The 57,671-nt window shown below is 30.6% G+C and carries 60 protein-coding genes, 1 pseudogene and 1 riboswitch (2 of these 62 cut by a window edge); of the genes and pseudogenes, 20 read left to right on the top strand and 41 right to left on the bottom strand.

Annotation, left to right across the window (positions count from 1 at the left end; genetic code table 11):
* Positions 1 to 873 carry the 5' portion of a hypothetical protein gene (locus JM80_RS12320; RefSeq protein ID WP_255436778.1) on the bottom strand. Its footprint begins 45 nt before the window's first position, so the window shows 873 of its 918 coding nt (coding positions 1-873); it begins with the start codon at positions 871 to 873; its stop codon lies off the left edge, out of view.
* Positions 874 to 1,492: 619 nt separating this feature from the next.
* On the bottom strand, positions 1,493 to 2,938 hold the full coding sequence (locus JM80_RS12325) for a T9SS type A sorting domain-containing protein (protein WP_144710339.1): 1,446 nt from the start codon (positions 2,936 to 2,938) through the stop codon (positions 1,493 to 1,495).
* Positions 2,939 to 3,248: 310 nt separating this feature from the next.
* On the opposite strand from JM80_RS12325, the gene gntA reads away from it, so the two are divergent.
* Genes gntA through JM80_RS12345 form a run of 4 tightly spaced genes read left to right on the top strand, consistent with a single transcriptional unit; the run spans position 3,249 to position 5,236 of the window.
* On the top strand, positions 3,249 to 3,923 hold the full coding sequence (gene gntA / locus JM80_RS12330) for a guanitoxin biosynthesis heme-dependent pre-guanitoxin N-hydroxylase GntA (RefSeq protein WP_144710341.1): 675 nt from the start codon (positions 3,249 to 3,251) through the stop codon (positions 3,921 to 3,923).
* Positions 3,920 to 4,495: a DUF1989 domain-containing protein gene (locus JM80_RS12335; protein ID WP_013622473.1), complete on the top strand. Its 576-nt coding sequence runs from the start codon at positions 3,920 to 3,922 to the stop codon at positions 4,493 to 4,495. The genes gntA and JM80_RS12335 overlap by 4 nt, the downstream gene beginning before the upstream one ends.
* 2 nt (positions 4,496 to 4,497) lie before the next feature.
* The gene (locus JM80_RS12340) at positions 4,498 to 5,031 is read left to right on the top strand and encodes a hypothetical protein (RefSeq protein WP_144710343.1); all 534 of its coding nucleotides are present in this window, start codon (positions 4,498 to 4,500) and stop codon (positions 5,029 to 5,031) included.
* A gap of 52 nt (positions 5,032 to 5,083) precedes the next feature.
* Positions 5,084 to 5,236 carry a YqaE/Pmp3 family membrane protein gene (locus JM80_RS12345; protein WP_013622471.1) on the top strand — a complete coding sequence of 51 codons (153 nt, stop codon included), beginning with the start codon at positions 5,084 to 5,086 and terminating at the stop codon, positions 5,234 to 5,236.
* Positions 5,237 to 5,337: 101 nt separating this feature from the next.
* On the opposite strand, the gene JM80_RS12350 is transcribed toward JM80_RS12345, so the two are convergent.
* The 6 genes and pseudogenes from JM80_RS12350 to JM80_RS16595 all read right to left on the bottom strand — a co-directional run.
* Complete coding sequence (locus JM80_RS12350) at positions 5,338 to 5,850, bottom strand: hypothetical protein (RefSeq protein ID WP_144710345.1); 513 nt, start codon at positions 5,848 to 5,850, stop codon at positions 5,338 to 5,340.
* A 112-nt stretch (positions 5,851 to 5,962) separates the two neighbouring features.
* Positions 5,963 to 6,355 (bottom strand): VOC family protein, encoded by a 393-nt coding sequence (locus JM80_RS12355; RefSeq protein WP_144710347.1) that lies wholly within the window; start codon positions 6,353 to 6,355, stop codon positions 5,963 to 5,965.
* A gap of 171 nt (positions 6,356 to 6,526) precedes the next feature.
* Entirely contained in the window at positions 6,527 to 7,348 is an 822-nt protein-coding gene (locus JM80_RS12360) for a sterol desaturase family protein (protein ID WP_013622466.1), read from the bottom strand.
* Positions 7,349 to 7,538: 190 nt separating this feature from the next.
* Positions 7,539 to 8,576 (bottom strand): RelA/SpoT domain-containing protein, encoded by a 1,038-nt coding sequence (locus tag JM80_RS12365; protein WP_144710349.1) that lies wholly within the window; start codon positions 8,574 to 8,576, stop codon positions 7,539 to 7,541.
* Between the two features lie 280 nt (positions 8,577 to 8,856).
* Complete coding sequence (gene lexA / locus JM80_RS12370; RefSeq protein WP_235183516.1) at positions 8,857 to 9,291, bottom strand: transcriptional repressor LexA; 435 nt, start codon at positions 9,289 to 9,291, stop codon at positions 8,857 to 8,859.
* Positions 9,286 to 9,462, bottom strand: a pseudogene (locus JM80_RS16595) (helix-turn-helix transcriptional regulator); the annotation flags it as partial. The gene lexA and the pseudogene JM80_RS16595, both read right to left, overlap by 6 nt.
* Before the next feature lie 135 nt (positions 9,463 to 9,597).
* Between JM80_RS16595 and JM80_RS12375 the strand changes: the two are divergent.
* Positions 9,598 to 10,860 carry a putative DNA modification/repair radical SAM protein gene (locus JM80_RS12375; RefSeq protein WP_034643945.1) on the top strand — a complete coding sequence of 421 codons (1,263 nt, stop codon included), beginning with the start codon at positions 9,598 to 9,600 and terminating at the stop codon, positions 10,858 to 10,860.
* Between the two features lie 9 nt (positions 10,861 to 10,869).
* A complete protein-coding gene (locus tag JM80_RS12380) occupies positions 10,870 to 11,637 on the top strand; it encodes a TIGR03915 family putative DNA repair protein (RefSeq protein WP_013622461.1) in 768 nt (255 codons plus the stop codon).
* A 114-nt stretch (positions 11,638 to 11,751) separates the two neighbouring features.
* Here the strand turns inward: JM80_RS12380 and JM80_RS12385 are convergent, their stop codons facing one another.
* The 4 genes from JM80_RS12385 to JM80_RS12400 all read right to left on the bottom strand — a co-directional run bounded on the left by JM80_RS12385 (position 11,752) and on the right by JM80_RS12400 (position 13,889).
* Positions 11,752 to 12,351, bottom strand: a complete 600-nt coding sequence (locus JM80_RS12385) for a DUF6642 family protein (protein WP_144710353.1) — start codon at positions 12,349 to 12,351, stop codon at positions 11,752 to 11,754.
* Positions 12,352 to 12,408: 57 nt separating this feature from the next.
* Positions 12,409 to 12,930: a DUF421 domain-containing protein gene (locus JM80_RS12390; protein ID WP_144710355.1), complete on the bottom strand. Its 522-nt coding sequence runs from the start codon at positions 12,928 to 12,930 to the stop codon at positions 12,409 to 12,411.
* 163 nt (positions 12,931 to 13,093) lie between these two features.
* Positions 13,094 to 13,564, bottom strand: a complete 471-nt coding sequence (locus tag JM80_RS12395; protein WP_013622458.1) for a nucleoside deaminase — start codon at positions 13,562 to 13,564, stop codon at positions 13,094 to 13,096.
* Positions 13,565 to 13,697: 133 nt separating this feature from the next.
* Positions 13,698 to 13,889, bottom strand: a complete 192-nt coding sequence (locus JM80_RS12400) for a cold-shock protein (protein ID WP_013622457.1) — start codon at positions 13,887 to 13,889, stop codon at positions 13,698 to 13,700.
* A gap of 320 nt (positions 13,890 to 14,209) precedes the next feature.
* On the opposite strand from JM80_RS12400, the gene JM80_RS12405 reads away from it, so the two are divergent.
* Positions 14,210 to 14,779: a Crp/Fnr family transcriptional regulator gene (locus JM80_RS12405; RefSeq protein WP_013622456.1), complete on the top strand. Its 570-nt coding sequence runs from the start codon at positions 14,210 to 14,212 to the stop codon at positions 14,777 to 14,779.
* Between the two features lie 81 nt (positions 14,780 to 14,860).
* Positions 14,861 to 15,604 carry an acyl-CoA desaturase gene (locus JM80_RS12410; RefSeq protein WP_144710357.1) on the top strand — a complete coding sequence of 248 codons (744 nt, stop codon included), beginning with the start codon at positions 14,861 to 14,863 and terminating at the stop codon, positions 15,602 to 15,604.
* Positions 15,605 to 15,684: 80 nt separating this feature from the next.
* On the opposite strand, the gene JM80_RS12415 is transcribed toward JM80_RS12410, so the two are convergent.
* Together JM80_RS12415 and JM80_RS16450 are read right to left on the bottom strand one after the other, a co-directional pair.
* Entirely contained in the window at positions 15,685 to 16,275 is a 591-nt protein-coding gene (locus JM80_RS12415; RefSeq protein WP_013622454.1) for a DUF6515 family protein, read from the bottom strand.
* 190 nt (positions 16,276 to 16,465) lie between these two features.
* Positions 16,466 to 17,236, bottom strand: a complete 771-nt coding sequence (locus JM80_RS16450) for a hypothetical protein (RefSeq protein WP_186439768.1) — start codon at positions 17,234 to 17,236, stop codon at positions 16,466 to 16,468.
* A gap of 358 nt (positions 17,237 to 17,594) precedes the next feature.
* Here JM80_RS16450 and JM80_RS12425 point away from each other — a divergent pair, with 358 nt between their 5' ends.
* Genes JM80_RS12425 through JM80_RS12440 form a run of 4 tightly spaced genes read left to right on the top strand, consistent with a single transcriptional unit; the run spans position 17,595 to position 22,675 of the window.
* Positions 17,595 to 18,275 (top strand): TetR/AcrR family transcriptional regulator, encoded by a 681-nt coding sequence (locus JM80_RS12425; protein ID WP_013622452.1) that lies wholly within the window; start codon positions 17,595 to 17,597, stop codon positions 18,273 to 18,275.
* Positions 18,265 to 19,932: a peptidase domain-containing ABC transporter gene (locus JM80_RS12430; protein WP_013622451.1), complete on the top strand. Its 1,668-nt coding sequence runs from the start codon at positions 18,265 to 18,267 to the stop codon at positions 19,930 to 19,932. Before JM80_RS12425 ends, JM80_RS12430 begins: the two co-directional genes overlap by 11 nt.
* A 3-nt stretch (positions 19,933 to 19,935) precedes the next feature.
* Complete coding sequence (locus JM80_RS12435) at positions 19,936 to 21,282, top strand: HlyD family secretion protein (protein ID WP_034643631.1); 1,347 nt, start codon at positions 19,936 to 19,938, stop codon at positions 21,280 to 21,282.
* Between the two features lie 4 nt (positions 21,283 to 21,286).
* Positions 21,287 to 22,675, top strand: a complete 1,389-nt coding sequence (locus JM80_RS12440; protein WP_144710359.1) for a TolC family protein — start codon at positions 21,287 to 21,289, stop codon at positions 22,673 to 22,675.
* A gap of 29 nt (positions 22,676 to 22,704) precedes the next feature.
* On the opposite strand, the gene JM80_RS12445 is transcribed toward JM80_RS12440, so the two are convergent.
* From JM80_RS12445 to JM80_RS12480, 8 genes are all read right to left on the bottom strand, one after another.
* Positions 22,705 to 23,190 (bottom strand): DUF962 domain-containing protein, encoded by a 486-nt coding sequence (locus JM80_RS12445; protein WP_038506755.1) that lies wholly within the window; start codon positions 23,188 to 23,190, stop codon positions 22,705 to 22,707.
* Positions 23,191 to 23,200: 10 nt separating this feature from the next.
* Complete coding sequence (locus tag JM80_RS12450) at positions 23,201 to 23,827, bottom strand: TetR/AcrR family transcriptional regulator (protein ID WP_013622447.1); 627 nt, start codon at positions 23,825 to 23,827, stop codon at positions 23,201 to 23,203.
* Positions 23,828 to 23,981: 154 nt separating this feature from the next.
* A complete protein-coding gene (locus tag JM80_RS12455; protein WP_013622446.1) occupies positions 23,982 to 24,866 on the bottom strand; it encodes a carbohydrate kinase in 885 nt (294 codons plus the stop codon).
* The gene (locus tag JM80_RS12460) at positions 24,867 to 26,363 is read right to left on the bottom strand and encodes a mannitol dehydrogenase family protein (RefSeq protein ID WP_144710361.1); all 1,497 of its coding nucleotides are present in this window, start codon (positions 26,361 to 26,363) and stop codon (positions 24,867 to 24,869) included.
* A gap of 13 nt (positions 26,364 to 26,376) precedes the next feature.
* Positions 26,377 to 27,345 carry an ABC transporter permease gene (locus JM80_RS12465; RefSeq protein WP_013622444.1) on the bottom strand — a complete coding sequence of 323 codons (969 nt, stop codon included), beginning with the start codon at positions 27,343 to 27,345 and terminating at the stop codon, positions 26,377 to 26,379.
* An 18-nt stretch (positions 27,346 to 27,363) separates the two neighbouring features.
* A complete protein-coding gene (locus tag JM80_RS12470; protein ID WP_144710363.1) occupies positions 27,364 to 28,887 on the bottom strand; it encodes a sugar ABC transporter ATP-binding protein in 1,524 nt (507 codons plus the stop codon).
* A 1-nt stretch (position 28,888) separates the two neighbouring features.
* A complete protein-coding gene (locus JM80_RS12475; RefSeq protein ID WP_144710365.1) occupies positions 28,889 to 29,953 on the bottom strand; it encodes a substrate-binding domain-containing protein in 1,065 nt (354 codons plus the stop codon).
* A gap of 22 nt (positions 29,954 to 29,975) precedes the next feature.
* Positions 29,976 to 30,806 carry a hypothetical protein gene (locus JM80_RS12480; protein ID WP_174258351.1) on the bottom strand — a complete coding sequence of 277 codons (831 nt, stop codon included), beginning with the start codon at positions 30,804 to 30,806 and terminating at the stop codon, positions 29,976 to 29,978.
* A 263-nt stretch (positions 30,807 to 31,069) separates the two neighbouring features.
* On the opposite strand from JM80_RS12480, the gene JM80_RS12485 reads away from it, so the two are divergent.
* A complete protein-coding gene (locus JM80_RS12485; protein ID WP_013622440.1) occupies positions 31,070 to 31,801 on the top strand; it encodes an NUDIX domain-containing protein in 732 nt (243 codons plus the stop codon).
* A 350-nt stretch (positions 31,802 to 32,151) separates the two neighbouring features.
* Here the strand turns inward: JM80_RS12485 and JM80_RS12490 are convergent, their stop codons facing one another.
* Complete coding sequence (locus JM80_RS12490) at positions 32,152 to 33,615, bottom strand: CotH kinase family protein (protein WP_038506749.1); 1,464 nt, start codon at positions 33,613 to 33,615, stop codon at positions 32,152 to 32,154.
* A 196-nt stretch (positions 33,616 to 33,811) separates the two neighbouring features.
* Positions 33,812 to 34,906 (bottom strand): alkene reductase, encoded by a 1,095-nt coding sequence (locus JM80_RS12495; protein WP_144710367.1) that lies wholly within the window; start codon positions 34,904 to 34,906, stop codon positions 33,812 to 33,814.
* A 429-nt stretch (positions 34,907 to 35,335) separates the two neighbouring features.
* Between JM80_RS12495 and JM80_RS12500 the strand changes: the two genes are divergently transcribed.
* Positions 35,336 to 36,811 carry an Iota-carrageenase gene (locus tag JM80_RS12500; protein WP_089119423.1) on the top strand — a complete coding sequence of 492 codons (1,476 nt, stop codon included), beginning with the start codon at positions 35,336 to 35,338 and terminating at the stop codon, positions 36,809 to 36,811.
* Between the two features lie 57 nt (positions 36,812 to 36,868).
* On the opposite strand, the gene JM80_RS12505 is transcribed toward JM80_RS12500, so the two are convergent.
* From JM80_RS12505 to JM80_RS12565, 13 genes are all read right to left on the bottom strand, one after another.
* Positions 36,869 to 37,201, bottom strand: coding sequence for a TfoX/Sxy family protein (locus JM80_RS12505; RefSeq protein ID WP_013622436.1), 333 nt, complete (start codon positions 37,199 to 37,201; stop codon positions 36,869 to 36,871).
* 6 nt (positions 37,202 to 37,207) lie between these two features.
* The gene (locus JM80_RS12510) at positions 37,208 to 39,106 is read right to left on the bottom strand and encodes a monovalent cation:proton antiporter-2 (CPA2) family protein (protein ID WP_075695574.1); all 1,899 of its coding nucleotides are present in this window, start codon (positions 39,104 to 39,106) and stop codon (positions 37,208 to 37,210) included.
* Between the two features lie 3 nt (positions 39,107 to 39,109).
* Positions 39,110 to 39,703, bottom strand: a complete 594-nt coding sequence (locus tag JM80_RS12515; protein WP_013622434.1) for an NAD(P)H-dependent oxidoreductase — start codon at positions 39,701 to 39,703, stop codon at positions 39,110 to 39,112.
* 98 nt (positions 39,704 to 39,801) lie between these two features.
* A complete protein-coding gene (locus JM80_RS12520; RefSeq protein WP_089119421.1) occupies positions 39,802 to 40,584 on the bottom strand; it encodes an SDR family NAD(P)-dependent oxidoreductase in 783 nt (260 codons plus the stop codon).
* Between the two features lie 229 nt (positions 40,585 to 40,813).
* Positions 40,814 to 41,797, bottom strand: coding sequence for a zinc-dependent alcohol dehydrogenase family protein (locus JM80_RS12525; RefSeq protein ID WP_144710369.1), 984 nt, complete (start codon positions 41,795 to 41,797; stop codon positions 40,814 to 40,816).
* Positions 41,798 to 41,836: 39 nt separating this feature from the next.
* Positions 41,837 to 42,682: an enoyl-CoA hydratase/isomerase family protein gene (locus JM80_RS12530; RefSeq protein ID WP_144710371.1), complete on the bottom strand. Its 846-nt coding sequence runs from the start codon at positions 42,680 to 42,682 to the stop codon at positions 41,837 to 41,839.
* A gap of 211 nt (positions 42,683 to 42,893) precedes the next feature.
* Positions 42,894 to 43,760, bottom strand: coding sequence for an AraC family transcriptional regulator (locus JM80_RS12535; RefSeq protein WP_013622430.1), 867 nt, complete (start codon positions 43,758 to 43,760; stop codon positions 42,894 to 42,896).
* A gap of 116 nt (positions 43,761 to 43,876) precedes the next feature.
* The gene (locus JM80_RS12540) at positions 43,877 to 44,986 is read right to left on the bottom strand and encodes an L-dopachrome tautomerase-related protein (RefSeq protein WP_144710374.1); all 1,110 of its coding nucleotides are present in this window, start codon (positions 44,984 to 44,986) and stop codon (positions 43,877 to 43,879) included.
* On the bottom strand, positions 44,986 to 45,819 hold the full coding sequence (locus JM80_RS12545; RefSeq protein ID WP_144710376.1) for a DUF4437 domain-containing protein: 834 nt from the start codon (positions 45,817 to 45,819) through the stop codon (positions 44,986 to 44,988). Before JM80_RS12545 ends, JM80_RS12540 begins: the two co-directional genes overlap by 1 nt.
* A 32-nt stretch (positions 45,820 to 45,851) precedes the next feature.
* Positions 45,852 to 46,325, bottom strand: coding sequence for a cupin domain-containing protein (locus tag JM80_RS12550; protein WP_013622427.1), 474 nt, complete (start codon positions 46,323 to 46,325; stop codon positions 45,852 to 45,854).
* 27 nt (positions 46,326 to 46,352) lie between these two features.
* The gene (locus JM80_RS12555; protein ID WP_144710378.1) at positions 46,353 to 47,360 is read right to left on the bottom strand and encodes a zinc-binding alcohol dehydrogenase family protein; all 1,008 of its coding nucleotides are present in this window, start codon (positions 47,358 to 47,360) and stop codon (positions 46,353 to 46,355) included.
* Positions 47,361 to 47,368: 8 nt separating this feature from the next.
* Positions 47,369 to 48,043: an NAD(P)H-dependent oxidoreductase gene (locus tag JM80_RS12560; RefSeq protein ID WP_034643676.1), complete on the bottom strand. Its 675-nt coding sequence runs from the start codon at positions 48,041 to 48,043 to the stop codon at positions 47,369 to 47,371.
* Positions 48,044 to 48,257: 214 nt separating this feature from the next.
* On the bottom strand, positions 48,258 to 48,887 hold the full coding sequence (locus JM80_RS12565; protein ID WP_144710380.1) for an alpha-ketoglutarate-dependent dioxygenase AlkB: 630 nt from the start codon (positions 48,885 to 48,887) through the stop codon (positions 48,258 to 48,260).
* A gap of 164 nt (positions 48,888 to 49,051) precedes the next feature.
* Between JM80_RS12565 and JM80_RS12570 the strand changes: the two genes are divergently transcribed.
* The 3 genes from JM80_RS12570 (at position 49,052) to JM80_RS12580 (ending at position 51,081) form a co-directional block, all read left to right on the top strand.
* Positions 49,052 to 49,948 carry an AraC family transcriptional regulator gene (locus tag JM80_RS12570; protein ID WP_144710382.1) on the top strand — a complete coding sequence of 299 codons (897 nt, stop codon included), beginning with the start codon at positions 49,052 to 49,054 and terminating at the stop codon, positions 49,946 to 49,948.
* Positions 49,949 to 50,069: 121 nt separating this feature from the next.
* Positions 50,070 to 50,546, top strand: a complete 477-nt coding sequence (locus JM80_RS12575; protein ID WP_075695566.1) for an Hsp20/alpha crystallin family protein — start codon at positions 50,070 to 50,072, stop codon at positions 50,544 to 50,546.
* 67 nt (positions 50,547 to 50,613) lie between these two features.
* On the top strand, positions 50,614 to 51,081 hold the full coding sequence (locus JM80_RS12580; protein ID WP_013622421.1) for a hypothetical protein: 468 nt from the start codon (positions 50,614 to 50,616) through the stop codon (positions 51,079 to 51,081).
* Positions 51,082 to 51,135: 54 nt separating this feature from the next.
* Here the strand turns inward: JM80_RS12580 and JM80_RS12585 are convergent, their stop codons facing one another.
* The 3 genes from JM80_RS12585 to JM80_RS12595 all read right to left on the bottom strand — a co-directional run bounded on the left by JM80_RS12585 (position 51,136) and on the right by JM80_RS12595 (position 54,275).
* Positions 51,136 to 52,563 (bottom strand): T9SS type A sorting domain-containing protein, encoded by a 1,428-nt coding sequence (locus JM80_RS12585; protein WP_144710384.1) that lies wholly within the window; start codon positions 52,561 to 52,563, stop codon positions 51,136 to 51,138.
* 382 nt (positions 52,564 to 52,945) lie between these two features.
* Positions 52,946 to 53,566: a hypothetical protein gene (locus JM80_RS12590; RefSeq protein ID WP_144710386.1), complete on the bottom strand. Its 621-nt coding sequence runs from the start codon at positions 53,564 to 53,566 to the stop codon at positions 52,946 to 52,948.
* Positions 53,567 to 53,705: 139 nt separating this feature from the next.
* On the bottom strand, positions 53,706 to 54,275 hold the full coding sequence (locus tag JM80_RS12595) for a phosphatase PAP2 family protein (protein ID WP_051456028.1): 570 nt from the start codon (positions 54,273 to 54,275) through the stop codon (positions 53,706 to 53,708).
* A gap of 80 nt (positions 54,276 to 54,355) precedes the next feature.
* On the opposite strand from JM80_RS12595, the gene JM80_RS12600 reads away from it, so the two are divergent.
* From JM80_RS12600 to JM80_RS12610, 3 genes are all read left to right on the top strand, one after another.
* Positions 54,356 to 55,168 carry a DUF1853 family protein gene (locus JM80_RS12600; RefSeq protein WP_144710388.1) on the top strand — a complete coding sequence of 271 codons (813 nt, stop codon included), beginning with the start codon at positions 54,356 to 54,358 and terminating at the stop codon, positions 55,166 to 55,168.
* A 53-nt stretch (positions 55,169 to 55,221) separates the two neighbouring features.
* Positions 55,222 to 55,322: riboswitch (SAM-I-IV-variant riboswitch) on the top strand.
* Positions 55,323 to 55,372: 50 nt separating this feature from the next.
* Positions 55,373 to 56,689 (top strand): Na+/H+ antiporter NhaC family protein, encoded by a 1,317-nt coding sequence (locus JM80_RS12605; RefSeq protein WP_038506727.1) that lies wholly within the window; start codon positions 55,373 to 55,375, stop codon positions 56,687 to 56,689.
* Positions 56,690 to 56,734: 45 nt separating this feature from the next.
* On the top strand, positions 56,735 to 57,637 hold the full coding sequence (locus JM80_RS12610) for a DMT family transporter (RefSeq protein WP_144710390.1): 903 nt from the start codon (positions 56,735 to 56,737) through the stop codon (positions 57,635 to 57,637).
* Between the two features lie 15 nt (positions 57,638 to 57,652).
* Here JM80_RS12610 and JM80_RS12615 read toward each other — a convergent pair whose 3' ends face one another.
* On the bottom strand, positions 57,653 to 57,671 hold the 3' end of the coding sequence (locus JM80_RS12615; RefSeq protein ID WP_144710392.1) for an SCO family protein. Its footprint extends 647 nt past the window's final position; only the last 19 of its 666 coding nucleotides appear in the window; its start codon lies beyond the right edge, outside the window — the gene reads right to left on this strand; its stop codon occupies positions 57,653 to 57,655.

A 57,671-nucleotide genomic window follows, 5' to 3' on the forward strand; every position in this document is an offset into this window, starting at 1 on the left:
TTCTTCGTCAGTTAAAACTCTTAATCTACCACTTAAATGGTCTGTCTTATAATCAATTAATAATTTACCAAAATGTATTGTCCAATTAGCTAATGATTCTTTAGATAAAGGATATTTAGACTTAACATCTTTGATAAGTATTTTCCCTTCTTTTCCAGTAGCACTAACGTCTTTTAACATTTCAGTGTCATTACTAACAAACTGTCTTATTGCATATCTATAAAAACAACTTACATTTTTACCAGCAGTATTTTCAAGTCTAACAATATTTTTAGGAACAAAAATTATTGGCTTACCAAAGTATTCTGGAAGTTCAACTTTTTTGCTAACCCATTTCAGAGTATTAATATCAAAAATGTCTTTTTGAACAAAAGTTTTCATTGGTATTTTATGAATTCTACATTGTTCTTGAGTAAACTCAATCAAAACAGATTTAATAATTTTAGTAGTAATATCAGAAATTCTATCAGAACTAATATCTTCAAAATACAATTCTATATCAGCAAAATGACTTAAAACGCCTGTTTTTACTGCTATATTGTTATAAATTGTATTGGCTATTCTTTGCCTTAATTTATTTCCAACGGAGTTTCCGTAATCTTTACTAAATGCATAACCTAACCTTGTTTCATTTGGCTCTCCCAAACCAGATAATAAATAATCTGCTTGCCCAAATGATTTTTGTTTTACATTTTTTACTAATTCACCCCAAAAAACTTCTAAATGCTTTTGCATTTTTGTTGCTAAAGGTGTTCCCAAGCTTTCTATCAACCTTGGATCTACAAACAATAAGTTGTCTGTATTTAATTTGATATCAACAAAGTCTAATTTTTGTTGTTGATATCCTAACTTATAATATTCTGATATATTCATATCTCTATATATTTTAAAATTGTTATGTATTAACACTATTGTTAATACTTATTTAATAAAAGCACTTATTGCTTTTTTATGTTTCTTGATATTTTAAAATTTACTTTCTAGGATATGATATTTTTTAATTTATATTTATTTTAACATTGTTATTAACAATTTATTTTTATATTTGCACACTGATAACGTCGAAAATTATCTTTAAAATAAACTTTTAAAACTTATAAGTCACTAATAAATAAAGGTCCTAAGCCTCTAGAATTAGAAATATTTAATTGTTTTAATCATAACAAACAATAGCTGAATTTAGTACAAAATTCGTGCCAAATGTCTTGTTTAAGGCATTATGGCATTTTTTATGCGTTTTTACTAAATATTTACTGACAAAAGGGTTAGAAAATAATTAAATGACAGTCCAATAGCATTCTGGCATACTAATCCATTCCACACACATTACACTTCCCTCCTACGTCGTTTTATAAAAAGAGTGTTTATTCACTAGATAAATATGTTTGTTGCATAATTATGTATGCTAGTAAAAAACGCCCAATAACAAAAAAAGCAGAATTAAGTTTAACCTCAATTCTGCCTTTATTATTTAATTTATTTAAATTTTCAGCTATTGAATAAGCAGTTGTTTTGTTTCATTTTTGTTGTTACCAGTAATTGTAACAGTATACAAACCTGGTGGTAATGCAGAAATATCTATAACAGTAGTACTATTTTTAGCTTTTATAGTACGTACTACTGTACCCACAGAAGTAATTACTCTAATAAAATCTCCTTTAGTAGCTACCACATTAACTACTGTATTCGCAGGGTTTGGATATACAGTTCCTAAGTCAGTATTAATAATACTGCTATTAGATGTACAGTCAGATACTTTAGTCCATTGGTTTGAAGAACAACCAGAAGCTCCAACTGGTCTACAACTACCATTACTAGCTTTTAGTTCATAAATTGCATTATTAAGCTTTACTCTGTCTCCTTTTGTAAAATTTCCTGATTTTTTCCAAGTTGGAGCTGTTGAACAGTTACCAACAGGATTATTAGTTCCTCCAGAACCATTTTTTTCCCATACTCTTATATAGTCTACGTGCATAGATACTGGCATTTCATCTATATTCTTTTTTGCTCTAGGATTTACTTCTGGGTTCACAGGCTCAAATACATTACCTTGAAACGCTACAAATGGTACTCTTAATCCTAATGATGCTATAACATACATAGGATTATCACTCCAGTATGTATTATTTAATGCTTTGCCTACTCTTTTTCCGTCTACATAAAAGTATAATTTAGTAGGCGTAATTTCACAACCATAGGTATGCCAACCTTTTGTAGGATCAAATTTGCCTGGTAACTCATATTTATTTAATTGAGTAGCTCTTGCTTTTGGTTGTTTTGGTCTAAACCAATCTCTACCAAAACTAGCTTTTTTTACTAAATGAAGATTAGATTCTGCATCTGTAATTAAATCTTGTTGATGCCCAACCGGACCATTAGGATCAAAATCAAATTGTTGTAGTTCTACAACATCAATTTCTGTGTATACAGCCTCACCAATTGGTTTATTATCAAAAAACTTACTGTATAACCAAAAAGACGGACACACACCTCTGTATTTGTCAAGACCTGTTGCTTTTGGAGAGTTAATTTCTGCACCATAAATTCTGGATTCTACATAACCTACAAAGTTTTTAGGCAACTGTTTAATAGTTTGTAAACAGCCACTTTTAAAATATGTAATGCCATCTCTTGCATTATTGGCGTTTTGACGCATAGTAAGCTCAACAGAGCGCTCACCTTTATAATTTACCGGTTTAGCATTGGCATTGTTATCCCACTTCCAAGCTTTTGTGTTTGGTAAATTAGCCGTTTTACTCCATTTGCTCCAATTAATGTTACCTGTATTAAATTCATCTGAAAAATCGTTTAATAATTTAAAATTATCATTCGGATTAGATGTTTGTCCGTTTGGTTTTTGGCTGTACCCTAGCAGGCAAATAAATGCCAGAAGAAAACTTAAAAATACCTTTTTTGGTTTCATAATTTTTAATTTCATAGTAGTCTGTTTTTTGTAATTAACATTGTTGTTTCGAAACAAATCTAGTAAGAAATATATTACAAAATAATAAAATGTGTAAGACTGCTAAAATAGTTTTAGCATTGGGTAATATGGTGCTAATTGCACCATATTAGTATCATATAAATACTAAAACTACTAGCCTTTTTATAAAATACAAGTGAAGAAATAATGCATAAATTCTTATATACTTGATAAGGTTAATAATATGACGGATTGAGATAAAGCTTAAACTACACTCCATTTAATTTAGCATAAAAATGATACAAACGCATTAAAGCATTGAAAAATGGAATTACACACAATGGACAAAATAGAGAATACAATTACTGTTGATGATATGGTAAAAGAATTTATTCTTGACGATCATCCTTGTGTTATGGCACAAAGTGTTGTTGCAAATGATACTATATCTATTCATAATTATAGTAAAATTTCTAAACAATGTGTCCCTACTCTATTAAACGATTTAAATAGTTACTTAAATGAAATTAATGATGAATCTAAAAAGTTTCAAACCTTTATTGCCGTATTTAAAGATGACGAATTTAAAACTGAATTAGCTTTTGAAAACGCACTCTGGAAATTACTGTATCAACTACACTGTAAGGATGATTGTGAATGGGATAAAAGTACAGATTCTGATGTATCCTCGCCAAAATTTAGTATGAGCATCTTAGGCAAGTCGTTCTACATAGTTGGTATGCATCCTAATGCTTCCAGAAAAGCAAGATCATCACCATTTCCTATGATTGTGTTTAACTTACATAATCAGTTTGATAAACTTCGTAAAACCAATCGTTATACTCGCGTAAGAGACTTAATTAGGCGTAGAGATAAGGAATATCAAGGTTCTATAAATCCAATGCTAGAAGATTTTGGAGCTGGTAGCGAAGCAAGACAATATAGCGGAAGAGCAGTAAATAACAAATGGGAATGTCCATACCAATTTCATAAAAAATGATTACTATACCACCAAAATCCGGAGCAGCTTTAGAACTTAAAAAGGGTCAAATACTTAAGGTTATTGATATTGAAGGTAAGCAAGTATCAGACATTTTATTTTTGAATAAAACCGATATAAAAGAGAAAGTATCTTCAGGTAAAACATTAGATTTTGAAGAGTCTATTTTACTAACAAAAGGCAATTACCTCTGGAGTAACAGAAGTAATAAAATGGTAAAAATTATAGAAGATACAAACGGTAGAAACGATTTTTTACTTGCACCGTGTGATAGAAAAACGTTTAAACATTTTTACGGTATTGAAGAATACCACCCAAGTTGTTTTGAAAACCTTTACAAAAATTTAGAGCCCTACGGTATTCAAAAAGATGATATACCTACTGCATTTAATATATTTATGAATGTTGTTTTTAATAAATCTGGGAAAATAAAAGTTGAGCCACCCACATCACAATCTGGTGATTATGTTTGTTTTGAAGCCCAAATGGATTTAATTGTAGCTTTAACAGCTTGCTCTGCAAAAGATAGTAATGGTGGAAGTTTTAAACCCATAGGATATAAGATCATATAAAAATGAGCCACTTTTTTAAAAATCATAAACGCGCCTTTATAGGTGGTGCTGTAACAACAATTTTTATAGCATTTGGTGTCTTTATTTTAGGTAACATATCGGGCTATGAGGCTAAAAAACTGTTAAGTTCATCTATACAAGGTCTTAATATGCTTTGTAATACCATAATATTGGCATCTGCCACAATTTTGGCCTTACTATTAACCTTACTGGGTATAAGTACTGGTACAGAAACAAAACTTAAAAAGAAACACTATACACAGGTATTAAGTATTGCTAAATTTGACACCATACTTTTTATAAGTACATTAATTCTCTTTCAGTTTTTTAATATTCCAATTACAGAAGCAGATAACGTAGCCGTTTGGTGGTACAAATATATTTATTGGGGAACACTATTCTCCTCTTCTATTATTAGTGGAATGATGGTTATTACCATACTAATGTTATATGGTACCGTTACAAATATTATTGCCATTGTTGGGTTAAAGAAAAGTGATCATAGGATGTTGGTAGATGAGAAAGAAGAAGAATAACTAGAATAAAAAAAACTTAGAAAAATAGAATTATTAATTAAAATAACTACATATGTCATTACTAACAATTATACTAAATATAGTACTACCACCATTAGCAGTATTTATGAAACACGGAATAGGAAAAACATTTTTAATTAGTCTTATACTAACTATTATTGGTTGGTTACCAGGAGTTATACACGCATTTATAGTTAATGACTAAATGCGTTAGCAGCTTAATTTTAATAAAAATGCATACTCTAATAAATCGTGTATCTTTATATTAAATTAGTACAGAAATTTTAAATCCATTACTGTTTATCGTTATTTTAAAAATAATTTTTCATTAAATGATTTATATAATATATATCCTATAATAATACTAAAACATTTGGGTATTACAGAAGTCCAACTATACCTAACAAATTCATAATTGTTTCTAGCCTTTTCTGTGAATTGAAATTCTCTGACAATTACTTCTATCACTTCAATTATTCCAAAAACGATTAAATAAATTGCTAAACAATATTTAAAGCTTAGTATTAACTTTAAAGCCCATTTTTCATCATTAGACTCAATGTTATTAGGAATATATATATTTGTAAATAATGATGGTTTAATTATCAGAAATAATCCAAAAATTAATTTCAAGAAGACACCTATAAATGAAAGAATAAAATCTAGTAGTTTAGGTTGTTTTGAATATGTGTAACCATCCATTTTTTTCATTTCCAAGTAGTTGACATATTCAGATATTAAGCTGTCTAAATTTTCAATAAAATTTATTACGAGTAGAATTCCAATAATAGTAATTCCAATTTTAATAATGTTTTTCATAATTTTAATTAATTATACACCACGGTTTTGCTTATTAAACCTTTAGTGTTTACGCTCCTAATTTAGTAAATAAAAATAGTCTTGTATAAGTGTTAGTTAACTCTTCTTCTGCTTAGTTCACTTTAATTCCGTCTGCAATTTGCTTTTCAAACGTTTCATTGTCCTTAAAGGCACATAAATTTCCGTCTGGGTCAAAAAATTTCGCAATTGTTCCCCAAGTGTGTTCTTGGTAGTCTACTTCAATATTTTTTTCAATCAGTTTGTTTGCAAGAATTTTAACGTTTGAAACGTTCATTCGTAAACAAGTCTTAATTCGTTCAGATTCAGTTTGTGTTCCGTTATATTCATCGTCTAGCTCTACCATCAAATAAGAGTTACCAAATTCAAAACACGTTAAATTTTCAGTTTCAAACATTTTGTTTAATTCAAGTATGTTTTCATAAAAGGCTACACATTTTTTATACTCAATAGTGTACAATATTATTCCTGTTCGTTTAAAGTCCATAGTGTATTATTAGGTTGCACACAGCAATTTTGTTTAAGATTAGCTGCGTGGTTTAAGCACCTAATTTAGCAAATAAATCACAGTTAGAAAGTATGATAGTCCTAACGCTTAGGGATTCATATTTAGGCTAAAACTAGCAATTACTTATAGACATTGTTAAATGCTGGTTTTTTATTCAGATTTCTTATCAGTTTTAATTCTTTTAATATTTATAAAAGGACTTTTAATTAAATAGAGGAATGATTGTTTTTCGTCCGTATCAAATTCTGCCAATCCATATTTCATATCTTCTACTGGCATCATCTTAAAAGTCCCAAATAACCTGTCCCAAATTATAAATATATCGGCATAGTTTGAATCTGTGTATATCTGTTCTTGTTGATGGTGAACTCTATGATGGTCTGGCATTACAAATAATAATCCTAAAGACGAATTCAGCCATTTTGGGTAATTTAGATTTGCGTGTTCGAAAAAGAAAAATACATAAAGGATAAAATAATACAGAGCCATAGAAAAGACATCTGTACCAAATAGCGCAGCAGTAATTATATTTCCAACTCCAAAAACAAGAATTAATTCAATAGGATGAAAACGAAAAACCGTTGAAGAATCCATTGTTGTATCACTGTGATGTACTCTATGGAATCTCCATAGTAATGGGATTTTGTGAGTTCCTCTATGAATCCAATACGCTGTTATGTCATATAAGGCAACAGAAACACAAAGTTTAACCCAAACAGGTAATTCAATCAAATATAGAAGTCCTATATTGTTTCCATTTAACCATTCAATTGAAAACACCTGAAATGTTACAAAAAAGATATTTAAAAACACAAGAATAATTTGGAACAGTACATTTTGAAACAGATGGTTAATTCTTTTTTTGAAACTAAATGGCGATTGCATTATTTGCTCCAATGAAAAGAAAAAGGCAATTAATCCAATCACAATATAATTAGGGTCTATTCCCAATAATTTGTTTATTAAATCCATAGTTTAAATATATTAGATTAATTGTCTTGTTATGTTTTTTCAACTTGCACCTAACTTGTTTGTATATAGTTTATTGAGTGGTTTAAGTACTAAAGTTATCAAATAAAAACCGAATAGAAAATCCACGAGTCACTTTCATATGTAGGCTAAAACCAGCCATTAATTATATATGGTGTTGTGCGTTCGTTTTTTACTTAACTAATTTTAATCTTTCACAATTTTCATTTATTCTTTCAAGAGCTGAAATAAATTCAGATGTATCTAAAAAGTAACTTGGATAAGCTTTTTTCAATGATTTTATTGATGATGCTGATACAAGAACTACAGCATTTTCATTTTCCTTAATATCTTTTTCTAATTTCAAATACTCTTCTGAAGCAATTCCATAATCTCTTTTTTTGAAGGTCTGAATATTTACAAATTTTTCCTTGACGTTGATGTTTATTAAATAATAATCTCCATTAAATTTCTCAATTTCTATTTGTCTTGCAGAAATTCGTAATGCCTTCAGAATATCTATAACTTTAAGTTCATTAGTTAAATTAAAGCATTCAACCATTAAGTTCTCCATTGAGCGTTCTTTATGTTCTTCTAAAACAGGTAATTCCTCTTTAATTGCGAAAAGAGAACTAACTATCTTGAAAAAATCAAGCCATTCATCAGGACCTTGGCTCGATTTAAGAGAGGTTTTGGTCAATATGCCAGCTGTTTCTACAGCTGTTGCCCAATTGTGTTGTAATTTTGTTCTGATTTGTAATTCTAAAAGAAGATTTTCGTATTTGTCTAATTTTGAATTGTATGTGTAAATAAAATGTATGCTTCTATATCCTGATTTTTTTGGTCTATCAACATAATCTACAGTTTTATTTAGTTTATGATTTGTTGTATTTCTTTCTAAAATACCTTTTAACTTAAATAAATCTTTTGTGTCTTTAACAACAGCTCTGTAACCTCCAATATCTTGCATTCCTCCAAGTCCCATTGATTCGTTCAAATCGAGTTTATATTCAATCGATGTTAAACGTTTTAGTCTTTGAGAAATTAATATTGGTTTAATTTTATGTTTTATTAATACTCGAATTAAACCATTTTTCATAACGTTCAGTGGATGTAAATGATTTGCTCTCCAGTCATTTATTAATTCTAGAGCAATATTTCTTTCCTCAATGGATTTTGAGGTTATAATCTTTTTTCCTGCTTTAGTTATTTTCTTTCTACTATATTTCATTTTTTAAATGGCGCACAACTACATATAAACGCAAATACTAACGTTTATTCAGCCAATAAAGGTGTATAAACGCACATAGTGGATTTTGGTTACTTTTGGTTGTTTAATTCCCCTACAATGTAAAACTATTTTTTTAAGTGTAATTACAGATATGTATACTTGGGTACTATTTATTTATAAATGGTATAAAATTAGTTGTGTGTAACATCTTTTATCCTAAATACAAAATGCCACTTCCCACCTACTTTTAAAAAAAACACTAGAAAACTTATGTATTTAACTACACCTTAATAACATCTGCTACAATACCTTGTACTTTAAAATCTGTAGTTAAAATAATTGGTTGGTGTTTTGGGTTTGTAGAGTGCGGTTTTAAAACAAGGTTGCTACCGTTGTTTATAAACTCTTTAACCGTAGCTTCATCATCTAACAAGGCAAGTACTAAATCTCCGGTTTCTGCAGTATGCTGGCGTTTTATTAGTAGTAAATCGCCACTGTTTATTCCTTTTTTGTTCATAGAGTCTCCTGTGGCTCTTAGCAAAAAATAATCTGAAGGTTTTTTTACTAGCTTGGTAGAAACTTCAATTTTAGCTTCAATATGTTCTTCTGCAAAAATTGGCAATCCGCAAGCTACAGAGCCTACTAAAGGTATACTAACGGTGTCTGTTTTAACTGTATTATTGGTGTTAAAAACTGCTTGGTTGCCATCTAACAAATCTCTGGCTTCTACTTGTAAAATATGGGCAATTTCATACAACAATTCTAAACTGGGTTGCCTCCTATTCTGTACATAAGAATTTACCATATTGTAACTTTTACCTAGCTTTTCTGCTAACCAAGTTTGCTTTATACCCTTGTCTTCTAATACGTACTTAATACGGTTCATAACTGCATTATTTTCAGTGTCAAATATAGTAAATTACATACTTATATATCATAATATGAGATATAAATTAATTGCAAAATGTGTTTTTTATTTGTTTACATTGTATCTTTACAGTCTAAACTCAAATTTTTAGGTATGTCTTTTCAACGTGTACAAGAAAAATTAAACATCCTTGCAGATGCTGCAAAGTATGATGTATCATGCTCCTCTAGCGGTAGCAACAGAACAAACACTAATAAGGGATTAGGTAATGCATCTGCTTCTGGTATTTGCCATACGTATACAGAAGACGGCCGTTGTGTATCGCTCTTAAAAATACTACTTACCAACTATTGTATATTTGATTGTGCCTACTGTGTTACGCGTAAAAGTAATGACATTAAACGTGCTGCTTTTAAAGTACAAGAGGTGGTAGATTTAACTATAAATTTTTACAGACGTAATTATATTGAAGGACTTTTTTTAAGCTCTGGTATTTTTAAAAGTGCCGACTATACTATGGAGCGTTTGGTTGCTGTGGCTAAAAAATTGCGTTTAGAAGAAAATTTTAATGGATACATACATTTAAAATCTATTCCGGGTGCTAGTGATGAGCTAATGCGTGAGGCTGGTTTGTATGCAGACAGACTTAGTGTAAATATTGAAATTCCGACTAAAAAAGGGTTAAAACTTTTGGCTCCAGATAAAAATAGAGAAGATTTTATTAAACCTATGATTAAGGTAAAAAATGAAATTATACAGTACAAAAACGAGAAAAAACTTATTAAAAGTACTCCAAAATATGCTCCTGGTGGGCAAAGTACACAAATGATTGTTGGTGCCAGTGGTGAAAATGATATGCAAATTATGTACACCTCTAATTATTTTTACAAAAATTTTAATTTAAAACGTGTGTACTACTCTGGTTATGTGCCTATTAGTTATGATACACGCTTACCGCAAATTGGCACTCCTGTACCTATGTTACGCGAAAACAGACTGTACCAAACAGACTGGTTGTTACGTTTTTATGGTTTTAATATTGAAGAAATTTTAAACGAGCAACACCAACATTTAGATTTAGATATTGACCCTAAACTGGGTTGGGCATTGCGTAATATGCACGAGTTTCCTGTAGATGTAAACAAGGCAGATAAGCATATGTTGGCAAGAATTCCTGGTTTAGGAATGAAATCTGTATACAAAATACTAAAAGCTAGGCGGTACAGGCAACTTAATTGGGAGCATTTAAAAGCTATTGGGGTGTCTTTAAACCGTGCGCAATACTTTTTGGTGTGTGCATCTAACAAATTTGAAAGCAGAGATTTAACAGCCGAGAAAATTAAAGGTCTTATTTTACAAAATTCTAAAAGTAAGTATACAGATATGCTTAGCAACCAATTAAACCTTTTTGGATAGATTTTTAAAATGGAAACTACGCTAATTTACGACGCTACTTTTGATGGATTTTTAACTGCCGTTTTTACTGCTTTTGAGCTAAAATTAAAGACCGTTAAAATTGTTACAGAACAGCGTTTTCAGCAGCCTTTATTTGGAAGTTTTGATACGGTGTATACAGACCAAGAAAAAAGTAACCGTGTTTGGGCTGGCTTAAAAAAGAAGATGTCTACAGATGAATTACGCAGGTTTTACTATGCCTTTTTAAGTGAAAAACCTACTGTAGAAGATACTTTATTTAATGCAATAGTGTATGTTTTTGCTGCTAAAAAAAATGTAGGGTCTGACTTTACAAACGCTCATATTTTAGAGATAGCCAAACTTACTAAAAACGTAGGGCGAGAAAAGCACAGAATGGAGGCTTTTGTACGGTTTAAACTAACTAAAGACGGTATTTACTTTGCTAATATAGAACCAGATTTTAATGTACTGCCACTTATAAAAAGACATTTTGAAAAGCGGTATGCAGACCAAAAATGGCTTATTTACGATTTAAAACGGAAGTATGGCTTGTATTATAACCTAGATAAAGTAGATATTATTACGCTAGAATTAGGTGCAGACTTTGACCCTACCAAAACATCTTCAGAAATTTTTGCTGCTGTAGAGTTAGAGTTTCAGCAATTATGGAACGATTACTTTAAGAGCACAAACATTGCTTCTAGAAAAAATATGAAACTACATATACAACATGTTCCTAAACGCTATTGGAAATATTTAAGTGAAAAACACATTTAATACACATTAGTAGTGGTTATTGTATTATTAAAAGTATTACTAATTATCTCTATATAAAATAGAAAAATAATAATTGCTTTAGTAAATAAACAGTATAATATGCTGTAATTGTATTTAGTAATACAATCTAAAATCTAATAGTTTACACATTTTATAATGTCTTTGGTGTAGTTCTTCTACAACATCAAACATATTATCATCTTCTTTAAATAAATTAAAAAATGCTTTATCTAAATCTGCACTAGATATACCGTTGTAAGCATTACCGTAACCAGATACACCTTTAGCACCTGTAATATCTATAAAATACTGTGCTTCTTCTTCGTCTAAATCTAAAATTTTGGCATTAGAAAAATGTAGAATCTTATTTTGCAATCTTCCTTCAAAAATTTCTGCAATTTCTTGTAAACTATAGTAATAATCATTTAAACAAATACTATTAGCCTCGCCAGTAATAACAAGGTAAATTACCTCGTAATTTTTAAAGTTATGATCATCTAAAAGCAATGTATTTAAACTAGCTTCTAAACCTTCTATAGTATCGCATGTTTTGTAAATACTGGCTACACCATATTGCTTGGTTAATTCTGCTAACTTTTTTTGTGCAGTGGTAACCGTATCAATTTCTATATCTTCTACAGCCTCTAAGCAGTAAATAAAATAGTCTGTATCTGTTAATTGCTCTGAGGGCAATTGTTGCCTTTTTTCTAACAAATTATAGTTTTTATAATACCTAATTAGTACAAAAGTAATGCATATCTTTTAGTCTGTTTACTTTTTAACACCCGTTAAAATATCTTTAGACAGCTCAACATCTTTACTTTTATGTAGTACAGATATATCTCCGGTGCTTTCTAATATTACGGCTAAAACTTCGCTTTTATCTTTTACATTAGCTTCTCTAAGCTTAGCATACACATCTTTAGCATCTACATTTGTTTTTCTTAAATTGTTAAGTATAAATTCCCCTTTATCCATTAATAACATTGGTTTATTGGTAAACAAATTATTAAACCATTCAAAATTGCGTTTGCAATATGAAAAAACAGATTGAAATAATATAATACCACCTAAAGCTATTGCACCTTTAGTAATAGATTGGCTAGAATTTAAAACTATAGACGCTAATATAGAGCCTATTGCAATGGTAGATGCAAAGTCAAAACTAGACATTTTGGCAAAAGTACGTAAGCCAGATATTCTAGTAATTACAATAACTATTGTAAAAATTGCTAAAATACTTAGTATAACTTTTCCTATAATTTCACCTGAGGCAAACAACCAATTTTCCATATCTATTTTTTTAAAGTCAAAATTATAGGTATTGGTATTTTGGTATTATCGTAATTAAAATTTTTGTTAACGCTATACATTTATTCTCCAATCAATAAAAAAGCACTACTTAAACCAGTATTTAACTCGTTTAAGTAGTGCTTTAAAACCAAGTAACTTATAATTAGTACTCTGTTTTATCTTCTTTTTTAGTCCATTCTTGAAAAGGCTTTATTGCAATTTCAGGAGACAATTGCTCAAAAGGTATACTTCTTTCATTGTAAGGTAGCGGAATTTCTTTATAAATAAACTCGTCATCAAAACCAATATTAGCAGCGTCTGCTTGGCTACTACCATAGTATACTTTTTCTGGTCTTGCCCAGTAAATAGCTCCTAAACACATAGGGCAAGGCTCACAAGAGGTGTAAATTATACAACCATCTAACTGAAAAGAGTTTAGGTTTTTACACGCATCTCTAATTGCTGTAACCTCTGCATGTGCAGTTGGGTCGTTAGTAGATGTTACTTTATTATTTCCTTTGCCTATAATTTTACCGTCTTTTACTATAACGCAACCAAATGGCCCGCCTTCATTGTTTTGCATTCCTTTTAAAGCTGCATTTACAGCTTCTTGCATAAACTTGTCATCACTCATTCTATTTCTATTTTTTAGCAAAATACAAATCATTTTAAAATAAGCTCACATTTATTGCAATTACTCGTTTTTGGGCATAAAAAAAAGTCCATCAAACTAATGATGGACTTTTGTAAAAACTTGAAATATATATTTAGATAACTTTTACGTTTACTGCATTTAATCCTTTGTTTCCTTCTTGTAAGTCATATTCAACTACATCACCTTCACGGATTTCATCAACTAATCCTGAAATGTGTACAAAATGATCTTTCTCTACTCCTTCTTCAGTTATAAATCCGAATCCTTTTGTGTCGTTGAAAAACTTTACTGTTCCTTTACTCATAATAATATTGTATTAATAATTTGATAATTTGATATCAATAGTGCAAAGATAGTGCCAATAAAAATAGAAAGGCTCTTTTTTGTAACTTATTATTAATAAATAATTTATAAAAAATATTTAAAGTACTAATTAAAATGATTTTTAGCTGAATTGTATTTGCAAATAATACAATTAAAATTAAGGTAAGTTTTAGTGTAAAAACATATAGTCTACACGTTTATGCAAGACGAATATGAATACGTTATATATTAATTAATTTGATGCTTAAAAAAACAGTAATACGTATCTTTACCAACTTAAAACACTAGTAATATTAAGGTTTGGAGCAGATAAAGGCATATTTAGATCAGATTGCAACAATTTCTAATGAAGATTGGGCGTTTTTTACCTCTAAATTACAACGTAGAGAAATTCCTAAAAAGGATATATTTTTAAAAGTAAACGAGATAGAAAATCATATTTCTTTTATAGAAACTGGTGTTGTGCGTTTGTTTATACCAAAAGACAACCCAGAAAAAGAAATTACGTTTGGGTTTAGTTTTAACAACCAATTTATTAGTGCATATGATTCCTTTTTAACTCAGCAGCCCTCTGCATACCAATTACAAGCGTTAACAAAAACAACACTTTTAAGCATAACTTATAACGATTTGCAAGAGGTTTACGCTAAAACACAAATTGGTAATTTTATAGGTAGGCTAACTGCAGAGCGTTTATTTTTAATAAAATCTAAACGAGAGCAAAACTTACTTAACCTAACCGCAGAAGAACGTTACTTAAAATTGTTTAAAGAAAGACCTGAACTTTTAAAGGTAATTCCGCTTAAGTACATAAGTTCTTACATTGGTATTACAGCACAGGCTCTAAGCCGTATAAGAAAGCGCCTATAAGCCTACATATAGTGGCTTTTTATTGACTTAGGTTCATTGTTTTGCGAAAAACTCCCGTTTACCTTTGCAAAAAAAAGTTATATGGCTATAGTCATTTTTGTTTTGGTATTATGGTATGGAGGTCTGTTTTTTCAGTCGTTCTTTTTACACCGTTATGCCGCACACCAAGTATTTACAATGTCTAAAACTACAGAGCGTATTACCTTTGTACTTACGTGGATTTTTCAAGGGTCTAGTTACTTAAGCGCCTATGGTTATGGTGTAATGCACCGTATGCACCACGCGTATACAGACACAGAAAAAGACCCACACTCCCCTGCTTATGACGACAATTTGTTTTCTATGATGTGGCGCACAAAAACTGTTTACCAAGACATTAATAAAGAGCGTATTGCAGTAGACAAACGGTTTACTAAAAACGTACCACAATGGAAATCTTTTGATGCATTTGCAAGCTCTAGATTCTCTAGATTACTTTGGATTACATTATACATTTTATTTTTTGTTTACTTTACTACAGCCGCTTGGCAATGGGCTTTGTTGCTAATTACATTTTTAATGGCACCAATACATGGTGTTATTATAAACTGGTTTGGACATATTTATGGCTATGTAAATTTTAAAATGAAAAACACGAGTAAAAACCTTTTTAGATTCGATTTTTTAATGATGGGAGAAGGTTACCATAACAACCACCACAAGTATGCAAGTAGAGCTAATTTTGGTGTAAAATGGTACGAGGTAGATGTTACTTACGTTATTATTAAAATACTTAATGCCTTTGGTGTTATAAGGCTTAAACCTGTTGCCGTTGCGCAAAAATAAAACATAAAAAGAGGATAACTAGATGCTAGTTACCCTCTTTTTATAGCAATAAACTGCTGTAAATGCAGTAGTTACTTGCGTTAATCCATATCTATAATACCAACTACTTCATAAGCTCTAGTACCATTTACCTGTACTTTTTCATATAGTACATTGGCATACTCGTAATAGGTTTGTCCGTCTAAATTAACTTTCTCATAATCACTTGGCAGCTCATATACAACAGTACCTACCTCAGGTTCTACAACCTCATATTCATTATTTACCTGAACATAAAAAATACCTTGTGCAGTGTAATAATTATGGTTTTTAAAACGTACTCTTTTATAGTTTGGTGGTAATACATGTATTCTAAACCCTACTTTTGGAGCAATTACAATATACCTACCTCTAGACTGTGTATAAAACTTATTATTAGCATAGTAATAATTAGTACCTCTGTGTTTTATAACGGTTCTGTTAGGAATTGTTCTTACAGATACAACTTTCTTTTTAGGTGTTTTATAAGTAACTTTTGTACTTGGTACTCTTTTGCTTACTGTTGTTCTTGTGGTTGTAGTTTTTACTACCGTTTTCTCATTTGCTGTACGTTTTCTTTGTGCAGTAGCCTGAGCTGTTATTGCAACTAAAAGTGTTACAGGTATGATGTATTTTTTTATTAATGTTTTCATAACTAATACATTTTAAGATTAATACTTTCTATACATATAAGACACTGGTTTTTGTTAAAAGTTTAAACAAGCATCTAAAAAAACTTAGCTTTTATAGTTAATTACTTCTTAAATTAAAAAACCGATTACCACAACGTAACCGGCTTAAAGAAAACAAACTAAAAAATTATTTATGGTTAGTGTTTCTTCTTTATTTTTTCTTTTTTGGATATAGTTTAAACCAAAAATCTATTTTCTCTACTTGTGAATCTGTGTTTGCTTGTGGTGGTCTTTCTCCGCCACTTCCTCTTCCTGCACCACCAGATTTGCCACCACCAGAACGTCCGCCTTGGCCACCACCACCTTGCCTGCCACCCATACTAATATTAGGCTTTTGTTGACTGTTTTTTTGTTCTTGTTTGGTAGATACAATTCCAATAGACAGCTTAGAGAGATTGCCAGTTTCTGTGGATATTTTAGATGCTGGTATTTTTAAATGATATTCTAAAACAGGACCTTCTTCTTCATTTTCAGAATAGCTGTAATTCATTACAATACCCAAATTATTCATATCTAAATTAAAATCTTCAGAAGAATCAAAATAGGAGTAATTTGCTTTTTTAGGCAATTTTTCTATCATTTTTGCAATTTCTGGTCCTTTTTGCTCGCTATTCTCTCTATTTTCTCTACGCTCACCTCTTTCTGGTCTAGCTCCTTTTTCTGGACGTTCTGCTTTTAACGGATACTGTATACTTACATTTTTCTTTTTCTTTCCTTTTATATCAAAATAAATGGTGTAACCACGGTGTAACATAGATTGCATAGTCTCTTTAAACTCCGTGCGCAATGTTAAATAAACATTTTGCCCATCAAAAATGGCTTTATATTCTACATTATCTTCACTACCTGTAAACGTTTCTTTATTCTGAGCTATAAGTGCGGTGCAGATTAAAAAAAGTACTGTTGTTAATTTTAGTTTCATAGTCCTGTTCTATATTAATTTCTATTTTCATTTCAAATCTATGTATAGTAACTATGTAAAAAAGTAACTTTCTGTAAACACCCTTAGGTTTTCTGTGAAACCTTAACTTTTAGGTGTTTTAAGTATATGTAAGGTGTTGTATTGCTAGTATAATTTGTATTAAAAACTGATACAAACCTTTAATTTTTTGTTTTAAAATAAACATTAATAACATTTAACACATATTTAATTAACTCGCCAAAGACCTTATTTTATTAGTGTTTTAGTTAATTTTAACCTATTAAATATTAATACGTTAATAGAACGTGTTTCTTTTTTAATAGTATTACTATTATATTTGCATATAATAGTTTTAGTTATGAAAAAATTACTATCAAATATTAAAATAGAAATACCTGAAGGAATCTATTTAAAAGACCCGGAATCATCTACACTAGGGAAAAAAATTATTGAACACAGTATTACGCTTTTAGAAGAAATTGGTTTTGAAGATTTTACATTTAAAAAACTAGGTAAAAATATTGGTTCTAATGAAAGTTCTATATATAGATATTTTGAGAGTAAACATAAACTATTGATGTATTTAACTGCTTGGTACTGGGGTTGGATAGAGTACCAATTAGTTATAGAAACGTACAGCATTAGCAATACTAAAGAAAAATTAAAAAAAGCAATAGAGGTGGTTACCAAAACTACTGAGCAAGATAATAAGTATAGTCATATTAACGAAGAGTTGTTATATACCATTATTATTAATGAAAACTCTAAAGCATATTACACCAAAGGTGTAGACCAAGATAATAAAGAAGGTTTTTTTATGCCTTATAAACGTACTGTACAACGTATAGCAGAAATAATAGCAGCTTATAATCCTAATTACAACTACGCTTTAAGTTTTGCTAGTAGTTTGGTAGAAGGTGCGTTACACCAGCATTTTTTAAAGCTACATTTTAAGTCTATTACCAACTGTAATAGCAAAATTACACCAACAGATTTTTATACAGACTTAACTTTTAAAACACTAACAAATGCCAAATAAAACTTTAACACCTTGGAAACGATTTTTAGGGCTATTGCAGTTAGAGCGTAAAGATATATTACAAATTGGTTATTATGCTGTTTTTGAAGGTATAGTAGCCCTTAGTTTACCTATTGGTATACAAACCATTATAAATTTACTACAAGGCGCCCAAGTATCTGCTTCTTGGGTAGTTTTAATTGTTTTAGTTACTATAGGAGTTGCCTTTTCTGGTGTTTTAAAACTAATGCAAATAAGAATTATAGAAACCATACAACAACGAATTTTTACACGTGCCTCGTTTGAGTTAAGCTATCGTTTTCCTAAAATAAAAATGGTAGAATTAAGAAATTTGCATTTTCCTGAATTGGCAAATAGGTTTTTTGATACCCTAACAATACAAAAAGGATTATCTAAAATTTTAATAGATGTTCCCTCTGCCCTTTTACAAATAATTTTTGCTTTAATTTTACTTTCCTTTTATCATCCGTTCTTTATTCTATTTGGAATATTGTTGGTTCTTTTAGCGTATGTTGTTTTTAAATACACTTCTCAAAAAGGATTAGACACTAGTTTAAATGAATCTAAAAATAAGTACAGAGTTGCCCACTGGTTACAAGAAATTTCTAGATCTGTAATTAGTTTTAAACTATCCGGAAAAACATCATTAGCTCTAGAAAAAACAGATTACCTAGTAGATAACTATTTAAAATCTAGAGAAAGTCACTTTTCTATTTTAAAGGTGCAATTTTTACAAATGATAGGGTTTAAAGTTATAGTTACAGCTGGCTTACTATCTATTGGAGGTTTTTTAGTACTAGACCAACGTATGAATATTGGTCAGTTTGTTGCTGCTGAAATTATAATTTTACTTGTTATTAATTCTGTTGAAAAATTGATATTAGGCTTAGAGTCTTTTTACGATGTTTTAACTTCTATTGAAAAACTTGGTCAAATTGTAGACAAACCTTTGGAACCACAAACAGGTGAAATTATTAATGAAAAGGATGATTTTACCTTAGAATTAAATAACATATCATATACCGTAGGGGAAAGAAATAAAACAATTTTAAAAGACATATCTTTTACTGTTAATCCTAAAGATAGAGTTTTAGTTACTGGTGAAAGTGGATCTGGAAAGTCTACTTTATTACAATTAATGGCTGGTCTTGTGTTACCTACAAGTGGCTATTTGCACGTGAACGACTTGGCTATTAGTGGTTTACTTATAAACAACTACAGAGCAAACTTAGGAATGTCTTTATTTGAAGAAACTACTTTTGAAGGTAGTATTAGGGAAAATGTAACCTTTGGAAACGAAGAAATTAGTGATGAAGCTATATACACAACCTTTCAGCACTTAGGACTAATAGATTTTTTAAAGCAACAAACTCTAGGTTTAAATACAATATTAATTCCAGAAGGCAAACAAATTGCCTATACAACAACTAAAAAATTGGTTTTAGCTAGAGCTATAGTTAAACAACCCAAGGTACTAATTTTAGAAAATCCATTAGATTTATTTGAAGAACAAGAAGCAAACCAAATTATAGATTATTTATCGCTAAAAACGCACCCTTGGAGTTTAATAATTGTTAGTAATAATAAAAGTTGGGAAAAGAAATGTAATAAGAAAATAACATTAAAAAATGGTGTTATAATCTCTTCTAAATCATAAGCTATGCTAAATATATCTGAAAATCAAGTAGCTAAAAATATAGACTTATCTAATTATAGGTCTGGAAAAGAAATATTTAATAAAGAGTATCACAAAGGTTTTAAAAATTTTCTTAAATTTTTTAGTATCTTTTTGTTGCTAATTTTGTTTTTACCGTGGACACAAAATATCACAAGTCAAGGTAATGTTACTACGCTTAAGCCTAACCAAAGACCACAAACACTACAGTCTCAAATTCCAGGTCGTGTAGAACAATGGTATGTACAAGAAGGTAATTTTGTGAAAAAGGGAGATACTATTTTACGTATATCTGAAGTTAAAAGTGATTATTTTGATGAAAACCTTGCACAAAGAACTAATGACCAGTTAACTGCTAAGTCTTCCTCTGTTGTAGCTTACAAAAACAAAACTGATGCTTTAAAAAACCAAATTAAAGCCCTAGAGCAAGAACGTGTTTTAAAACTAGAGCAAGCTAAAAACAAAGTAGCGCAAACGGCTTTAAAAGTAACTAGTGACAGTATAGATTTAGAAGCTATTAAAATTAAGGCAGATATTGCAAATACTCAATACCAGCGTGCAATTGCTTTACAGGCAGAAGGTATAAAAGCTGTAAAGGATGTAGAAGAAAAGCAATCTAAATTGCAAGAAGTTAATGCTAAACTAACCTCACAACAAAACAAGTTACTAAGTACTAAGCAAGACTTGGTAAATAGTAAACTTGCTATTGCTACATTAAGGGCAACTTATGCAGATAAAATAGCAAAAGCACAAAGTAGTTTATATACTGCAGAATCTAGTGGTTTAGACACTGAAGCACAAGTATCTAAACTAGAAACCAGTTTAGCTAATTACAAAAAAAGAAGTAGTTTGTTATACATTACAGCTCCGCAAGCTGGTTATATTAACAAAACAATTAAGGCTGGTTTAGGAGAAACTTTTAAAGAAGGAGAGCCTTTGGTGCATATTATGCCTGCTAATTATGATTTGGCTGTAGAAATGTATGTTAGCCCAATAGATTTGCCTTTAATACATATTGGTGAAGATGTACGTGTACAGTTTGATGGTTGGCCAGCAATTGTATTTAGTGGTTGGCCAAACGTATCTTACGGCACCTACGGAGCAAAAATAGTAGCAATAGAAAACTTTATAAGTACAAATGGAAAATATAGAGTGTTATTAAAGCCAAATGCAGAAGATGCTCCTTGGCCAGAGGCTATACGTGTTGGTTCTGGTGCCAAAACAATTGCACTATTAGAAAATGTCCCTATTTGGTTTGAAATTTGGAGACAAATAAACAGTTTCCCTCCAAATTATTACACTCCTAAAACATCAACTTCTGATAAAAAATAAACGAATGAATAAATATATAATTCTATTTTTTTCTATACTGTGCTTTACGTCACAAGCCCAAGAAACAGATAGCATATTAAGCTTAGAAGAATACTTAGGTTATGTAAAAAAATACCATCCTATAGTAAAACAAGCACGTTTAATAACTACAGAGAGTGAAGCAAAACTATTAAAATCTAGAGGTGCTTTTGATCCTAAATTAGAAGTAGATTTTAGCAATAAAGAATTTAAAGGAACTACATATTATGATAAATTAAATGCTGCTTTTAAAATTCCTACATGGTATGGCGTAGAACTAAAAGCAAACTATGAAAATAACGAAGGTACCTATTTAAACCCCGAATATAATACGCCAGAAGACGGTTTATACAGTGCTGGAGTTTCTGTTTCTTTAGCTAAAGGGTTGCTTACTAATAAAAGAATGGCAACATTAAAACAAGCTAAATTATACACCCAACAAGCTGCTGCCAAGCAAAAATTAGTTGTAAACGACTTTTTGTTTGATGCCACAGAGGCTTATTTTAATTGGTTAAAAAACTACAAGGCTAAACTTGTATATTCTGCATATTTGAAAAATGCAGAAGTTAGATTGTTAAATGTAAAAAAGAGCTTTTTTGCGGGTGATAAACCTGCGGTAGATACGCTAGAAGCTAGTATTAATTATAAAAATAGATTGCTAGACGTTGAAAAAGCAAGAATAGGATACATAAAATCTAAATTAGAAGTATCTAACTTTTTGTGGCTACAGAATAATTTACCATTAGAAATTACAGATGCTATTACTCCAGATACAACAACAATTAATAGCATAAATACTGTTTTAAATAGCTCATTACTTAATACTACTGAAGAATTGGTAGAAAATCACCCTAAATTAAAAGAGTTACAGATTAAGAAAAACATTTTAACGATAGATAAAAGGTACAAAACCAATAATTTGTTGCCTAAAATAGATTTGCAATACAATTTTTTAAGTTCAGATTATCAAAACTTAGATAGTTTTAATACATCAAACTATAAAACAGGATTAGCAGTTAGTTTTCCTTTATTTTTAAGAAAAGAAAGAGCAGATTTAAAATTAACCAAGGTAAAATTAAAAGATATAGATTTTGATATTATGGCAACTAAGGTTAACCTTAGTAACAAAATAGAAAGTGGTTTACAACAAATAGAATCTTACAACAACCAACATACTATTATTAAAGACTTGGTTAAAGATTATAAAAAACTAGTGTATACAGAAGAACGAAAGTTTAACTTAGGTGAAGGCTCCCTATTTTTAGTAAATTACAGAGAAGTAAAATTAATAGAGACTCAGCTTAAAGAAATAGATACAGAGTACAACTTATTTTTAAGTAAATCTAAACTACTAAGTGTTATTAATATGCTTTAACAACACTTAATAGTAGTAGTTATTACATATTAAAACTTAATATCTAAAGCATCAAACAAATGACTCATTGTCCAAGCCGGACCAATCATTAAAAACTGTAAATCTTTTAAAAAAGATGGCTTTTTACCCTCGTGGTTATGCCCTATAAATTGCCCTATCCAAGCAACAACAAAAATTAGTAGCATACTTAACCATAAAGGTACAGCAACAAATAAGGACACAAAATTTATGGTTAATAAAACTAAGGCAGAAAAAAATAACATTCCTACAAACAAAGCTTTAGATAGTTTAAGGTAATACAATAAGCCAAAAATTATAACAAGTGTGCCTAAATGAGCATAAGGCACTAAAAAAACTGGTAATGCATTTGTAATAACGTTTGGGATAGGTATACTGGCTAATAAACCAATTAAACTAAAAAAAATAAGCGGCACACAAATGTAGTGTATAGCTATATTTAGTTTTGTTTGATGACTTACTGCGTATTCTGCCAATAGCATATCAATTTTTCTCATAGTTGTATATTTAGTTGGTTGGTAATTTTACAAATTTTCTAAGCTGCTGGTATTCTTCTAGGCCTTTAGTTGTTAGGTATGGCAATAAAATACTCCACAGCATTTCTATAGACCCACATTTATTAATTGTGTAACTAGCTGTGTGTATTGCTAGTTTTTGTGATTGCCAAAATGTACTTGTCATCCAAATATTATAAATAGTTTTATTGTAATCTATACTATCATTTTCTGGTATAATACGGTCTGTTTCTATGTAATAATCTATAAGTTTTCTAGCGTCTTTAAACCTAATAAGGTTAGATGCTTCATACTTTTTAGCAATTTCTGGGTAGGTTTTTATTATATGTACTATGTCATTAAAAAAGAAACAGTAACGTTGTTGTAAATCATCAAACTTAAGCATCATTTCTTCAAAATGAAATAATGTAATATAGCTGTTTTCAGGAAGTATATAATCTAAGGTTTCTTCATACATATCTGTATAAATAACAGCTAATAATATTGCTTTGTTTTTATAGTGATAGCTTAAATTTCCTGCACTAATTTTTAAACAATCTGCAACTTGCTTCATAGATACGTTTGCAATACCATTGGCATTAAATAATGAAATTGCTGTACTTTTTATTTTACTTTTCATTTAAATATATAGATTAAAACCAACGTTTTAGTAAACGTTTACTAATTTATGTAAAAAAATAGTATATATAATCTAATTTTATAAAAATGAATAAAAAAAAGAGACTATGTGGTGTTACATAGCCTCTGTAGTACCATTTTAATGGGTATATATTTTAATCTGGATGTATAAATTTTTCAATATCCTCTGTTTTAATTGTAGGGTTAGCGCCTTCACTACCAGCAACCAAAGCACCTACAGCACAAGCACAGTCTATTGCATTTTGCGGATTATTCTCTTTTAATAATTTATTAATTAGTGTAGCTAAAAAAGAATCACCTGCTCCTACTGTATCTACAACATCTATTTGGTAACCACTATTGTAATAAAAGGTATTATTATAATATAAAATTGCTCCATGACGACCTTTAGTAACACATATAGAGTTGGTTTGGGTATGCTCTGCAATAAACTTAATATTCTGTTCTAATGAGTGTGTTTTAGAATGTAATGCATTTCCTATCTCAAAAATTTCATCGTCATTAAATTTAATAAAACTAGCCTCTTTCATTAAATAATTTAAAACTTCAATTGTATAATAAGGACTCCTTAAGTTTACATCAAAAATTTTAAACTTGGCCAGCTTTAATAAACTATACAATGTATCTCTAGAAGTTGTATCTCTAGCAACTAAACTACCGTATATAAAAGCATCAGAACTTTTAACAATTTCCTTTGTGTTGGTTGTTAGTGATATATTATCCCAAGCTCTAGGAAACTGTATGTCATATGTAGCAGAACCTTTAGAGTTAAGCATAACCTTTACTTCTCCTGTCTGCAAAGCATCATCTACCTGAAGGTTATTGGTGTTTACACCTTGTTCATCAATATATTTTTTGATTAACTCACCGTTTTCATCATCACCAATTTTACTAATAATTGACACATTATTAGTTAAAGAGTTTAACCTTAGCGCTACATTTAAAGGTGCACCTCCAATTTTTTTATGAGTAGGAAAAATATCCCAAAGAACTTCTCCAAAACATACAATTTTTTTCATTTAAATATGACTTAAACTATTACTATTTATTTCTCTTAAACATTGCTCTACTCCATTATTAGTAATGTTATTGTATGCTTTTACATATGCCTCTTTAAACTTTGTAGAATTTTTTAATTCTCCAAAAATCGTTTCTAATTCTAAAAATGCTTCTGGGTTGGTTACAGCTGCTGTAGCTTTTACATCTAACAATAATTTATTAGCATCTTTTATAACTAATGGCACTCCGTTTTCATCTTTTCCTAAACTATATATTGCCCAAGCAGCTACTATAAAAGCAGCTAAATCTACAGAACCATTATTTTTTAATTGTGCCTTAACCGTTGGCAAAATAAATATTGGAAATTTAGCAGAGCTCTCAGAACAAATTCGTTCTATTTGATCCTTTATATTTTTGTTTCCAAACCTCTCTAATAGAGTTTTCTTATATAAATCTAAGTCTAAACCTTCTAAATTACCTAGTATTGGTGTAACTTCTACATTCATATATAAATGTAAAAATGTACTAATGTTTTTGTTATGTACTGCTTGGTCTATGGTTTGGTAACCTAGTAAAGCACCTAAAATACCAATTACAGAATGTCCTGCATTTAACAAACTTAATTTCATTTTTTCATAAGGGACAACATCAGTAACAAATTGTGCTCCTACATTTTCCCAATCTGGTCTACCTTGTGCAAAGTTATCTTCTATAACCCATTGCTTAAATGGCTCACAAACTACTGGCCAAGCATCTAAAATACCAGATGTATTTTTTAAACTTGTAATATCTTCTGAGGATGTAGCTGGCGTTATACGGTCTACCATTGCATTAGGAAAAGATACATTTTCTATAATCCAGTTAGTTAAGCTTGGTTGCGCCTTTTTTACATAACTAAGTAGCATATTTTTAATCATATGTCCGTTTTCTTGTATATTATCACAAGACTGTATGGTGCAACCTTTTAAACCCCTTTCTTTTCTTAATTTAAGGGCTTGTGTTAAGTAACCGTATATGGTTTTAGGATTATTAGGAAATTCTAAATCGTGTTTAATTAGCGTATTACCAAAGTCAAACCCCCTAGTAGCTTCATTGTAGTTATAACCACCTTCTGTAATGGTAAGTGTAATAATTTTTACATCAGGATGTGCCATTTTTTCTATCACCTTTACTGGGTCTTCTGGCGCAAATAAATACTCTACTATAGATCCTATAACTTGTTTGGTATGTGTGCCGTCTAATTCTTTAATTATTAATGTATACAAGCCATCTTGTTCCTTTAAGGTGTTGTAAATTTTAGTGTCAAAATCTAATAGAGCAACACCACAAATTCCCCAATCTTTATTTTTATTGTTTTGCAAAAGCAAATCTGTGTAATAAGCTTGGTGAGCCCTGTGAAAACCACCAATACCAACGTGCACAATACCTGTTTTAATATCTGACCTATTGTAATTAGGAACCAAAACTCTTTCTGATATTTTAGAAAGATTACTGTTATTTAATTTTAAATTTTCCATTGATGAATCTTTTTTATTTACGCTCAAACCTTTGTAACAATACAGCAAATATGATGATACCACCTTTAACCACTTGTTGTGGATATGACGGTACATTTAATAAGTTTAAAATATTACCTATAAGTCCTAAAATTAGCACACCCATTAAAGTATTAATGGCAGTTCCTTTACCACCATTTAAACTGGCACCACCAATTACCACAGCAGCAATGGCATCTAACTCCCAAGACATTCCCATATTAGGAGAACCTAAATTTGTTCTTGAAGCTACAATTATAGCCGCTGTTGCTGCCAATGTACCAGAAATAGCATATACTAAAAATTTATACTTATTTACCTTAATACCAGATAGTCTAGAGGCTTCTTCATTACTACCAATAGCTATTATTAACCTACCAAAAACATTATACCTAAGCATAACCATAGTAATACCAACTATAATAAAAAATACAATTGCAATGTTAGGAATACCTAAGGTAGAGTTGTTTGCAAAATTAGACATGTATAATCCGCCGTAGGTCTTAAAAGTTACAGGAGAACCCTTAGAGTAAATAAAACCTAAACCACGTGCAATAGTCATTAATGCCAATGTAGCAACAAAGGGAGCCATTTTTTGATAAGCAACTAAATAACCCGAAATACTACCTAAGCCAAAACCAATGGCAAGTGTCATTAAAATTGCCAATGGCAAAGCAAATATATTTACCAAAATAGCAAATGTTACTGCCAATAACGCTACCATAGAGCCTACAGACAAGTCTATACCACCAGTTAAAATTACGATAAGCATACCAATGCTTATAATTCCTATTCCAGATACTTGTTTTAATAAGTTAGACAAGTTTACCGATGTAAAAAACACATCTGAAATTAGTGCAGAAAATAGCACTAATAATAAAAAAATAAATACTGTATTATATTTTACTAAAAACTTAAGAACACCACCTGGGCTGCTTAATTGTTCTTTTAATGTGATAGCCATAATGTTGGTTTTATATTATTAATTAGTTTGTTTTAATGGTTCTCCTATGGAGTAACGTAAAATGTTTTCTTCAGAAAATTGATGCTTTTGTAGCTCACCATAAATTGTTCCTTGGTGCATTACCAAAATACGGTCTGTAATCCCCATAATTTCTGGCATATCAGAAGATATTACTACAACACCTACTCCTTTTTTAGCAACTTCATTTATAAGCTTATAAATTTCAATTTTAGCACCAACATCTACACCTCTTGTTGGCTCATCTATAAAAATTACTTTACTATCTATACTTAGCCATTTGGCTAATGCTACTTTTTGCTGATTTCCTCCACTTAGGTTTTTTACATTAACCTCTGAGTTTGGAGTTTTTATATTTAACTTTTTAATTAAACCCAATACCTTTTTATATTCACTATCTATATTTATAAAACCTAATTTACTAGAGATAGATTTAAAGCTGGTAACACTTATATTACGCCTAATAGATAATGGTAAAAACACACCTTCCTCTTTTCTGTCTTCAGATACAAAACCTATTTGGTGTGCAGCTGCATCTACAGGAGAATTTGTTTTAATTTCCTTTCCTTCTAAAAGTAATGTGCCCGATTTTTTTTTGTCTGCACCAAAAATAAGTTTAGCAGTTTCTGTTCTTCCACTACCTCCCAAACCTGCAATACCTAGTATTTCTCCTGGTTTTACAGAAAAAGATACATCATAAACCATAGTATCTTTTGCTGTTAAATTTTTAACTTCAAAAACAGGAATTTCTCCTACTAGATTATCTTTTTTAGGGTATAAATCTTTTAACTCACGACCAATCATTAAATGAATAACACTGTCTTTGTCTGTGTCTAAAGTAGACATACTGCCTGTATCTACACCATCTCTTAACACAGTAATGGTATCTGCTATTTTAAAAATTTCATCTAAATGATGAGATATATAAATAATAGAAATCCCTTTTTCTTTTAATTTAAATAGGTTACTAAATAATTTTTTTATGTCTGTAGGATCAAAAACTGTTGTTGGCTCATCTAGCACCAAAACTTTAGTGTCTTCAGATATGGCTTTTGCTATTTCTACTACTTGTTTTTGTACTATACTTAAGTCTCTAACTCTTGCAGATGCGTTAATTTCAAAACCTAAAGAGTTTAATAATTCTTGTGCATTATTGGTTAATTCTTTCCAATTCATCCAAAACTTAGTAGTACCAAGTTTATGCAGATAAATGTTTTCTGCAACAGACAAATCTTGCACCAAAGACAACTCTTGGTACACTACATTTATACCTAAAACCTGACCATCATGTGTATTTTTTGGTTTAATTTCTTCACCATCTAAAACCACCTTACCTGTATCTTTTTGGTGCACACCACTAAGTATTTTTATTAAGGTAGATTTTCCAGCCCCGTTTTCACCTAATAAAGCATGAATTTCTCCGTGCTTTACTTTTATATTTACATCTTTTAGTACAGAAACATTTCCAAAACTTTTAGAGATTCCAGACATTTCTAAACGATACTTGTTAGTAGAACTTTCCATATTAAAATATTGCTTTAGGATTGTAATACTTTGCAGCATTCTCTTTAGTAATTAATAATGGAGCTGTAAAAGATGTTTTATCAAAGTCTCTTTTTCCATTTAAGTACTCAATTGCATATTTTACAGAGTTAATACCTATTTGCACAGGGCTGTTCATTGCTGTACAACCATAAAAATCTGTGTCCATTATGTACTTTATAGCCTCTTTTTGTCCGTCTGCACCAGCTACAATTAAAATATCATCTGTTTTGCCCGCTTGTGCAATAGCTTTTATAGCGCCAAGTACACAAACATCAGACTCTGTAATTACTACATTAATATCTGGGTGAGCTACTAAAATATCCTCCATAGCTTTTAGTCCGCCTGCGTAAGACCAGTCTGTATAAGCTTGGGTTTTCACATTTAAATCTATTTTACCTTGGGTTCTTAATTGTTCTTCTGTAATACCTTGCAATAAGCCTTGTTTACGTTTTTTACCAACAGGGTTACCAGCATTGCCACTTAATAAGGCAATATTCATTTTAGTTTTCCCCATCTTTTTTACCAACCATTCACCTGCCAACTCACCATTTGCTAGGTTATTAGACTGTATAGTTGTTACAAACTCTGCAGCAGGGTTTATAGAGCTATCAATAATAAACACAGGTATACCTGAAGCTTTAGCCAATTTAGTTACACCTACTAAGGCATCCGGATCTTTAGGGTTTAAAAGCAAAACATCTACACCTTTTGTAATTAAATCTTCTACTGCGGCAACTTGCTTGTTTATATCATCTTGACCATCTGCAGAAATAAACTCCATTCCGTTTTTTTCTGTAGTAGATTTTATACTTTGTAGTAAAGCTTGGTAATAAGGAGCATTTAATGACGGTGTGCAGTAGCCAACTTTTTTGCCTGTTAAATCTATTTCACTTTTAAAAATTTGTCCGGTTTCTTCTTCATCACCGTTAGTTGGTTTATTAGTTTTAATTTCCTCTGCACAACTAACCATATTTAAAAGCAAAGTAAATACCAGTAATGGTACACATAGCTTATTAAATGCTATTTTAAAGTTAATAGTTTTCATAGTTTAAGTTTTTTAGTTGTTATTAAAATAAGGTTATATCTAATTGCAATACAGCTTTTTCTGCTTCAGGATTCCACATTAAAGTTACATCTACAGGCAACTTATACCCTTTTATATCTACGTTTTTATTATAAGTTGTACCAACATTTATAATATTGCCACTACTTTCTGTATAAAAAGTTTTATCTGTAATAAAAGACCAAGCCCCACCAGCAAAAACAGATAAACTTGAATTTTTATCTTGCCATACTTTACTATTAATTTCAAAATAATGTGTCCAAGAGTTTTTTAAACTACCATCATTTAAAATTTCATAATCTCCTGCACCACCATTAATAATTGTAGCTAAGTATAGTAGCGTATTTGGTGTAACATTATACCCAAAGTTTAGGTCTACAAAGTTGTAACCTTGAGTTTTGTCATAACTCCAATAACTTAATTTATCTCCTCTTTCTTCTACTCCTGTGTAATTGTTATGCGTAACAGCTTCTATAAAAAACTTGTCTGAAAAGCGGTATTTAGTATAAATAGACAACTCTTTATAATAAGCACTTACATTTTCTCCCGTATTTTTATTTGTTACATCTGTAGTGGCAAAACTACCTCCGCCCCAAAAACCAAAAGTAAATTTTTCATTTTTTGAGTTAAACTCTAAACTTGTTGCTAATACAGCTCCAGAATGTACAACAAACCCGTGCCATATATGCATATTTTTTACATGAGCACTAACGCTAAATGGTTTGTAACTAACTAAACTATCATTTTGAGCTTGACTTAAATTTACTCCAAAAAGTATTGATAAACCCATATAAATACCAATATTTTTAAAAGAGAATAGCTTACAATTTTTCATAACTAGTAACATATTTACTGTATTAAATTATAAACGTCATTTTTACGTTTATTTTTCAAATGTAAATAAATTAAAACATAAAAACCTAATAAATAGCAATAAAAATATAGTAATTTAACACTTATATGTACTATTTTATCTTTAAATTATCAAATTCACAATAGAATTAGAAAATTATCTAAGCGTAATTATTACGTTTATTATTAAAAAATAGGTATATTAGCTTAAATAATATACTTTACACCTCTAGATTGATTTATAATATGGAACAGAAAAAAATATTAAATATATCTGTAGATTGTGTGGTTTTTGGTTTTGACACCATTACCAAATCTTTAAATGTTTTACTTATTAAAAGGTATTTAGAGAAAAATAAAGAAGTACTTGTAGATGATTATGTATTAACAGGATACCACGTTTATGAAAACGAAACTTTAGACCAAACGGCTACAAGAGTATTAGAGGAATTAACTGGCTTAAAAAATCAATATAAAAAACAATTTAAAGCCTTTGGTGATCCAGATAGATTAATGAATGAAAAGGACCTTGTTTGGATTAAAAACGAAGAATTTAATTTGCGAACCATAACTATAGCCTATTATTTTTTATTAAAGACAGATGATGTAGATTTAAATAAGAACAAATACAATGCTAAATGGTTTCCTGTAAGCAACTTACCCGAAGTTGGTTTTGACCATAAAAACATTATTTTAGAAGCTTATGAAGATTTAAAAGTAAAGTGTTTGTCTGAACCAATAATTTTTAAACTATTGCCAGATAAATTTACAATAAATGAGGTGCAAGATCTTTACCAGTCTATTTTATGCATAGAAATTGACAATAGAAACTTTAGGCGAAAGCTTATTAATAAAAAATATATAATTGCTTTAGATGAAAAGCAGGTTGGAGTTTCTAAAAAACCTGCACAATTGTATATGTTTAGTAAGGATATATATGATAAAATGTTTCAGAAAAACTATTTAATTAGCATATAACAAGCTCATAAATATTAAAACATAAAAAAACCGGTTATTTATAAAATAACCGGTTTTTTAAAACTAACTCAACTACTAACCAATTTAACTACCAACTACAAGTAGTTAAATCTCAATCAATCTAAAAAACTACTATTATAAAAAATCTTATTTACACTACAAAGATGCGGTATTTAGTAATGCTAATGTTGTACTATCTGTGTAATGGGGCTGGTTTTCTGTAAATGCCCTGTTTAATTCTGTAATTGTATTTTACACTAGTATACTTTTAATGGTACACACAAAAAAAACTTAAAAAAGCCAGCTATAATACTATAACTGGCCTTTTTAAAATTAAAATTGTTTAGGTACTAATTTAAATAGTTTTGAACTGCTGTTGCACGTTCACTAACGTGATTTTTTAATTCGTCTACTGCTATATAAAAATCTGCACTAGAGTTTAAAAATGTATGTCCTTCTAACTCTGTAGTTGCATAAGGTTCTATTAATGATGCATAATTAGCGTATTTAGATTGCATTGTACTTGTATTAAATGCATTGTCTACTACATCTTGCACATAAGCATTATATGTAGCTTTATAAATATCATCTGCATATAAATAGCCAATTAAAGGCCATTCTGTTGAGTTTACATCAGAAAAATCTAAAGCTAAAGAACCTTGCATATTACCATTTTGTAATGCTTCATTATTGTCCCAAGGTATCCATTGTAATTTTTCTGTATCTGGATTGTTGTATAAGAAGTAATTATGAGTCATTCTACCATAAGTATCCCAGTTTTGTATAACAGTATTTACAGCTAAATATTTTAAAAACATATCTGTATCAAAAACCGATTCTAAATTAGTTCTCCAAGTTTCAGAATCTGTAGTTCTATTTTCTGCGTGTAAAGCTTCAAAAATGCTTAAAATATCTGTATAATCTTCATCGTCTTCATTTGTTTTCTTTACAAAAACATCTTCAGTAAAAGAGCCATCTGCAAAACTTGCGCCATCACCATCTGGTTTGTATAAGTTACCATCATTATCTGCAAATTGTGTGTCTATAACTGTATCATCTACTTCTTCTACCATAGTGTATAAACCAAAATACACAGGTCCGTCTCCGTAATCTACATATACTGCATAAAAAGCAGTGTGTGAGCTAACAACGCCTGCTGCTGTAAATACATCTGCTGCAACTTTTTCTCTAAGCATAGACTTGTCATTGTAGTTGTTTTTTAAACTCAATTTTTTAAATCCATAAAAACGCTGATTGTCTATTTGTGGATATTCATCTTCAAACTCATCAAAATCTAACTTAAATGATAGTTTTAAATTTCCATTAGACCAAGTAGATTGTAAGCTAGAGTTTCCTTTAAAACGTAACCCCACTCTATACCATTCTTTACCCTCATAATAAACATCACCTGGAACAAAAATAGGGTCTTCATCTGTATCTACTAATCCGTTACCTGCAGGCGGACCACCAGCACCCGGACCAGCACTAACACTTGTGCCAAATTCTCCGTAATTAGCTGTCATATCATCCAACATTGCTTGCCAACGTTCTTCTGTAATTACTAAATCTAATCTCTTTACTTCTGTATCACTAAATACTTCTTCAAAATTAGGATCTGCACTTTTACTGTGTGTAGCATCTGTCCAGTCTGTAGCTTCAAAGTCACTATCTTCATATGTTTCTACATAAGCTGTAGTTTCTGTTTCAGTCTGTTCCTCTGTTGTATCTATACTATCGTCAGAATCACTAGAACATGATATAAATAAGAAAATCTGAGCTATAAATAGTATGGTAAATACATTATTTTTTTTCATTATTACTTTGTATTAAAATTAAATTATATGACAAATATGAAAATTAGAAACAAATGAAATAACGAATTTCTGTAAACCAATGACTCTCTTCTGTGAAAAGTAAAATATATACAGTAAAAAATTAATGTAATACGATTAAAACTAAAAAAGGGATATTACAATTAAGTAATATCCCTTTTTTATGCATACTTATATATTACTTGGTTGCCCTTTCATAATCTGTATATCCTTTTTCTCCTGGAACATAAAAAGTACTTTCATCCCACTCTGCAAGTGCCACATTATCTCTAAAACGCTCTACCAAATCCGGGTTAGATATATATGGTTTACCATAAGCCACCAAATCTGCATAACCATTTTCTATTACCTTATTCCCTGATTCTTTATCAAAACCAGAATTAATCATTAATGTTCCGTTGTATAACGGTCTAAAATGTTTTGCTATTTCTGTAACCGCAAATGGTATGTTAGACACATCTGTAAATGGTTCTGATAAGTGAACATATGCTAAATTATAATCGTTCAATTTTTTTATAATATATTCAAACGTAGGTATAGTTTCTTCATCCATAGTAATACCAAATAACCCATTTAAGGAAGGATTAAAACGTACGCCTATTTTTTCTTGCGGAATTACTTGTTTCATTTCATCTAAAACTTCAAAGAAAAAACGAGATTTATTTTCTATACTACCTCCGTACTCATCTGTTCTGGTATTAGACGTTGCTGTAAAAAACTGATGAAACAAATAACCGTTAGAAGAATGAATTTCTACACCATCAAAACCTGCTTTTACAGCATTTGAAGCAGCATTTTTAAAATCTTGTATTGTTGCTTTTATTTCTGATATTGTCATTGCTTTTGGCGTAACAGTATCTTTAAAACCCTCTTCTGTATAAGATTTTTCATTAGGATTTATGGCAGATGGCGCTAGTGGTAATTCTCCGTTATGAAAATCTGGATGAGACATACGACCTACGTGCCACAATTGTATAAAGATTTTACCACCTTTATCATGCACACGTTTGGTAACTTTTTTCCAGCCTTCTACTTGTTCGCTAGAGTATATACCTGGTGTATTTATATAACCTACAGCCTTTTTTGATACCTGAGAACCCTCTGTAATTAGCAACCCTGCAGAAGCTCTTTGCTCATAATAAAGTCCTTGCAGCTCATCTGTAGCCGCCTTTTCTTTATTTGTAGCACGACTACGAGTCATTGGTGCCATTACAACTCTGTTTTTAAGCTCTATATTTTTAGTATATGGTTTTAGTAAATTTTGATTACTCATAAAATATGTTTTTTATAATTATGGTGAATTACAAATTTACAAGAGCTTATTGTCAATTTCATTGACCTATATCAATTAAGATATATTTAACTTTTTTAACTGCTAACCACTCTACTTAAATTTTCTGGAAATACACCTAAATAATTAGCAATGTGTTGTTCTATTAGGTTTTAACTATACTAAAGTATTGGTAGTGCTATTTTTAAAGAAAACTAATTTAACTCCTAAACTATTAGTTATACAAAAACGTAAGCACCTAATTATCAATGCTTAAATGATTTTTGCAACAAAAAAATAATGTTATTTAATTATTATTATACCTATTAATAATGTTTAATAGGTAAAATAATGCTAATTAACAGTAATTTACTTCTATATAAGTAAGAATATACATTTTAATATTGCTTAAATTAATTTAAAATTTTTACTATGAGAGTACAATTAAAACATTTTTACGTTGCATCTATGGCTTTATTTGCTATTGGATGTTCTAAGGAAGTTGAAGAAAATGAAAATTCAGAACAAGCAGAAATACTTACAGAAGTAAGTGTAAGATCATCTAACTTTTATACTCCTCCAACAGCAGCTATACTCGCAAACAAAGTAAATGTTGTAACAGGATACGGAGTAAATAATAAAGACACTAAAGATGATACTGAAAAAGTGAATAGAGCAATAAAAGATATTGCTAGTACTGGAGGTGTAGTTATACTACCAAAGGGTAAGTATTACTTAAATAAAATTAGAATGCGATCTAATGTCCATTTAGAAATTGAAAATGGAGCTACAATATATCCTACTAGAGGCATTGCTGCTAATAGCAATCATAGAATTTTTGATTTTGCCAGCAAAACAGGAGATAAAATAGAAAACGTAAGTATTATTGGTAAAGGGGGAAAGTTTATTGTGGATCTAAGAGGTAATTCTTCTAAAAACTTAATAGTTGCTGATTTAGGAAATGTAGAAAACTTTAAACTATCTAATATTACTATTAAAGATGAAAAAACAGTTTTTGCATCTATTTTAGTAAGTTTTACAGGAAAACCTGGTAATGCTTGGCCGCATAAAGGTATAGTTCAAAATATAAATCAGACAAATGCACATACTGGTTATGGGTTAATACAGGCTTATGCTGCAGATAATATTTTATTTAAAAACCTTAAATGTAAAGGAGGAGTAACACTACGTTTAGAGACAGATAACTTGGCAATGAAAGCTGCTAACAGAGGTGGTGTAAGAGATATTTTTGCTACAAAAATTAGTAACACTAGTGGTTTAACACCAGTAATGTTTTCTCCTCATTTTATGGAAAACGGAAAAGTAACCATAGATGATGTTACCGCTATTGGTTGTGCTTACGCTGTACGTGTAGAACACGGTTTTATAGAGATTTTTGATAAGCAAAATAGAGCTAGCAGTGAAGCTTTTAAAAACTATATAGAGGGTATTTTGGGTGTAGGTTCTGTAGAAATTGTATACAGGCGAAATAATGGAAGAACTTGGGCTGCAAGAATAGCTAATGATTTTAGTGAAATAGCATACAACCACTCTAACCCAGCTGTAAATGGTATTAAGCCAGGAAGTTTTAAAAACTCTACTGTAAAAAATGTAAAAGTAACTTACAAAAATACAGGAGCTAAGCTAAAGCAAGCCTTTTTACCATATTTGCCTTGCTCAGAATGGTCTAAATTGTGTAAACCAGGACCTTCTGGTTTTGAGTATAACGGTCCGTCTTTAGGCGTTACCATAGATAATACTAAAAGAGATAATAGCCTTGGAAACTACAATGTAAACGTAAGTACATCTAATGTACAAGGTTTTCCTAGCAACCACATATTACGTGTTAAGCATAATACGGCTAAAATTTGTAACAAAGGTGTTGGCACTATTAATTCTTGTAACTAAGCAAAAAAAACTATAAACTAAACAGCCATTACATATATAATGGCTGTTTTATATTTACTATGATATATTATTTTTATTTAATTGTATTTGGTAAGATTCTTTTGCCCAAACTGTAAAAACATTTTTATTTTCTAAAACTGAAGTAGGCACTGTATAATATGATGGTATAGGAGTTCTGTTTTTAAATACTTTAATAGGTGTTTCTCCTGCGTCTATATATTTTTTTATGTTGGTGTCATCTATTTTTAGCGCTACAACATCTTCATAAAGTAAACAAAACATTAGTTCATTACAATACAGTCCTACACCCCCAAACATTTTCTTTGAGGTAATATTATCTAACTTTAATTGATCTAAAACATACTTTAAAAAACCATCAGAAACAGCCATATTTAATTAAGCATTTTTAATTGCTTTATTTTTATTTAATGAAATTCTAATTTTTTCTGCATCCCAATGTCCATCAAACTCAACAACACCTCTTTTAAAGTCTTGTTCTAACAGTTTTTCCTGCTGTTCTAATTCTTTTCTGGCTTTAAAAATATAGCTATCATCTCCTATTTTAGTTTCTTTTGCTAATCGTCTTAGGCTATCTTCATCATACTTTATAAAATTTTGTATTTGTCGTTGTAACGTATACTTTCTAAAACCCATTTGACTAAGAACTTCACTAGCCAATTTTAATGATGTTTCTAAAGATTCTCTGTAAATATGATCTATATCCATATTTAAAAACTCATAAGCAGCATACCTATTTTTTGCACGTACCATAAGTTTAACCTGTGGATATTTGTTCTTTACTGTTTTAGCCAATTTTTTAATAACGTCTGGGTTATCCATAGCACATATTAAAATATTAGCTTCTGCAATACCTGCAGATTCTAACAAATCTGTACGTGTGGCATCACCGTAATAAACTTCAAAACCCATTTTACGTAAAAAATCAACACGATTAGAGTCGTGATCTAAAATTGTAGCTTCTACTCCGTGTGTACGCAAAAAACGACCAATTGTACTACCAAAATGTCCAAAACCTACTAAAATTATCTTCTGGGATTTGGCAATATGGTCCATAGGTCTTTTTATAGACTCTTTAGTTCCTAAACGTGGTAATATAACGCGTTCATTAATCATACCTATAATTGGCGTTACTGTCATTGTTAAGGCAGTAACTACCAACATAATATCTAACTGGTTTTGCTCTAAAATATGTAATGAAAAAGCAAAAGATAACAAAACAAACGCAAACTCACCTACCTGCGATAATGTAAAACTTAGTTGTAATTTCTGATTTAATTTAAGTTTAAATACAGTAGCTGTTATATAAAGTACCAAAGCTTTTAGTACTATAACCCCCACTAAAATACCGCCTACAGTAAACGGACTTTTAGCTATAACTACAAAGTTAATAGATGCTCCAACAGCCATAAAAAACAAACCTAATAGTAAATTTTTAAAGGGTTCTAAAGTACTTTCTAGCTCGTGTTTAAACTCACTATTAGACAAAACTACGCCACCTAAAAAAGCACCCAATGCTGGACTCAAACCTACTAATTCCATTAAAAATGAGATTCCAAAAACAATAAGTAAGGCAGCAGCTATAAGTAGTTCTCTAACTCCTGTTTTTGCAACCTTACGCAACATTGGTACTATTAAATATTTACCTGTAACAATTATTAAAACTACAGAAACTAGTATTGCTAGTGTTTGCAAACCTAAAGGCAAATTTTGCAATAAATTAGCGTGTCCAGAGGTATTTTCAGACACTTTATTAGTTGTATTTGCTAACAATGGCAATGCACCCAACATAAAAATTACTATAATATCCTGAAACAGTAGTATAGAGAAAGATGAAGCACCAAATGTTGTATTTAATAACCCTTTTTCTTTAATTGTTTGTAATGCTATTGCTGTAGATGACAATGCTACTGCCATTGAAAATGTTAGCGCCACTTTCCAATCAAAACCCAATAGAGAAAATAAAAAATAAGAAATTAGCATTGTACCAGCTACTTGTAAGCCACCCATACCTACAATGGTTTTTCTCATTTTCCAGAAATTTTTGGGTTCTATTTCTAAACCAATTAAAAAAAGCATCATTACCACTCCAAACTCTGCAAAGTGCAATATGTCTTCACCCTCTTTTCCAATAAAACCTAAAACATAAGGTCCTATTAAAACACCAGCAAACAAATAGCCAAGTACAGAACTTAGTCCTAAGCGTTTGGCTATAGAAACACAAATAATTGCCCCTAATAAAAAAACAATAGCCTCAAAAAGAATACTACCTGTCATAATCTATGTATTTAGTTGTGGTATATCGTTTAAAAATGAAAATTCACCTATTTCTTCTAAAGTTAAGTCTTGCTTAAGTAAATCTAATAAATTATCATATTGATGTGCGTAACTATGTAATGCTTCTTCTTCAATTTTATGCGTTCCCATAACGGTAAATGGTGGATAGTAATACATACCACACAAATTTGCTGTTTGCTCAAAAGGACGTAAAAACTCATTTACAGAAAAACTATTGGTACCTTCTTTACAATAAACAGCTCTTGTACCACCTGTTGTTATAACATTTAAGCACTTTTTACCATACAAAGCGGTACCATTAGGACCGTAAGCCCAACCAAATTCTAAAACCATATCCATCCACTGTTTCATTAAAGGAGGGCAACTATACCAATACAAAGGATGGTGCCAAATAATTATATCATGAGAATTTAAAAGTTCTTTTTCTACAGCTACATCTACATTAAAATCTGGGTAACGTTCATACAAATCATGTATTGTAACCCCTTCTTTTTCTTTAATTTTTTCAATTAAAATAGAGTTCGCCCTAGATTTTTCAAAGTTAGGGTGAGAAAACAAAACTAATATTTTTTTCATCTTGCGAATTTAGTTGAAAATAAGATACAAAAAAATGAATTTCTAGTTGCGTTAAACAACCAAAAACTCATTTTAAAAAACAACAATAATAAACTATGTTACACTAAATTAGACATTGTAACTTCAATTAATTTTTCAATTTTATTTGTGTCATAAGCATCTGAGTGCGCTGATGCATATGTACCTTTATCATTATCAAAATACTTGCCTGTTTTAGCTAAATCCGTCATACTTAAATCATAAAGAATATCTACACCTTTATCTGCAGGAGACCAGTGTTGTCCGTATGCTTCTTTTGCCATTTTTGTATTTAGTAAAGAACCTGGATTTACAGCTACTACTGTAATTGAAAGCTCTTGTACTGCTAAATAAAAACTCCACATTGTTAACGCTAATTTACTCTGTGCATATGCTTCATTGGCACCTAAACTAGTTTTACCTTCTAATGCTTGTATGTTAACCGTAGACTGTGCAGCAGAACTTAAATTCACAATTCTTGGTGCGTCTGATGCTTTTAAATTTGCTAATATTCCATTGGTTAATACATAAGGAGCAAAATAATTTACCAGTAATCTAATGTCTGTAGTTGTGCTTTTTCCATTTGAAATTAAAACACCGGCATTATTCACTAATACATCAATCTTTGGCATTTTTAAAATAACTTCACTAGCCATTTTTTTTACATCATTTAAATCCGAAAAATCTGCTAAAAAACCAATTACATTATCTGTATTAGCTTGCTCTTTTATTTCTTTTAAGGTTAATGCTAATTTAGATTCACTTCTACCATGAATGGCAATATAATGTCCTTCCTTAGCTAAACGTAAGGCTAATAATTTGCCTATACCGTCTGTACTTCCTGTAATTAATATATGTTTCATTTTATTTTTTTTAATATTGATATATGTTAGCCAACACTCTTGTAACCCGTTTCTAAATACATAATCTTATAACAAAGATACAATGCCTTTACTCTTATATAATGGTAACAAAAATGGAAGTTTAGGTAAAAAACAAGGTTAACTTTCTAAAAACGAAAAATGCCTCTACAAAAGAGGCATTCATCACTATTAGTCAGACATAAGGATACATTGCAAATCCCTATTATTTTTAGTTTTCTACTACTATTTTACCAATAGCTTTACCACTTTGTAAATGTGCGTAAGCATCACCAACTTGTTCTAAAGAAAAGCTGTTTTCATCTACAATTGGAGTTAAGTGTCCTTCGTTAGAAATTTCTGCTAAACGCTCTAATACATTTCCGTGCACGTCTCTTTTAAAATTATGTAACATTGGTATTAACATAAATACTACGTGTAATGTAGCTCCTTTAAAGTGTAACGGTGTTAAATCTAACTCACATAATGATACTGTTGTAGAAATGTGTCCGTTTAAGGCAACCGCTTCAATAGAATTGGTTAGGTTTGGACCACCAACTGTATCAAAAACAACATCAAAACCACCATCGGTATATTTTACTGTATAATCTGCTACCTTTTCAGTTTTAAAGTCAATAAAGGTTGCTCCAAATTTTTCTACAATTGCTTTTTGGTTTTCTCCTGTTCCTGTAGCAAAAACTTCGGCTCCAAAATATTTAGCCAGTTGTACCGCTAAGTGACCAACACCACCAGAACCACCGTGCACCAATACTTTTTGACCTGCTTTTACGCCTGCTCTAGTCAACCCTTCATAAGCTGTAATAGCTACTAATGGTAAGGCTGCAGTTTCGCGCATTGTTAATCCTTTTGGTTTGTGAGCCAAAAGGTTGCTATCTGCCACAATATATTCTGCTAATGTACCTGGTAAATCTGCAAGTCCGCCTGCACAACCATAAACTTCATCACCTACATTAAAACCTTCTACACCATCACCAACTGCTTCTACAATACCTGAAAAATCCATTCCCAATAATGCTGGAGTTGCAGGTGACAAAGGCAAATCATTACCCATATTTTTAATCATAGTGTCAATAGTATTTACACTAGATGCAGCTATTTTTACCAATACGTGATTTGCGGTAACTTCTGGTTTCGCTATTTCTGAAACTTCAAAATTTGCATTCTCTCCGTAACTGTTTAATAACATTGCTTTCATATCAATCTCTGTTTTTATTTAATTATAATTCTTGTTTTATTAATTTACTTCTTGAATATCCATCACCATTTGCTCCCAATTCTTTTGGTTGTTATGGTCAAACTGGGCACCGTTATCATCTGCATATTGAAAACGCTTAACAGCTGGTGTTTTACTGGTTGCTTGAAACAATTGGTATGCTTCTTCTTTTAAAGCTTCTTTAATTGGTAAGTCTATAGACGCATAAACTGCGCGTTTGCTAGCTGCAATAGAATCTGCCGGAAATTTTGAAATACGTTCTGCCAAAGCATCCACATAAGGTCCTATTTCTTCAGCGTCTAAAGCTTTGTTTATGGTTCCAAATTTTTCAGCTTCATCAGCATCCCAATCTCTTACTCCTAATATTATTTCTAATGCTTTTCCTAATCCTGCTTGTCTTGCCATACGTGAAGCTCCACCACCACAGGGTAAAATGCCCATACCAACTTCCATCTGCATGAACTTAGCCTTTCCTCTAGCTGCAAAACGCATATCTAATGCCAAAGCCATTTCGTGTCCGCCACCACGCGCAAAACCTTCAATTTTTGCTATAGTTGCTTGTGGTACTTTGCTTAAGCGTTCTAAAACAGATTGTAAGTCCAATAACTGCACTTCATTTCTTGGTACCGCTTCTATTGACATATCTCTAAGCAAGTTGGTATCATAATGACACACCCAATAATTTGGATTAGAAGATTCAAAAACGACTACTTTTACACTTCTATCGCGTTCTAATCGTAAACAAAGGCTGCTTAAATCTGCTAGCATTTCTTGTCCTTGTACGTTTACTGGTCCAAAGTTGATATCAATTGTTAAAATTCCTCCTGTTTGTTTTGCCGTAAATGTTTGAAAATTCTTGTAGTCCATAGTATTAAGTTTTTGGTTATTATTTTTTCTGTATTACTTACAGTACAAAGGTATCTTGGACATACAATTTCAAATGGGTAAAAAACAAAGGGCTTCTGGTAAAAAAAGAGGTAAATGGTATTTTTTTCGGCGAACAAACTATAGAATACCCTAAAATCATCGATTATGAAAATCGATAACAGCAGTAATTAAAAACTATTTCATTGAAAAATTATGCAGAAATACTAGCCTTGTAAGCACCAATAGTCATCCCCTTGTAGCTTTGGAAAGTTTTGTTAAGGTGACTAGAATCTGTAAAGCCTAATTCCATTGCAATTTCTGAAAATTGCAAATCGGTATATTTTAAACGGGTTTCTACCAGTTTTAATTTGTAGTTAAGAATGTACTTTTTTAAAGAAACATCGGTATGCTTTTTAAAGTACTCACTAATATAATTGTCCGCCATATGAAACTCTTCTGCCAAGTTTTTGGTGGTAAGCAATTCTGAATTGTAAATATTAGCGTGAATAAAATTGATGATTTGCTGAATTTTAGACGATTCAACAATTTTGGTACTCATATCGGCATTTAAAAACTGAATGTTACGCGCAATTAAATGAAGAATTACAGAAAGTGAATTTTGAATGATAAAGAGATCATACGATTTCTTTTTATCGTTTTCCGCAGCCACCATTTTTATCAGTGATATTAGGTGTATTTTGTCCGATTCCGTTTCAAAACGCATTTCACGTAATTGATGACTTTCACTGTTTAAAATACCTTCAATTTTACGAAACCAATCGTTAATTGGAAGATTTGCATTTTGCGGAGCATCTCCCCTAAAAAAGCTCTTTAAAAACTTAATGGCTACAGTTGTAGTTGCCGATTCCGGATTTACAATATAAATATCGTCTGGCACAAAAACGAAAATACTGTTAGCCGAATAGTTTACCGTTTTACCATTAATTTTAATGGTCCCTGTACCTTTTTCAAAATAAACAATTTCAAAAAACCGAATGGTTGTGTATTTACAAAATTCAAAAAACGTTTGCTCTTTGTATTCTTGAATTACAATATTTTCAATTATCGTACGTGGCATTTTGTTGGTTTTATTTTTAATAGAAAAGTCGCCCTAAAGCGACTTTTCATTGGGGAACAGTCTTTAAAGTAATATACTAAAAAAACAGCCTCTAAATGGTTTATTTATATTATTTTTTATCTAAAAGATACACCTTCTACAATTGGCTTAAATCTAAAAATATAAAATGGTGGTGTTGCTATACTTTTTCCGTTATTAAAAACAGCTCCTTTGTTTACTTGTGCTGCAGACACATACATGTACCCATCTGTGTGATTGTAACTAACACCATCTGGCCATACCATATTTTGATCTTGAACCATAGTTTTTTCACTACGGTCTTTTGCTAAAACTACAGCTACGCTTTTAGTCTCCAAAGCTGTTAAGTAAATGTTTCCTTCTTTATCAATAGACATTCCTCCATTATTAGGCTTATTAGAATAGGTTTCAATTTTAGCATCTAAATCAGCATCTGTAAACGTTTCATTTACCAAATCCAGTGTTTTAATACGATAGATTTTTGGTCCGTTTAACGGTCCGTAGTAAATGTATTCAAAATTAGCATCGGCAGTAATTCCGTCATTACCAATCAACAAATCTTTACCGTTTACTGCCAGATGCTTACCATTTATAACCGTTGGGGTATTTTCTGGTTTTGTAGTACGTGTACCCTCCAAAACCCGACGTGTTTTTCCCGTTTTCATATCTACGATGATAAAAGCAGCCTTGCTTCCATCTCCTCCATTACCTATACCTTCATCGGTAATAATAAAATAGCCGTTTTTGGTATCAACAACCATATCATTAGGTTGGCTAATTGAAAGTACACTTGACTCTGGCAAGTAATATATACGTTCTAATTTATCAGTTTTTGTATTCCAACCTACAATTTTTGGCGTTACATTGTTACGTTGCGCCATATCTATCATCCAGATAACACCATTTTCATCATTACGGATTCCTAAAACATTGCTCAAGTAATTATCATCGGTTTCTCGTGGTGTATTCCATTCTAAATTAGGAAAAGGCGTTGTCGTATTCGTTTTTTTATCAAATTTCACTACTCTTATTTCCGGAGAAAAAAATGGATGGTGACTATAAACCAAATCTCCTGAATTAGTAAATGTGATATTACCAACTGCTTGGTCTACGGTTGCGTATATTTCTAATTCTGCTAAAGTATTTTGAGCCTGTGTAACCATAATTGAAATGATTAAACTTAATACTAAACTTGCCTTTTTCTTCATTACTTCACTTCAAAATTACCGTTACTTCTTATGTAAATAACTGTTTCTTTTTCTGTTGTAATTTTTGATGTAGCACCTTTTTTAGCTCCAAAATAAGAACCAGGCTGCAACTCATTTTTAGCATCTTTTTTAGAAAACTGATGAGTTATACCACCAGAAATAACTACTGCTCTAAAGTTTGGACTCAAATTTTTAATGCTACCACTAAAACCAGCTGGTAATTTTAAAAGTGTTGCACGCAATTGGTTTTCCTCGTGACTACCCCATAAAAAGGCAGTTTGCACATTACTCTTTTCTTTTACCCACTTAATATCTTTTGCATTTAGCCAAACCATATTGGTTTTGTCTACATTAATAGGTCTTTCACCATTATCAAAAGCTTCAGATGTTGGTTGTACCAAATAAGGACCTTCTTGAATGTCTAAAAAAGCTAAATTTTCTTGTCCATCTGCTGCAGTTATGTGTGCTTCTCCTGCTGGCTGCTGCCAATAAGATCCTGCTGGTAACCACTGTTTTTCTGCTTTTTCATCATCATTATGTAATAAACCTTGTATTACAACACCTCTATAAGTAATGTTGTGAATGTGTGGAGGCGATGAAAATCCTTTTTTAAATTTCACTAAAAAACCTGCAGGTTCATTCTTTGTACGATCTCCCCAAAGTTTTCCGGCAGCCGGACTTTTGTCTCCACGTAACGGATTTAACCAACCCCATTCTACATTGTCTGCCGTTACCACCTCATTTTCAGATTTGGCAGGATCCGTTGTTGGTGTTTGTGCACTTGTATATGCCGTTGTTCCTATTGCTAATGCAAGTAATATTGTTTTTTTCATTTTGATACTTTTTATAATGTTATAATATTCTGTTATTTACTTTTCTTTAAATAATCTGGTAATTCTTTGCTTAACCAATCTTGGCGAACAGGAACGTGAACATCTAAATCCACTGTTTTTTCCAATGCCCAAAATTCGTGCGGTACATTTTCTGGGAAAACAATTACTTCTCCGCCAGAAACAATTACAAATTCCTCTTTGCCATCAATTATGGTCTTGATTTTTACCTTACCAGACATAATGTATGTTATCTGCTCATTAGGGTGTTTATGCCAAGGAATATGTGCTCCTTTTTCCAAGTCAAAAATAGTCATTTGCCCTTTTTCACCGTGAAACCATTTTCTTTTAATGCCTTCACCTATAGACTCAGATTCCATTTCATCAAAATTGAAATGTTGCACTTTTGAAGTGGCTACAGAATCTATGGTATTTACTTGAGCATTTGCCGTAGTACTTATAAATAATGCTGTTATAGCTACTGCTACAAGTGTAATATTAATTTTCATTATAATATGTTTTTTGGCTTATCGCACTTAAAATCCTTCTAAAACAATTTTACCTTTTGCTTTACCTGTTTCTAAAAAAGCGTGCGCTTTTCTAAGATTTTCAGCATTTATAGTTCCAAAATTTTCACCTAACGTAGTTCTAATAGCTCCGTTGTCGATTAATTCAGAAGCTTTGTTCAATATATTATGCTGCTCAATCATATCTTCGGTCTGAAACATAGAGCGTGTAAACATTAACTCTATATGCGTAGAAACCGCTTTACCTTTAAAAGGCATTACATTTAGCGATTTTGGGTCATCTATAAATCCAAATTTCCCTTGAGGTTTTATCAGTTTAGCAATTTCATCTACGTGGTGTTCCGTAGCATTTAAGCTTACTACATACTCCGGAGCCGGTAAATTGTATTTCTCGAACTCTTCGCTCAATTTATTTCGGTGGTTAATAACCGTGTCTGCACCTAATTCTTTTAACCAAGACGTAGTTTCTTCACGAGAAGCCGTACCTATAATATTCAACTTGGTCAGTTTTTTAGCCAATTGCACCAAAATAGAACCTACACCACCAGCGGCACCAATTACCAAAATAGATTTGTTGGCATCGTCTTTAGATACCTCTAACCTATCAAACAACATTTCATAGGCTGTAAGTGTGGTTAATGGTAATGCAGCAGCTTCAGCATAAGATAAGCTTTGTGGTTTTTTACCAACAATACGCTCATCTACAATTTGGTATTCTGCATAACTACCTTGACGAGTAAAATCGCCTGCGTACCAAACTTCATCTCCTACATTAAACAAGGTTACATCTTCTCCAACAGCAGTTACAATTCCCGTTGCATCCCAGCCAATAACTTTCCAGTTGTCACCTTCTGCAGGCATTCCTGCACGTACCTTATAATCTGCCGGATTTACGGAAATAGCTTTTATTTCTACTAAAATATCTCTTTCTGTAGCTTTTGGAGTTTCCAATTCTACATCTTGTAAAGACTTTATATTGTCAATTGGAAGATTCTCTTTGTACCCTATTGCTTTCATAATATTTCTTATTTCCAAGTTACAATGTCCTCTAGTGGTCTTCTAGACTTAGGGAATTCAGGATCTGCTTTTCTGTATCCGAATGCAGCCATAAAAGAAATTCCATATTTATCTGTATCCACCCCGAATTTATCTCTTAATAAAGCTTCCGTATCCTCTATATGGAAACCTTCAATAGGACAAGAATCTATTCCTGTAAGTGCGGCAGCAGTCATCATATTACCTAGAGCAATGTAAGTCTGTTTTGATGACCAATCGAATAACTTTTTATCTGAATCTAAGGTAAAATCACGCTCCTGAAACTCTCTGTAAAATTTAGAGTACATTTCTACAACATCTTCCGGCATTTGTTTTACCTCTTTCATCATATGTTCAATATATGGCGCATCATGCTTTACCATAGGAGCTTTCATTGCCAAACCTAAAATGAAGTGACTAGCAGTATCTAATTTTACCGGAGCACCCCAAGCCACTGGCTTTAATAGCTCACGTAATTCCTTATCCTGAACAACGATAAAATGCCAAGGTTCAAAACCAAATGAACTTGGAGATAGATTTGCTGTTTTTAAGATGAAATTGATTTGCTCATCGGTTAATGTTTTTGATGCATCAAATTCTTTGGTAGCGTGTCTGTAGTTAAACGCGTTTAAAATATCCTCCTTTGCAATGTTTGGTGTATTCATTATATCTTTTTTTATATGTTGTTTAATTTTAAGGCAAAGATATGTAGGGTATAAAGCTATTTAATGGTACAAAAAAAGGAGAAGTAGGTACAAAAAAAGGTTAATTAGAGGTTTATTCTTAAAATATTCATAAAACAACCTAAAAAAAAGCATTTAAAGCATTAAAACGTACATTAAGTTAATGTTAAACCTTTATTAATACAAGTTTTTTTAATTAAGCAATCCACCTAAAGGTTAAATTTATTCTAGATAGAATATGTTTTTTTGTTTTAGGTATTTTATGTTTCCAATTTTCTTGTGTAGCGCCTTGCATTAACAAAAGACTACCATTTGCTAATGGAATATCTACACGTTTTAAATCTGTTCTTGATATGTGTTTTAACTGAAAAGGTCTGGTTGCACCAAAAGTAACTGAACCTATAACCGTATTTTTTCGTTGTTCTCCTTTGTAGTCTTGATGCCAGTCTACGCTATCTTTTCCGTCACGGTAATAATTAAGTAAACAGCGTGTAAATTTGATATCCACCTCTTTCTCTATACGTTCTTTAATGAAAAGTAAATCGTTATTCCACAAATGCATTTTACTTTTTGTATTCGTGTATTTAATGTCTTTGTCAACATCTCCATACCAAGCTGTTAATCTAGGATAATCTACCAATTTACCGTGAATGCTAATTTGTTCTTGCTGCCAAGGCGTATTATGAAGTAGACTTTTATACAGCTTGTTACTCTCTTCAATGCTGAAGAAATTTTCGAACAACGTAATATCCGCTCCTGGTAAATCAAAAGTAGTTTTACGGACTTCTTTAGTTGAAAATAAATTGGTTTGATTAAATAAATCCATTTAATTTTTAAAACAATATAATTATACCTTTAGCAAAGGTACTCACTTTATTATCTATTTATAAGTAATTACACAGGATAGCATTGTATAAATAAAGGTTAATATTTATACAATTTTCAAAATATATTCTATTTTAGTGCATTTAAAGCTTAATTATCTCAAAAATGCAAGTACTAGAAGCACATAAACCTTTTGAAATACAAGAAATAGAATTAACAGACTGGAAACAGCGACCTGTTAAAAATAATTTTTTTGAGTTGGTTTTAATAAAAAATGGTAAAGGAACCCAGTGTATAAACTACAACGACTATGAATATGAAAAAGGTAGTATATTTTTGTTACCACCTTTAAAATGCCATTCTTTTAATATAAAAGAGTCTACTAATTTTGTGTTTTTAAAATTTACAGATTCGTTTTTTAAAAATGTAAATAAAATGACTATAGATAGAAATGAATGGTTTAAAGAAGCATCATACATACTATCTAATTACAACCAATTGCCAGGAGATATTATTAAAAATGAAGTAGACCGCAATTATTTAGAAAATTTAATAGATATGATATTGCAAGAGTCTAGAAGTTATGGTGAAGACTCGGTTAGCTTAATAACTAGTTTTATGACTAGTATTTTAGAAATATTAATACGCAATATTAAAAACAGTACTTATTTTGAAACTCCTAACAATAATTCTGATAATAGAATTACAAAAATGCTTGCATATATAAATGAAAACATTGACAAGACGGAATTGTTAAAAGTTGAAAATTTGGCAGATGTTTTTATGATGTCACCAACCTATGTTAGTGAATATTTTAAAAAACAAGTAAAAATGTCACTAAGAGAATATATTATAAAAGGAAAGCTAAAGTTAGTAGAGATACGCTTATTAAACTCTGATTTTACACTTACAGAAATTGCTGATGAATTAGGGTTTACAGATGTTAGTCACTTATCTAAAACATTTAAACGCTACGCAGGTACTTCTATTAAAGAGTTTAAAAATAACGGAGAATATATGTTATTAAAACGAGGTTCTTGTGCACCATCTATTAGAGCTTAAAAAAGTATTTAATATTAAGATTTTTTTAATGTGTCAGTTTTATAAATTGGCATTTTTTTTGTTGTTAACTACTTACATATTAAGTATTTGATTTTTTGTTTAATTTAAAATTTTTGTAATTATGAGCAATTTAATTAATGTTCCTAAAAACGGAGGTTTAACAAGCACAAATTCACCTATTAACTTTCCTAGCTGGTCTAGAGTAATAGACGATATGTTTAATTTAGATTTACCTACTGTATTTACATCTAACTTTAATACAGGTATAACTTTGCCTAAGGTAAATATTAAGGAAACACCAGAGTCATTTTTAGTTTATATGGCTGCTCCTGGGTTAGATAAATCTAATTTTCAGGTAGAAATAGATAACCAATCTTTAACTATTTCTGCAGAAATTAAAGAGGAAGAAGAAACTAACAACCAACACTATACGCGTAGAGAGTTTGGATACTCATCTTTTAAAAGAACTTTTACACTACCAGAAACTGTTAATGACGCTAGTATAGATGCAAAGTATACAAATGGTATTTTGCATATTACCTTACCAAAAAAAGAAGAGGCAAAGCAAAAGCCTGCTAGAACAATAAATATATCTTAATTAATAATAACAGGGAGCTAACAATTAGCTTCCTGTTATTTTATAATGTCTAATTAATTTTTACACTATGAAAAAGTATTTAGCTCTAGCCCTACTAATTTGCTTAAACGTTAGTTGTAATGGGCAAAATAACAAAGAAGAAACAACGCCAAAAACGGCAGAAAAAGTTCCGCCAGGTGACTGGAAAGTGAATAAACAGTATGATGATAAGGGAAATTTAATACAGTATGATAGTATTTACTCTTGGTCATCTAGTAACACATACAACAACTTATCTGATCTAGAAAAAGACAGCTTGTTACACAGTTACAAGTCAAAGTTTTTCTCTAGTTTACACTCCTTTCCAACACCACAAGATATAGACTCTATATTTATGGATAGTTTTTTTAATGATGATTTTTTCTCTAGTGATTTTGGAGAAGATTTTATGCAGTTAGATAAAATTAGAAATAGAATGCTACAGCAACAGCAGCAATTTTTAAAAAAATATTCTTCTAAAGTTGAACCTAAAGAAAGTGAAAAAACTAAATTATAAATAAAACCCAAAACATAATTTATGTTTTGGGTTTTAAGTTAATAGAGAAAATTGTTATTTAGATATTACAATTTTTTGCTTTGTAGACTCACCATTTGCTTTGGCTAATTCTAGTACATAAATACCTTTTTCTAAAGAAGAAACATTTAGTGTACCATCTGCAACATCTTTTCTTAAAACAATTAGTCCTTGCAAATTATAAACCTTAGCCTGTACATAGTCTTTACTACTAATATTTACAACGTCTTTAGCAGGAATAGGAAATACTGCTAGCTCTTGCTTTTCTTCTTCATTAGAAGTTAAAGCTCTAGCAGAATTATTAGAAATCTCTGTATTAACAAAGTTACTAGCATTAACAGGTTTGTATACTCTAATCCAATTTACAAGTAAATTATTATTTTCAAAATTCTCTAACTCTTTATCTGTAGCAGATCTGTTAGCCTCTGCTTGCCAACTTTGGTCTTCTACATTAATAATAATATCCATTTCTTTTGTAAATCTTCTCTGGTTATTTAAATAATTAAATGGATCTATAACACTAATATTAGACTTGTTTTTTGCATCATTTAAACTAGTAGCAATATTCATTTTTTGGTATCCATTTTCTCTAACTAACTGTCCGTTAACACCAGTACTTGTTACACCAGCTGGGTATGTATATTGCCAAGTACCATCTGCTAATCTGGTTTGTACTGCAGTATCATCTAAAACACGTACCATTTGCCCGTCTACAAAATACTCTAATCTTTTAGGAGAAACCCAGTTAACACCTATTCTTACAACTCTTCCTCCCCATTGGTTAACTCCATTTTTTTGCCACCAACTATTAAAATCTGCAGGTTGGTAATCTTTAAAGTTTGGAGGCCTAATAAATACATGATGACTAAGGTGTATTTTATTTGCAAAGAAACCATTTCTATTGTCGTCTCCTGGCCCTCCATAACATTCTATAATGTCTATTTCCTGTGTGTCATCTGGGCTAAGTAGCCAAATATCCGAAGCTAATGAAGAGTTCATTACTTTTATACTAGCTTCTACAAATACAGGGAATTTTACACGCGTTTTGTTAGTTATACAACCAGCTCTTGTTTCTGGTCTAGAAATTAAATTTCCGCTAGAGCCAACAAAAGACTTGGTTGCTCCAGGGATTCTAGATGCCCAAATATTTAAATGACCTCCAGAAACAGCTACGTGGTTTTGCATCCATTTTGTTGGTCCTGGACCTTCAAAATTATTGGGAGCACCACTTGGTAAATTATGGTATTTATTATACCATTTTTTATTATTTCCTGGGCCAAAATCGGTAACATTGGTAGAAGGTAAAAATTGGTAGTTAAAATCGTCACTGGCTTGTACTTGTAATTGCCACGTTTTTCCTGATCCGGCATTTGCGGGTATAGGTATGTTATCCCAATCGTACTGAGCATTAACAAATAGCAATTGTAGAAACATAATAATTGATAGTAGGCTAATCTTTTTCATAAAAAATGTAGTTTAAATATTGATTAAATTATTTTCTTCAAAAAAATTCATATCCTGGGGAAACAGACTAAAATTATTTAATACGAAACTACTATTTAACAAGAAAAATATGATAAATATACACTAGACAAATACTCAACAGGCATATAAATAACCTATTAAAACTTATGCATTTTACCGGTAAAATAACTATATTGTTGATAAAGGTAACAGAAAATAAAATTACAAATCTATCTTATAAAATATTTTTTGTAAGAAAAAACTTTTATACACACTTACTTTGTCTATGTAATTTAGTCCTAAAAATAAAAAAGGTTGCCTATAGGAACATAGGACAACCTTTGTAAAAAAGCGGGGAACGCTTTATATTGTATATTTACTATTAGCCTTTAATGGTAAGTTCACCATTTTCATCGACCTTAAACTCAACTTCATAAAAATTAGTTACTATATTACGTCCTTCAATGGTTTCATTGTTAGGTTCTGTTACGTGTATTTCAAAATCTGAAGATATTTTATTTGTCTTAGTGTCTACTTCAACGTAGTATTCTCTAACTTGATAGTTGTCTATTTCCATTTCTTCTTCAATAAGTACAACACCTTTATTTACATTAGAAAAAATAGCATCTACATCTAGATCACTAATTTTAAGTTTACCTTGTGCATTTTTGATATGAAATTTTTTCTGAAAGGCATCATTCAAAAGCTTTTCATCTTCTAAAGTAGCTTCAGCATAATTTGTTTTTGTGGTATAACGTCTGCTAAATAATTTACCATCTTTTAAATACTTAATGGTAATGCTACCTAAATCTGAGTTTAAATCTTCTTTAGAATAAAACTCTAACCTATAAACTTCTAAATCGGCTCCAAAACTAGTCATTGCTAATTGTTTGGCTGCTTGTAAGCCTTCTAGTGTAGAAATTCTGATTGTGCCTTTATCGCTACCACAGGAAGTTATTAGCAACATAACAAGTATAAACGTAATTTTTAAAGTATTTTTCATTTTTATGTTTGATTGTTTTACACTCCAAAACTAGCCAAACAGTTACTGAGTCTTATATTAGAATATAAAAATGTTGCTATCTAATATATATTTAATTGTAATTGATATATTTTCGTTTTAAAATTACTTTAAGGAACTTCTAAGATATAAGTACTAAGGTTAGCCCAAACAATGAGCCTATAATTAAGCCTGTAACAACCTCTTTTGGTGTGTGCCTTTTTAATACAAGTCTAGACCACATTACTAAAAATGTAAATAATATAAGAACAACACCTAAACGCCTATTTACAAATATAATAGCAAGTGCTAAATATATGTTTATAGCCACGTGCATAGATATTTTTATAAGAAAATTAATTCCGAAAGAAGCTAAAAGCATAAGCGTAGCTATAGAAAAGCTAGTGCAAATGTAAACAGGCTGGTTTGTATAAAATAAAAAGAAAAGAACCAAAACCATTAGTGGTAAAGCAAATATATACAACGATCTACGCTCCCTTTTGTTAGACACATCTAAGTCTGTATATTTTCCTCTTCTTTTTCCTATATAGACCCAAGCAATTAAAACTAGAAAAAAAATGCCATAAATAAGAGATAAGGTATGGGAAAAGACTGTTTCCTTATCATTAAGATTAAAAATTAAAATTAAAAAAGGAAATAGCAACAACGGGTGTCCTAATACAGATATAAATTGAGCTATTTTAATTTTCATTTAAACCATTTATTATCACAAATATAGTTTTATTTGTAGAAATAGTTAATTAATTAGTACAAGTGTTTACTTTGTTTTAAATGACATTACAATACAAAGACATAGAGCAACAGTTTATTGGTTATGTAAATACCCCAACACTATGGGTAAGCAACAGCGTGTATGGTTTAAAACAGTTTGAATTAGAAAAAAATGATACTCCAAAATTTACTGATAAGATACCAACAAATTTAAGATTAGGAAAAAGGATAGAACGCTATGTTAGCACAGATTTTAAGCAATCTAAAGACATTACTATTTTAGCAGAAAACCTACAAATACAAAACAATAAGCTTACTATTGGTGAAATAGACTGTATTTTAATAAAAAACAAAATAGCCTATCATATAGAAATAATTTATAAATTTTACCTGTTTGATGATACGGTTGGTAGTACTGAGTTAGATTATTGGATTGGACCAAACAGAAATGATTCTCTAATTAAAAAGTTAGATAAACTTAAAGATAAGCAACTACCACTACTCTACAACACCCATACAACCCCAATAATTAAAAAGCTAAATTTAAGTTTAAATAAAATTAAACAACGTGTATTTTTTAAAGCACAACTATTTACACCTTACAAAAGAAGTGTAAAATTTAAGCAGTTAAATAAGAACTGTGTAAAAGGTTTTTATGTTAAGCATGCACAATTAGAGCAATTTAATAAGTGTAAGTTTTATATACCTAACAAAACTAATTGGCTGCAAGAAGTAAAAACACAAGTAAACTGGCTAACATATAATACATTTACTGCAGAGGTTAACACCTTAATTACTGCCAAAAAGTCTCCATTATGCTGGATAAAATTTCCTAACGGAGAATTAGAAAAGTTTTTTGTTGTTTGGTGGTAAAAAATAACAAAAAATTATGATTTTATCTCGTTGTTATGCTTTAGTTTTGCGCACTTAATTATCAAGAATCTCAAAAAAAAGAGATAGCAACCTGCAATAACGAGCAAGGTGCTAAAAAAGGATAAGCCAATACTTTGGAAAAAATGTTAATTTAACTCCTTATTATTTGTCTTTTTCTTATTGTGATTCTGCAAAACAATAAAAATGACTGCAATAAAAAATAGTACACCAAAGCTTATAGCATTATTACCCTTATTTGTATTTGTATTTACATTTTTAGGCGTAGGTATTTATCAGAACGACTTTTATGCATTACCAGCGCCTATAGCTGTTATTGCAGGTATTATAGCCGCTTTTTTATTATTTAAACAAACTATTAATGCTAAAATTAATACACTTTTAGAAGGCTGTGGAGATAGTAAAATACTAACTATGTGCCTTATATATTTGTTGGCTGGTGCATTTGCAACAATTACCAAAGAAACAGGTAGTGTAGACGCTATTGTGAGTTTAGGGTTAGATATAATTCCTATACAATACATTTATTTTGGAGTGTTTATTATTGCTGCCTTTTTATCTATATCTACAGGTACATCTGTAGGTGCCATTGTAGCTTTAACACCAATTGTTATAGGGTTTGCAGATAAAGGTGGTGCATCTTTAGCCGTGCTTTGTGGTGCACTTTTAGGTGGTGCTATGTTTGGAGATAACCTTTCTGTAATATCAGATACAACTATTGCAGCAACACAATCTTTAGGAGTTAAAATGAGCGATAAATTTAAACAAAATATAAAAATTGCATTACCAGCAGCTTTAATTACAATTGTTGTATTAATTTTTAAAGGAGCAGATTTAAATGCGCATAGTTTAGAAAATACAACCTATAATTATAACCTACTAAAAATAGTACCTTATGTATTTGTAATTGCACTATCTGTTATTGGTGTAAACGTTTTTGTTACCTTATTACTTGGTGTAATTTTAGCTGCAATAATTGGTATATTTTACGGTGACTTTACGCTAATTGAATCTACTAAGTATGCATATGCAGGATTTACGAGTATGACAGAGATTTTTTTGTTATCCTTATTGTCTGGTGGCTTAGCTGCTTTGGTTGCTAAAAATGGAGGGATAGACTATATTCTAAATAAAATAAAAACACTTATAAAGAGTAAAAAATCTGCACAATTTGGAATTGCCACACTAGTAAGTACGGTTAATATGGCTATTGCAAATAACACCGTTTCCATAATTATTTCTGGTACTATTGCCAAAACTATAAACGATGAGTATAAGTTAGACAATAAAAATACGGCTTCAATATTAGATATTTTTGCCTGTATTACACAAGGTTTGCTACCTTATGGAGCACAAGTATTAATGATTTTAAGCTTTTCTGAAGGAAAACTAACATATACAGACTTAATAAGTAATACCTGGTATTTACTTCTGTTATTTATCTATACCATAATATACATTAGTTTAAATCCGTTTAAATTGAAGAAATCTGACATAAAATAATACACAACACTCTTAAAATTTATCTAAAAAACTATCTTCGCGGCCATGTGGATGTATTTAGGCCTTTTATCGGCTTTATTTTTAGGATTGCACAATTTGTGCAAAAAACATGCTGTACAAGGCAATGAGGTTTTTCCTGTACTTTTAGGTACTATAACTGCTGGTTTTTTACTGTTACTACCTTTTTATTTAGGATCTAAATTTTATCCTGAGTTTACTAAAGAAATTGGTTTTTACATCACAGATATTCCTTGGCAAAACCACGCATTAATTGTTATAAAATCTATGCTAATGGCTGGCTCTTGGGTATTGGCTTACCAAGCCTTAAAACATTTGCCCATTACTATTGTTACTCCAATACGTTCCGCCGGACCTTTTTTTACTTTTATTGGCGCAATTTTTATTTATCATGAACGACCAAATTATTGGCAATGGATTGGCTTTTTCTTAATCATATTTTCTGTTTTTTTATACTCTAGAATTGGAAAACAAGAAGGTATCAATTTTAAAAAGAACAAATGGATATTTGCTATAATAGGTGCTACCTTTTTAGGCTCATCTAGCGGTTTATATGATAAATTTTTAATACAACACGTAAATTTAAATCCGCAAACACTACAGTTTTGGTTTTGCTGGTATACTATTTTAATATTATTAGTTATACTAGCCATAACTTGGTTTCCAAAGGCAGACAAAAGAAAAGCGTTTAAATGGCGTTGGTCTATACCCGCTGTTGGTATTTTATTGCAAACTGCAGATTATTTTTACTTTAAAGCACTACAAGATCCAGATGCATTAATAATGCTTTTATCTGCCATAAAAAGGAGTCAAATTTTAATAGCCGTATTATTAGGCGGAATTTTGTTTAAAGAAAAAAACAAACGAAAAAAGCTTATTCCGCTTGCTGGTATACTTTTAGGTGTTGCTTTAATATTATATTCTAACTAAATAAAAAACAAATAATTAATACTCTTCTTTTAAA

This window comes from Cellulophaga sp. RHA_52 (assembly GCF_007827205.1).
In the GTDB taxonomy this organism is placed as follows: Bacteria; Bacteroidota; Bacteroidia; order Flavobacteriales; family Flavobacteriaceae; genus Cellulophaga; species Cellulophaga lytica.

Coding starts and splice junctions, on each gene's coding strand:
- JM80_RS12325 (WP_144710339.1), bottom strand. CDS start 2,938: ATGAAATTAAAAATTATGAAACCAAAAAAGGTATTTTTAAGTTTTCTT.
- gntA (WP_144710341.1), top strand. CDS start 3,249: ATGGAATTACACACAATGGACAAAATAGAGAATACAATTACTGTTGAT.
- JM80_RS12335 (WP_013622473.1), top strand. CDS start 3,920: ATGATTACTATACCACCAAAATCCGGAGCAGCTTTAGAACTTAAAAAG.
- JM80_RS12340 (WP_144710343.1), top strand. CDS start 4,498: ATGAGCCACTTTTTTAAAAATCATAAACGCGCCTTTATAGGTGGTGCT.
- JM80_RS12345 (WP_013622471.1), top strand. CDS start 5,084: ATGTCATTACTAACAATTATACTAAATATAGTACTACCACCATTAGCA.
- JM80_RS12350 (WP_144710345.1), bottom strand. CDS start 5,850: ATGAAAAACATTATTAAAATTGGAATTACTATTATTGGAATTCTACTC.
- JM80_RS12355 (WP_144710347.1), bottom strand. CDS start 6,355: ATGGACTTTAAACGAACAGGAATAATATTGTACACTATTGAGTATAAA.
- JM80_RS12360 (WP_013622466.1), bottom strand. CDS start 7,348: ATGGATTTAATAAACAAATTATTGGGAATAGACCCTAATTATATTGTG.
- JM80_RS12365 (WP_144710349.1), bottom strand. CDS start 8,576: ATGAAATATAGTAGAAAGAAAATAACTAAAGCAGGAAAAAAGATTATA.
- JM80_RS12375 (WP_034643945.1), top strand. CDS start 9,598: ATGTCTTTTCAACGTGTACAAGAAAAATTAAACATCCTTGCAGATGCT.
- JM80_RS12380 (WP_013622461.1), top strand. CDS start 10,870: ATGGAAACTACGCTAATTTACGACGCTACTTTTGATGGATTTTTAACT.
- JM80_RS12390 (WP_144710355.1), bottom strand. CDS start 12,930: ATGGAAAATTGGTTGTTTGCCTCAGGTGAAATTATAGGAAAAGTTATA.
- JM80_RS12395 (WP_013622458.1), bottom strand. CDS start 13,564: ATGAGTGATGACAAGTTTATGCAAGAAGCTGTAAATGCAGCTTTAAAA.
- JM80_RS12400 (WP_013622457.1), bottom strand. CDS start 13,889: ATGAGTAAAGGAACAGTAAAGTTTTTCAACGACACAAAAGGATTCGGA.
- JM80_RS12410 (WP_144710357.1), top strand. CDS start 14,861: ATGGCTATAGTCATTTTTGTTTTGGTATTATGGTATGGAGGTCTGTTT.
- JM80_RS12415 (WP_013622454.1), bottom strand. CDS start 16,275: ATGAAAACATTAATAAAAAAATACATCATACCTGTAACACTTTTAGTT.
- JM80_RS16450 (WP_186439768.1), bottom strand. CDS start 17,236: ATGAAACTAAAATTAACAACAGTACTTTTTTTAATCTGCACCGCACTT.
- JM80_RS12425 (WP_013622452.1), top strand. CDS start 17,595: ATGAAAAAATTACTATCAAATATTAAAATAGAAATACCTGAAGGAATC.
- JM80_RS12430 (WP_013622451.1), top strand. CDS start 18,265: ATGCCAAATAAAACTTTAACACCTTGGAAACGATTTTTAGGGCTATTG.
- JM80_RS12435 (WP_034643631.1), top strand. CDS start 19,936: ATGCTAAATATATCTGAAAATCAAGTAGCTAAAAATATAGACTTATCT.
- JM80_RS12440 (WP_144710359.1), top strand. CDS start 21,287: ATGAATAAATATATAATTCTATTTTTTTCTATACTGTGCTTTACGTCA.
- JM80_RS12445 (WP_038506755.1), bottom strand. CDS start 23,190: ATGAGAAAAATTGATATGCTATTGGCAGAATACGCAGTAAGTCATCAA.
- JM80_RS12450 (WP_013622447.1), bottom strand. CDS start 23,827: ATGAAAAGTAAAATAAAAAGTACAGCAATTTCATTATTTAATGCCAAT.
- JM80_RS12455 (WP_013622446.1), bottom strand. CDS start 24,866: ATGAAAAAAATTGTATGTTTTGGAGAAGTTCTTTGGGATATTTTTCCT.
- JM80_RS12460 (WP_144710361.1), bottom strand. CDS start 26,363: ATGGAAAATTTAAAATTAAATAACAGTAATCTTTCTAAAATATCAGAA.
- JM80_RS12465 (WP_013622444.1), bottom strand. CDS start 27,345: ATGGCTATCACATTAAAAGAACAATTAAGCAGCCCAGGTGGTGTTCTT.
- JM80_RS12470 (WP_144710363.1), bottom strand. CDS start 28,887: ATGGAAAGTTCTACTAACAAGTATCGTTTAGAAATGTCTGGAATCTCT.
- JM80_RS12475 (WP_144710365.1), bottom strand. CDS start 29,953: ATGAAAACTATTAACTTTAAAATAGCATTTAATAAGCTATGTGTACCA.
- JM80_RS12480 (WP_174258351.1), bottom strand. CDS start 30,806: ATGAAAAATTGTAAGCTATTCTCTTTTAAAAATATTGGTATTTATATG.
- JM80_RS12485 (WP_013622440.1), top strand. CDS start 31,070: ATGGAACAGAAAAAAATATTAAATATATCTGTAGATTGTGTGGTTTTT.
- JM80_RS12490 (WP_038506749.1), bottom strand. CDS start 33,615: ATGAAAAAAAATAATGTATTTACCATACTATTTATAGCTCAGATTTTC.
- JM80_RS12495 (WP_144710367.1), bottom strand. CDS start 34,906: ATGAGTAATCAAAATTTACTAAAACCATATACTAAAAATATAGAGCTT.
- JM80_RS12500 (WP_089119423.1), top strand. CDS start 35,336: ATGAGAGTACAATTAAAACATTTTTACGTTGCATCTATGGCTTTATTT.
- JM80_RS12505 (WP_013622436.1), bottom strand. CDS start 37,201: ATGGCTGTTTCTGATGGTTTTTTAAAGTATGTTTTAGATCAATTAAAG.
- JM80_RS12510 (WP_075695574.1), bottom strand. CDS start 39,106: ATGACAGGTAGTATTCTTTTTGAGGCTATTGTTTTTTTATTAGGGGCA.
- JM80_RS12515 (WP_013622434.1), bottom strand. CDS start 39,703: ATGAAAAAAATATTAGTTTTGTTTTCTCACCCTAACTTTGAAAAATCT.
- JM80_RS12520 (WP_089119421.1), bottom strand. CDS start 40,584: ATGAAACATATATTAATTACAGGAAGTACAGACGGTATAGGCAAATTA.
- JM80_RS12525 (WP_144710369.1), bottom strand. CDS start 41,797: ATGAAAGCAATGTTATTAAACAGTTACGGAGAGAATGCAAATTTTGAA.
- JM80_RS12530 (WP_144710371.1), bottom strand. CDS start 42,682: ATGGACTACAAGAATTTTCAAACATTTACGGCAAAACAAACAGGAGGA.
- JM80_RS12535 (WP_013622430.1), bottom strand. CDS start 43,760: ATGCCACGTACGATAATTGAAAATATTGTAATTCAAGAATACAAAGAG.
- JM80_RS12540 (WP_144710374.1), bottom strand. CDS start 44,986: ATGAAGAAAAAGGCAAGTTTAGTATTAAGTTTAATCATTTCAATTATG.
- JM80_RS12545 (WP_144710376.1), bottom strand. CDS start 45,819: ATGAAAAAAACAATATTACTTGCATTAGCAATAGGAACAACGGCATAT.
- JM80_RS12550 (WP_013622427.1), bottom strand. CDS start 46,325: ATGAAAATTAATATTACACTTGTAGCAGTAGCTATAACAGCATTATTT.
- JM80_RS12555 (WP_144710378.1), bottom strand. CDS start 47,360: ATGAAAGCAATAGGGTACAAAGAGAATCTTCCAATTGACAATATAAAG.
- JM80_RS12560 (WP_034643676.1), bottom strand. CDS start 48,043: ATGAATACACCAAACATTGCAAAGGAGGATATTTTAAACGCGTTTAAC.
- JM80_RS12565 (WP_144710380.1), bottom strand. CDS start 48,887: ATGGATTTATTTAATCAAACCAATTTATTTTCAACTAAAGAAGTCCGT.
- JM80_RS12570 (WP_144710382.1), top strand. CDS start 49,052: ATGCAAGTACTAGAAGCACATAAACCTTTTGAAATACAAGAAATAGAA.
- JM80_RS12575 (WP_075695566.1), top strand. CDS start 50,070: ATGAGCAATTTAATTAATGTTCCTAAAAACGGAGGTTTAACAAGCACA.
- JM80_RS12580 (WP_013622421.1), top strand. CDS start 50,614: ATGAAAAAGTATTTAGCTCTAGCCCTACTAATTTGCTTAAACGTTAGT.
- JM80_RS12585 (WP_144710384.1), bottom strand. CDS start 52,563: ATGAAAAAGATTAGCCTACTATCAATTATTATGTTTCTACAATTGCTA.
- JM80_RS12590 (WP_144710386.1), bottom strand. CDS start 53,566: ATGAAAAATACTTTAAAAATTACGTTTATACTTGTTATGTTGCTAATA.
- JM80_RS12595 (WP_051456028.1), bottom strand. CDS start 54,275: ATGAAAATTAAAATAGCTCAATTTATATCTGTATTAGGACACCCGTTG.
- JM80_RS12600 (WP_144710388.1), top strand. CDS start 54,356: ATGACATTACAATACAAAGACATAGAGCAACAGTTTATTGGTTATGTA.
- JM80_RS12605 (WP_038506727.1), top strand. CDS start 55,373: ATGACTGCAATAAAAAATAGTACACCAAAGCTTATAGCATTATTACCC.
- JM80_RS12610 (WP_144710390.1), top strand. CDS start 56,735: ATGTGGATGTATTTAGGCCTTTTATCGGCTTTATTTTTAGGATTGCAC.